The sequence below is a fragment of the Bradyrhizobium sp. 159 genome (assembly GCF_023073795.1).
Lineage (GTDB): Bacteria > Pseudomonadota > Alphaproteobacteria > Rhizobiales > Xanthobacteraceae > Bradyrhizobium.
Window position 1 is genome coordinate 57,369 of sequence record NZ_JADPKE010000114.1, and the last position, 57,048, is coordinate 114,416.

The 57,048-nt window shown below is 64.9% G+C and carries 48 protein-coding genes (2 of these 48 running past the window's edge); 19 read left to right on the forward strand and 29 right to left on the reverse strand.

Annotated features, from left to right (window positions below):
• Positions 1–187 carry the 3' end of a universal stress protein gene (locus IVA96_RS33485; protein ID WP_247421898.1) on the forward strand. It extends 239 nt beyond the left edge of the window, so the window shows 187 of its 426 coding nt (coding positions 240–426); its start codon lies beyond the left edge, outside the window; the stop codon is at positions 185–187.
• 1,112 nt (positions 188–1,299) lie between these two features.
• On the opposite strand, the gene IVA96_RS33490 is transcribed toward IVA96_RS33485, so the two are convergent.
• Positions 1,300–1,536, reverse strand: a complete 237-nt coding sequence (locus IVA96_RS33490) for a DUF1127 domain-containing protein (protein ID WP_247421900.1) — start codon at positions 1,534–1,536, stop codon at positions 1,300–1,302.
• A 186-nt stretch (positions 1,537–1,722) separates the two neighbouring features.
• Here IVA96_RS33490 and IVA96_RS33495 point away from each other — a divergent pair, with 186 nt between their 5' ends.
• Complete coding sequence (locus tag IVA96_RS33495) at positions 1,723–3,066, forward strand: PLP-dependent aminotransferase family protein (protein ID WP_247421902.1); 1,344 nt, start codon at positions 1,723–1,725, stop codon at positions 3,064–3,066.
• Positions 3,067–3,073: 7 nt separating this feature from the next.
• On the opposite strand, the gene IVA96_RS33500 is transcribed toward IVA96_RS33495, so the two are convergent.
• Complete coding sequence (locus IVA96_RS33500; protein ID WP_247421905.1) at positions 3,074–3,655, reverse strand: hypothetical protein; 582 nt, start codon at positions 3,653–3,655, stop codon at positions 3,074–3,076.
• A 78-nt stretch (positions 3,656–3,733) separates the two neighbouring features.
• On the opposite strand from IVA96_RS33500, the gene IVA96_RS33505 reads away from it, so the two are divergent.
• Complete coding sequence (locus tag IVA96_RS33505) at positions 3,734–4,168, forward strand: hypothetical protein (RefSeq protein WP_247421907.1); 435 nt, start codon at positions 3,734–3,736, stop codon at positions 4,166–4,168.
• A gap of 4 nt (positions 4,169–4,172) precedes the next feature.
• On the opposite strand, the gene IVA96_RS33510 is transcribed toward IVA96_RS33505, so the two are convergent.
• The 3 genes from IVA96_RS33510 to IVA96_RS33520 all read right to left on the reverse strand — a co-directional run bounded on the left by IVA96_RS33510 (position 4,173) and on the right by IVA96_RS33520 (position 8,809).
• Positions 4,173–6,572, reverse strand: coding sequence for an EAL domain-containing protein (locus tag IVA96_RS33510; protein WP_247421910.1), 2,400 nt, complete (start codon positions 6,570–6,572; stop codon positions 4,173–4,175).
• 111 nt (positions 6,573–6,683) lie between these two features.
• Positions 6,684–8,093 (reverse strand): MFS transporter, encoded by a 1,410-nt coding sequence (locus IVA96_RS33515; RefSeq protein ID WP_247421912.1) that lies wholly within the window; start codon positions 8,091–8,093, stop codon positions 6,684–6,686.
• Between the two features lie 209 nt (positions 8,094–8,302).
• A complete protein-coding gene (locus tag IVA96_RS33520) occupies positions 8,303–8,809 on the reverse strand; it encodes a ferritin-like domain-containing protein (RefSeq protein WP_247421914.1) in 507 nt (168 codons plus the stop codon).
• A gap of 427 nt (positions 8,810–9,236) precedes the next feature.
• Between IVA96_RS33520 and IVA96_RS33525 the strand changes: the two genes are divergently transcribed.
• The 8 genes from IVA96_RS33525 (at position 9,237) to garD (ending at position 20,793) form a co-directional block, all read left to right on the forward strand.
• Entirely contained in the window at positions 9,237–10,319 is a 1,083-nt protein-coding gene (locus IVA96_RS33525) for a YbhN family protein (protein ID WP_247421917.1), read from the forward strand.
• A gap of 79 nt (positions 10,320–10,398) precedes the next feature.
• Positions 10,399–12,351, forward strand: a complete 1,953-nt coding sequence (locus IVA96_RS33530) for a hypothetical protein (protein ID WP_247421921.1) — start codon at positions 10,399–10,401, stop codon at positions 12,349–12,351.
• Positions 12,352–12,806: 455 nt separating this feature from the next.
• A complete protein-coding gene (locus IVA96_RS33535) occupies positions 12,807–14,159 on the forward strand; it encodes an MFS transporter (RefSeq protein WP_247421923.1) in 1,353 nt (450 codons plus the stop codon).
• Between the two features lie 126 nt (positions 14,160–14,285).
• Positions 14,286–15,191, forward strand: a complete 906-nt coding sequence (locus tag IVA96_RS33540; RefSeq protein ID WP_247421924.1) for a LysR substrate-binding domain-containing protein — start codon at positions 14,286–14,288, stop codon at positions 15,189–15,191.
• A gap of 123 nt (positions 15,192–15,314) precedes the next feature.
• Positions 15,315–16,259: a 5-dehydro-4-deoxyglucarate dehydratase gene (gene kdgD / locus IVA96_RS33545; RefSeq protein ID WP_247421925.1), complete on the forward strand. Its 945-nt coding sequence runs from the start codon at positions 15,315–15,317 to the stop codon at positions 16,257–16,259.
• Between the two features lie 26 nt (positions 16,260–16,285).
• The gene (gudD, locus tag IVA96_RS33550) at positions 16,286–17,629 is read left to right on the forward strand and encodes a glucarate dehydratase (RefSeq protein WP_247421927.1); all 1,344 of its coding nucleotides are present in this window, start codon (positions 16,286–16,288) and stop codon (positions 17,627–17,629) included.
• A gap of 79 nt (positions 17,630–17,708) precedes the next feature.
• Complete coding sequence (locus IVA96_RS33555; RefSeq protein WP_247300152.1) at positions 17,709–19,157, forward strand: aldehyde dehydrogenase family protein; 1,449 nt, start codon at positions 17,709–17,711, stop codon at positions 19,155–19,157.
• A 94-nt stretch (positions 19,158–19,251) separates the two neighbouring features.
• Positions 19,252–20,793, forward strand: coding sequence for a galactarate dehydratase (garD, locus tag IVA96_RS33560; RefSeq protein WP_247421928.1), 1,542 nt, complete (start codon positions 19,252–19,254; stop codon positions 20,791–20,793).
• A 90-nt stretch (positions 20,794–20,883) separates the two neighbouring features.
• Here the strand turns inward: garD and IVA96_RS33565 are convergent, their stop codons facing one another.
• From IVA96_RS33565 to IVA96_RS33575, 3 genes are all read right to left on the reverse strand, one after another.
• Positions 20,884–21,240 carry a hypothetical protein gene (locus IVA96_RS33565; RefSeq protein ID WP_247421930.1) on the reverse strand — a complete coding sequence of 119 codons (357 nt, stop codon included), beginning with the start codon at positions 21,238–21,240 and terminating at the stop codon, positions 20,884–20,886.
• Positions 21,241–21,531: 291 nt separating this feature from the next.
• Positions 21,532–22,128, reverse strand: a complete 597-nt coding sequence (locus IVA96_RS33570; RefSeq protein WP_247421932.1) for a DUF2147 domain-containing protein — start codon at positions 22,126–22,128, stop codon at positions 21,532–21,534.
• Positions 22,129–22,247: 119 nt separating this feature from the next.
• Positions 22,248–23,276 carry an NAD(P)/FAD-dependent oxidoreductase gene (locus IVA96_RS33575; protein ID WP_247421934.1) on the reverse strand — a complete coding sequence of 343 codons (1,029 nt, stop codon included), beginning with the start codon at positions 23,274–23,276 and terminating at the stop codon, positions 22,248–22,250.
• Positions 23,277–23,460: 184 nt separating this feature from the next.
• Between IVA96_RS33575 and IVA96_RS33580 the strand changes: the two genes are divergently transcribed.
• Positions 23,461–23,928, forward strand: a complete 468-nt coding sequence (locus IVA96_RS33580; RefSeq protein WP_247421937.1) for a thioesterase family protein — start codon at positions 23,461–23,463, stop codon at positions 23,926–23,928.
• A gap of 17 nt (positions 23,929–23,945) precedes the next feature.
• Here the strand turns inward: IVA96_RS33580 and IVA96_RS33585 are convergent, their stop codons facing one another.
• Positions 23,946–24,266: a 2Fe-2S iron-sulfur cluster-binding protein gene (locus tag IVA96_RS33585; RefSeq protein WP_247278705.1), complete on the reverse strand. Its 321-nt coding sequence runs from the start codon at positions 24,264–24,266 to the stop codon at positions 23,946–23,948.
• Between the two features lie 169 nt (positions 24,267–24,435).
• On the reverse strand, positions 24,436–24,810 hold the full coding sequence (locus tag IVA96_RS33590; RefSeq protein ID WP_247421940.1) for an Hpt domain-containing protein: 375 nt from the start codon (positions 24,808–24,810) through the stop codon (positions 24,436–24,438).
• 398 nt (positions 24,811–25,208) lie between these two features.
• On the opposite strand from IVA96_RS33590, the gene IVA96_RS33595 reads away from it, so the two are divergent.
• Positions 25,209–30,917 (forward strand): apolipoprotein A1/A4/E family protein, encoded by a 5,709-nt coding sequence (locus IVA96_RS33595; protein WP_247421943.1) that lies wholly within the window; start codon positions 25,209–25,211, stop codon positions 30,915–30,917.
• Positions 30,918–31,189: 272 nt separating this feature from the next.
• Here IVA96_RS33595 and IVA96_RS33600 read toward each other — a convergent pair whose 3' ends face one another.
• The 3 genes from IVA96_RS33600 to IVA96_RS33610 are packed head-to-tail and all read right to left on the reverse strand — an operon-like array spanning position 31,190 to position 33,982.
• Complete coding sequence (locus tag IVA96_RS33600) at positions 31,190–32,059, reverse strand: MlaD family protein (RefSeq protein ID WP_247421946.1); 870 nt, start codon at positions 32,057–32,059, stop codon at positions 31,190–31,192.
• A 16-nt stretch (positions 32,060–32,075) separates the two neighbouring features.
• Positions 32,076–32,846 carry an ABC transporter ATP-binding protein gene (locus IVA96_RS33605; protein ID WP_247421949.1) on the reverse strand — a complete coding sequence of 257 codons (771 nt, stop codon included), beginning with the start codon at positions 32,844–32,846 and terminating at the stop codon, positions 32,076–32,078.
• Positions 32,847–32,848: 2 nt separating this feature from the next.
• Entirely contained in the window at positions 32,849–33,982 is a 1,134-nt protein-coding gene (locus tag IVA96_RS33610; protein ID WP_247421952.1) for an ABC transporter permease, read from the reverse strand.
• 134 nt (positions 33,983–34,116) lie between these two features.
• Here IVA96_RS33610 and dgcA point away from each other — a divergent pair, with 134 nt between their 5' ends.
• Positions 34,117–35,112 carry an N-acetyl-D-Glu racemase DgcA gene (gene dgcA, locus IVA96_RS33615; RefSeq protein WP_247421955.1) on the forward strand — a complete coding sequence of 332 codons (996 nt, stop codon included), beginning with the start codon at positions 34,117–34,119 and terminating at the stop codon, positions 35,110–35,112.
• Here dgcA and IVA96_RS33620 read toward each other — a convergent pair.
• Positions 35,082–36,278 carry a major facilitator superfamily domain-containing protein 6 gene (locus tag IVA96_RS33620; RefSeq protein WP_247421958.1) on the reverse strand — a complete coding sequence of 399 codons (1,197 nt, stop codon included), beginning with the start codon at positions 36,276–36,278 and terminating at the stop codon, positions 35,082–35,084. The two genes, dgcA and IVA96_RS33620, sit on opposite strands and share 31 nt — an antisense overlap.
• A 75-nt stretch (positions 36,279–36,353) precedes the next feature.
• On the opposite strand from IVA96_RS33620, the gene IVA96_RS33625 reads away from it, so the two are divergent.
• Both IVA96_RS33625 and IVA96_RS33630 read left to right on the forward strand, forming a co-directional pair.
• The gene (locus IVA96_RS33625) at positions 36,354–37,775 is read left to right on the forward strand and encodes a hypothetical protein (protein ID WP_247421961.1); all 1,422 of its coding nucleotides are present in this window, start codon (positions 36,354–36,356) and stop codon (positions 37,773–37,775) included.
• Between the two features lie 802 nt (positions 37,776–38,577).
• Complete coding sequence (locus IVA96_RS33630; RefSeq protein WP_247421964.1) at positions 38,578–39,273, forward strand: Crp/Fnr family transcriptional regulator; 696 nt, start codon at positions 38,578–38,580, stop codon at positions 39,271–39,273.
• A 133-nt stretch (positions 39,274–39,406) separates the two neighbouring features.
• Here IVA96_RS33630 and IVA96_RS33635 read toward each other — a convergent pair whose 3' ends face one another.
• From IVA96_RS33635 to IVA96_RS33655, 4 genes are all read right to left on the reverse strand, one after another.
• Entirely contained in the window at positions 39,407–39,604 is a 198-nt protein-coding gene (locus tag IVA96_RS33635; protein ID WP_247278715.1) for a hypothetical protein, read from the reverse strand.
• A 445-nt stretch (positions 39,605–40,049) separates the two neighbouring features.
• Complete coding sequence (locus IVA96_RS33645; protein WP_247421969.1) at positions 40,050–40,517, reverse strand: phasin family protein; 468 nt, start codon at positions 40,515–40,517, stop codon at positions 40,050–40,052.
• Between the two features lie 823 nt (positions 40,518–41,340).
• Complete coding sequence (locus IVA96_RS33650; protein WP_247421971.1) at positions 41,341–41,736, reverse strand: hypothetical protein; 396 nt, start codon at positions 41,734–41,736, stop codon at positions 41,341–41,343.
• Positions 41,737–41,783: 47 nt separating this feature from the next.
• Positions 41,784–42,227 (reverse strand): RbsD/FucU domain-containing protein, encoded by a 444-nt coding sequence (locus tag IVA96_RS33655; RefSeq protein WP_247421974.1) that lies wholly within the window; start codon positions 42,225–42,227, stop codon positions 41,784–41,786.
• A gap of 165 nt (positions 42,228–42,392) precedes the next feature.
• Here IVA96_RS33655 and IVA96_RS33660 point away from each other — a divergent pair, with 165 nt between their 5' ends.
• Positions 42,393–44,147 carry a caspase family protein gene (locus IVA96_RS33660; RefSeq protein WP_247421976.1) on the forward strand — a complete coding sequence of 585 codons (1,755 nt, stop codon included), beginning with the start codon at positions 42,393–42,395 and terminating at the stop codon, positions 44,145–44,147.
• 267 nt (positions 44,148–44,414) lie between these two features.
• Here IVA96_RS33660 and IVA96_RS33665 read toward each other — a convergent pair whose 3' ends face one another.
• The 4 genes from IVA96_RS33665 to thiD form a co-directional block, all read right to left on the reverse strand.
• On the reverse strand, positions 44,415–45,398 hold the full coding sequence (locus tag IVA96_RS33665) for a threonine/serine dehydratase (RefSeq protein WP_091892002.1): 984 nt from the start codon (positions 45,396–45,398) through the stop codon (positions 44,415–44,417).
• Positions 45,399–45,461: 63 nt separating this feature from the next.
• Positions 45,462–46,505 carry a glycosyltransferase family 1 protein gene (locus IVA96_RS33670; RefSeq protein WP_247421978.1) on the reverse strand — a complete coding sequence of 348 codons (1,044 nt, stop codon included), beginning with the start codon at positions 46,503–46,505 and terminating at the stop codon, positions 45,462–45,464.
• Positions 46,505–47,317, reverse strand: coding sequence for a UDP-2,3-diacylglucosamine diphosphatase (locus IVA96_RS33675; RefSeq protein ID WP_247278723.1), 813 nt, complete (start codon positions 47,315–47,317; stop codon positions 46,505–46,507). Before IVA96_RS33675 ends, IVA96_RS33670 begins: the two co-directional genes overlap by 1 nt.
• A gap of 214 nt (positions 47,318–47,531) precedes the next feature.
• On the reverse strand, positions 47,532–48,332 hold the full coding sequence (gene thiD, locus IVA96_RS33680) for a bifunctional hydroxymethylpyrimidine kinase/phosphomethylpyrimidine kinase (protein ID WP_247278724.1): 801 nt from the start codon (positions 48,330–48,332) through the stop codon (positions 47,532–47,534).
• Positions 48,333–48,774: 442 nt separating this feature from the next.
• Here thiD and IVA96_RS33685 point away from each other — a divergent pair, with 442 nt between their 5' ends.
• Entirely contained in the window at positions 48,775–49,020 is a 246-nt protein-coding gene (locus tag IVA96_RS33685; RefSeq protein WP_061878884.1) for an Lrp/AsnC family transcriptional regulator, read from the forward strand.
• Between the two features lie 147 nt (positions 49,021–49,167).
• Here the strand turns inward: IVA96_RS33685 and IVA96_RS33690 are convergent, their stop codons facing one another.
• A complete protein-coding gene (locus IVA96_RS33690) occupies positions 49,168–50,094 on the reverse strand; it encodes a cytochrome c (protein ID WP_247421980.1) in 927 nt (308 codons plus the stop codon).
• A 154-nt stretch (positions 50,095–50,248) separates the two neighbouring features.
• Here IVA96_RS33690 and IVA96_RS33695 point away from each other — a divergent pair, with 154 nt between their 5' ends.
• On the forward strand, positions 50,249–50,665 hold the full coding sequence (locus tag IVA96_RS33695) for a CHRD domain-containing protein (RefSeq protein ID WP_247278726.1): 417 nt from the start codon (positions 50,249–50,251) through the stop codon (positions 50,663–50,665).
• 72 nt (positions 50,666–50,737) lie between these two features.
• Here the strand turns inward: IVA96_RS33695 and IVA96_RS33700 are convergent, their stop codons facing one another.
• The 6 genes from IVA96_RS33700 to murJ all read right to left on the reverse strand — a co-directional run.
• The gene (locus IVA96_RS33700; RefSeq protein WP_247421982.1) at positions 50,738–52,021 is read right to left on the reverse strand and encodes a cystathionine gamma-synthase family protein; all 1,284 of its coding nucleotides are present in this window, start codon (positions 52,019–52,021) and stop codon (positions 50,738–50,740) included.
• Positions 52,022–52,273: 252 nt separating this feature from the next.
• Positions 52,274–52,720: a cytochrome c gene (locus tag IVA96_RS33705; protein WP_247421985.1), complete on the reverse strand. Its 447-nt coding sequence runs from the start codon at positions 52,718–52,720 to the stop codon at positions 52,274–52,276.
• Between the two features lie 86 nt (positions 52,721–52,806).
• A complete protein-coding gene (locus IVA96_RS33710; RefSeq protein ID WP_247421989.1) occupies positions 52,807–55,116 on the reverse strand; it encodes a xanthine dehydrogenase family protein molybdopterin-binding subunit in 2,310 nt (769 codons plus the stop codon).
• Between the two features lie 283 nt (positions 55,117–55,399).
• Positions 55,400–55,807, reverse strand: a complete 408-nt coding sequence (locus tag IVA96_RS33715; RefSeq protein ID WP_247421992.1) for a DUF1127 domain-containing protein — start codon at positions 55,805–55,807, stop codon at positions 55,400–55,402.
• A gap of 352 nt (positions 55,808–56,159) precedes the next feature.
• On the reverse strand, positions 56,160–56,549 hold the full coding sequence (locus tag IVA96_RS33720; protein ID WP_247421995.1) for a VOC family protein: 390 nt from the start codon (positions 56,547–56,549) through the stop codon (positions 56,160–56,162).
• A gap of 83 nt (positions 56,550–56,632) precedes the next feature.
• Positions 56,633–57,048, reverse strand: the final stretch of a protein-coding gene (murJ, locus tag IVA96_RS33725; protein WP_247421997.1) for a murein biosynthesis integral membrane protein MurJ. 1,111 nt of this gene lie beyond the right edge of the window; only the last 416 of its 1,527 coding nucleotides appear in the window; its start codon lies beyond the right edge, outside the window; its stop codon occupies positions 56,633–56,635.

The following is a 57,048-nucleotide window of genomic DNA, read 5'->3' on the forward strand; positions in this document are numbered from 1 at the left end:
CCGCATCTCCAGCGTGGTGCGCCAGGGCGGCATCTACCACGAGATCCTGGAGGAAGCGGTGCACATGAAAGCCGACCTGATCGTGATGACCTCGCACCGGCCGGCGATGCGCACCTATTTCCTCGGCTCCAACGCCGGACACGTCGTGCGCTACGCCAAATGCTCGGTGCTGGTGGTCAGGCACTGAGTGTCGCAGCCAACTCCGTCATTGCGAGCGCAGCGAAGCAATCCAGAGTCTTTCCGCGGCGGCAGTCTGGATTGCTTCGCTGCGCTCGCAATGACGATGGCGAGGCACCGTCCGCCCATTGCTCGGCCTACAAGATCTCGCGTTGCCTGTCGGGCAAAACACGCCAGGGCTGGGTCAACCCGCGCCGTTCGATATATATTCCGCTTTACCGAAATTCGGAAATGACGTATGCCTCTCCGCAACCCGGCCCAAGCAAGAGGGGCGTATCGCGATCGTCACGACACGCGGGCCGGGCGGCGGTGGACGCAGGTCACATCGGCACGAAGGACTTCGCAGGGCGGAGAGCCGTGAGCGGGGACCTCGCGCACTCGACCGGTGTGATCGGCGTATGGCGAAATCGTGTGGTCCTGGCGCCCGGGGTCTGTGCGCCAAGTCTTGCAGTGATGTGAGCGGCCCAACCGGACCGCGGCATCAGTTATCGGCAAGGCGACGGGGGCAATAGTGCATCGCTCCCCGGGGAGCACCGCGACATAAGCCGTTCCAACCATCCGCGCAGGGAAGGCCGGGATGTCTCCGGTTGCCCTGTTGTCCGCTATGCATGAAGCACACGCAATCTGCTCTTGGCATGGCGGCCCATGGGAGCCAACCGGCTCCCGGTCTTCCCTGCGCCCTCTTCAATTATGAGGGCAAGGCACCGAAGCAGAGCTCGGGCGAACAAGCCGCGAGGATGCGAAGGTGTGTCTACGATTGAAATGCGAATTGAAAGCGCGATGCCATCACCCCACACTCCGTCATTGCGAGCGCAGCGAAGCAATCCAAAAATGTATCCGCGGATAGATTCTGGATTGCTTCGCGGAGCCTGTCATCGGGCCGCGCTTCGCGCGGACCCGTTGGCTCGCAACGACGATGTTGATGCAGGCGCGCGACAAAACTCCCCGCTCGTGCCCTGGACGCAGCGCAGCGCTTCTTCATCGGTGCGCTCAAGAGCCGGGGCCCATCCATCCGCTAGTGCGGTGGCCTGCTGGGTCCCGACTCTGCGCCGCAGCGTAAACGCTGCAGCGTGTCTGAGACACGCGGAGGGCGAACGCCGTCACCCCACCTCCGCCATCGTCTCACAAATACCGCGTCAGCTCGGCCTTGAACTGCCCGTAGACGGCGTCCTCGATCTGGCTGCGCGTGATGCCGATGTCGCGCAGGGCGCGGTCGTCGAGCTGGTTCAGCGTCTTGACGGCGGAGCGGCGCTCGAGGCGGTCGAACAGCGCATAAGTGGCGGCGACGAGCGTGCTGAAAAATCCGCTCGATGAGGAGGGGCGTAAACTCCGCCCGGCAGTTTGCGAGATCGTGGTCATTGTTCTTCTCCGGCGTGCTGTCCCGCGCGGCGAAGCCGATGCCGTTGGCGCAGACGCTTCGAGCGCTTGCACCTCATTTGCCGTGGGATTGCTCTCGCTCTCCTCGGCTCAATCGCGGAACTTGATGGAACCTAAATGCTTCAGTACACTGCTCGGAGCAAGTAAAACATTGCTCTCGGTGCAATAATGTCCAAGTTCGAGTACGTGAAGCTCGCCGATGCCATTGCGGCCGATATCACTAACGGCAGGTTAAGGCCCGGCGACCGGCTGCCGCCGCAGCGCAATTTTGCCTATGACCGCGGCATCGCGGTCTCGACCGCGAGCCGGGTTTACACCGAATTGCTCCGTCGCGGGCTCGTGGTCGGCGAGGTCGGCCGCGGCACCTTCATCTCCGGCGATGTCAGGCGCGAAGTCGAGACGATCAGGGAGCGTGTCGACGCGCGCATCAATTTCGAGGTCAATTATCCGCTGCTGCCCCAGCAATGGGCGATGATCGCCAAGAGCCTTGCGGGGCTCGAGCGCGTCGACGCGCTCGAATCCGCGCTGCGCGTCTCGACCAGCACCGGCACCAAGAGCGCGCGCGTGGCGGCCGCCGCCTATCTCGCACGCAAGGATTTCGCGCCGCAGGCCGAGCAGATTTTCTTTACCGCCAACGGCAAGCAGTCACTCGCGGCCGCGCTCGCAGCGCTCGTCCCCACCGGGGGCCGCTGCGGTGTCGAGGCCCTGACCTATCCCTACGTCAAGAGCATCGCCGCGCGGCTCGGCGTGACGCTGGTCCCGATCCCGATGGACGAGCACGGCGCGCGGCCCGACGCCATCCAGAAAGCGCATCGCGAAGCCCACCTGTCGGCGCTGTATCTCCAGCCCATCATCCAGAATCCGCTCGGCGTCACCATGAACGCAACGCGGCGCGCCGACATCATGCGCATCGCCGAGAAGCTCGATCTCACCATCATCGAGGACGCCGTCTACGGCTTCCTCGCCGACGACGCGCCGCTCGCGGCGCTCGGGCCCGACCGCTGTATCGTGCTCGACAGCCTGTCCAAGAAGGTCGCGCCCGGCCTTGCGCTCGGCATCCTGGTCGCGCCGCCGCATCTGCGCGAGAGCGTGATGAGCGCGATCCGCACCGGCGGCTGGATCGCCTCCGGCCACGCGCTGGCGTCGGGCCAGCGGCTGATGGCCGACGGCACCGTCGCCGAGCTGACAAGGCTGAAGCGCATCGACGCCGCGCGCCGCCAGCAGACCGCAGCGAGGCTCTTGGCCGGCTACCAGCTCGCGGCCGATCCGCGCGCCTATCATCTCTGGCTGACGCTGCCACCGCATTGGCGTTCGCAGACCTTCGTCGCCGCGGCAGCCCGGCGCGGCATCGCGCTGACGCCGTCCTCGACGTTCGCAATTGCTCATGGTCATGCACCGAATGCGGTGCGGCTCGCGCTCGCTCCGCCGTCGCCCGAGCAGCTCGATTCCGGCCTGCGCACGATCGTCTCGCTGCTCGGCAACAAGGAAGAGGATTTCGACTCGACGGAGTAGCGATCGTCTATGGCAGCAAGGACCGGGGCAATTGATCGAAGCTGTAGCTCCGCGGCTGGTTGCGCCGGACGAAGCCGCCGACCTGCCAGGCGAACAGCGCGGCAAAGCCGAGGATGAACAGCGCGCCGGCGAACTCGCCGATCATCAGCGCGCGAATCAACAGCACCGCCATCGCCGCCGTCAGCACCGCAAGGAAGACCAGCACCGCCGCATAGGCCATGCGGCCGAGGCCCGCGCTCAGCGTCGCCCGGCTGCCAGCCTTGGCCATGCGTGCATGCAGCGCGACGATGAACTGGCGAAAACCGCTGTCCTGCGGCGCCATCAGCGCGGCCGTTTGCCAGCTCGTCGACAGGATCGCGATGCGCCCACCATCGGCGTGGCTGACATCGGCGCGAAAGCGGTGCTGCTGCATCGAAACTGGGCGGAACGACAGCCGGATCGCGCTGATCTCGTCATAGCGCCACAGCGCGGAGCGCCCGGCGATGTGCCAGGACAGGCCCTCGTCCGTCAGCTCGAAGCGGTGCGCCGAACCGATCAGCGAGGCCTTGTAGGCATAGCTCGTGACTGCGTCAGCATCCGAAACCTGCATCTCGACATCGATCCCGTCCGCGCGATCCCGTCAGCGATCCGCTTGCGCGAACACCCTCGCCCATCCTACAAGCGGGGCATGGCTGAGACGACCTTTTTTCCGCGCCGCCTGATTCTCGGCGCCGCCGTGATCTCCGGCGTGCTGCTCGCGCTCGCGGTGCACATGCTGGGCGCGCGCTACGGGCTCGACCTCGGCGGTCTCTGGCGCGCCGACACGCATGAGTTCATCCCGGCCGGCGCGGCGATCGCCTGGTGGCTGATCGCCACCGTCGGCTTTTCCGGCGGCTATTTCACGGCATCATTGATGCAGAGCGCCGTCTCCGGCCAGATCCCGCAACGGATGCGCCAATTCCTGATCGCAGTCGGCGTGCTACTGCTCGCGGGCGCGGGCCAGGCGGCCTCGGCACCGAGCCCGATCCCAACGGTCTCGGGCGTCCTGGCCGGGCTCGCTGCGCTGTGCCTCGGCGCTGTGATGGCATTTTGCGGCGCGCATTTTGCGGTGCGCCGCGGCTAGGCCATCACGCCGACGCGAGTAGCCGCGGCCGGTCCAGCATGATCGCGATATCGGAAGCAGGCCGCGGCTTGCTGAACAAATAGCCTTGCGCCTGGGTACAGCCTTCACGCCGGAGCAGCTCGAGCTGCGCGTCGTTCTCGACGCCTTCCGCCGTGGTGACGATACCGAGGCTGCGGCCGAGGCCGGTCACAGCGCGGATGATCGCCATGGAATCCTCGCGCGTCGCCAGCTCCGATACGAACGAGCGATCGATCTTGATCTTGTCGAACGGGAAGCTGCGCAAATAGCTCAGCGACGAATAACCGGTGCCGAAATCGTCGAGCGAGATCCGCACGCCCATCGCGCGCAGCTCGTGCAGGGTCGTCAGCGTCGCCTCGCTGTTCTGGAGCAGCACCGATTCGGTGATCTCGAGCTCGAGGCGGCGCGCATCAAGTCCCGAGATGGCCAGCGCCTCGGTCACCGATGCGATCAGGTTCGGGCTCTTGAACTGCACCGGCGACAGGTTGACGGCGACGTCGACATCGTCGGGCCAGGTCGCCGCGTCGGTGCAGGCGGAGCGCAGCACGAACTCGCCGAGCTGAACGATGAGCCCGGTCTCCTCGGCCAGCGGTATGAAGCTGATCGGTGCGATCAGCCCGCGCTGCGGGTGGTTCCAGCGCAGCAGCGCCTCGAAGGCGACGACGCGGCCGCTCGCGACGTCACGGATCGGCTGATAATACGCTACGAACTCGTCACGTTGCAGCGCCGCGCGCAGATCCATTTCCAGGAGGCGCCGCGCCTGCGCGCGCGCATCCATGCCGGTCTCGAAGAAGCGATAGGTGCCGCGGCCGTCCGCCTTGGCGCGGTAGAGCGCGAGGTCTGCGTTCTTCAGGAGCTCGTCCGGATGGCTGCCATCCTGCGGCGACAGCGAGATGCCGATCGAGACGCCGATCACGATCTGATGGTCGTCGATCTCGTAAGGCGCCGAGATCACCTCGACCAGGCGCCCGGCAAGCGATCTCGCAGCGGTTTCCTCGGAACGTCCGATCTGGACCACCGCAAACTCGTCGCCGCCGAGCCGCGCCACGGTGTCGTGCTCGCCGACGGTGGACTTCAGCCTGCGGCCGACTTCCTTTAGCAGCGCATCGCCGATGGGGTGGCCGAGCGAGTCGTTGATGTCCTTGAAGTGATCGAGATCAAGACAAAGCACCGCGAGCTGGTCGCCCGACGTGGTCCGGCGCAGCCCATGCTCGAGTTGTTCGTGGAACAGCACGCGGTTCGGCAGGCTGGTCAGCGCATCATGGCGCGCCATGTGCGAGATCTTGGCCTGCGCCTCCAGCCATTCGGTGATGTCCTCGAAAGTGGCGACCCAGCCGCCGCCCTGCATCGGCTGGTTGACCACCCGGATGGAGCGGCCGAACCGGTTGACGACGTCGGTCGTGGTGCGTCCCTCCCGCGCGTCGGCGACGAGGCGGGCGAAGAATTGATCCGCGTCGCCCTGCCACTGGCCGTTCGCCTGCTCTTCCCTAAGCACGTCGACCAAAAGGCGGCCGGTGAGCAGGATGTCGGTGCGACGGAGCATCGCGGCATAGCGCTCGTTGAACAGGATGATCTTGCCGTTCGCGTCAAACATGCACAGTCCTTGCGACATGTTCTCGAGGGCGCTGTCCAGCACGATCTGCTGGCGCCCCAGTTCGCCCTTGGCGCGGCGGTCGAGCAGCGCGGCCACGAGCGCAATCGCGATGATCGCGACCGCAGCGCTGGCGGTGAGGAAGGACAGCGAGGCCGGCGGGATGGAGAGCCCGCTGATCGCGCGGGTCGGGTCCGGCGTCAGCAGCACCGCTCCCATCGCGGTGAAATGATGCGCGACGATGGCAAGCGTCAGCAGCGCAGTCGCGCTCAGCGCATGGGAGAGGTCGTCGCGCCGCGCGGCGATGAACAATGCGAAGGCCGCAAAGACGATTCCGAACAGCACCGAGGCGGCAACCGTGCTTCCGATCCAGGCCACCCGCGCCGGAATCTCCAGCGCCGCCATGCCGGTGTAGTGCATCGCCGCAACACCAGAGCCGACAATCGCGCCGCCGAGGGCGATCCACACCTGGCGCGAGGACGATACCGCGATGCTCAGCCCCACGAAGGTCACGGAGATCGCAAGGATCAAGGAGAGGAGCGTTACCGGGATGTTGTAGGCGCCGGCACCGCCCGGCCCGTAGGCGAGCATCGCGATGAAATGCGTCGCCCAGATGCCGCATCCGCTGACGGCGGCATCCAGAGCGATCCAGACCAGACGCCCGGGCCCCTGCGTCGCGCGTGCGCGTTGAAACAGGCTGATTGCCGCCGCGCTGGCGAGCAGACACACCGCAGCGCCAAGCGCGACCAGTCGCCAATCGTGCTCGTCGGTGAGACAGAAGAGAACTTGATACATCGCCGGCCCCTATCGACCGGCACTTGAGCCGACAGAGATGGACGATTGGTAACTGGCTACAAACCTGCTCCGGGAATGGTGAATGGGAGATGTGTGCGTTCGCTCAATTGTTCATCCTCGCGCCGGCGCACCGACGCCGATGACGGCGGCGGCAATCAGCAAGACCGCCGCCGAGATGACCAGCGACAGATGCAGCCCTGTCATGAACGCACGGTCAGACGCCACCAGCGAACCGAACAGAGCAACGCCGAGCACACTGCCGGTCTGCCGCGTCGCGTTCAGGACGCCGGCCGCGATGCCGGAACGCGCCTTCTCGACGCTGCCGAGCAGCGTTGACGTCAGCGGCGGCACCAGTAGGCCGAGCCCTCCGCTGATCGCGATCGTCTGCGCGCAGATCGCCCAGTAGCTGGTCCCGGCTTCGATCCAGAGCAGGCCGAGACAGCCGATTGCCGAGATGCAGGCGCCGAGGATGATGGTCGGGCACGAGCCGATGCGCTCGGCCAGGCGCGGCGCCAGCAGATTGACCGGCAGAACCGCCGCCATCATCGGCACGAAGGCAAGCCCGGTCCACCATGCCGACAGCCCGTTGATCCTCTGGAAATACAGGCTGAGCACGAAGATCAGGCCGTAGATCGCGATGTTCACCAGCAGTCCCACGAGCGAGGTCAGCGTGAACAGCCGCTGGCCGAACAATGACAGCGGCAGCATCGGCTGCGCCGCCCGGCTCTCACGCCAGACAAAGAGCACGGCGAGAATGGCGGCGCCGACAAAGGCTGCGATCACGGCCGGATGGTCCCAGCCGAGCGCCCCGCCTTCGATGATTGCTCCGGCAAGCGCGCCCAGCGCACCGATCGCAGCCAGCTGGCCAGGCAGATCGATCTCGCGCGAGCGCGCGCGCGTGGTCTCGCTGGCATAGCGCCAGCTCAGCCACAGGCCCGCGAGCCCGATCGGCAGATTGACCAGGAAGATCGCGCGCCAGCTGACCAGCGTGATCAACGCGCCGCCGACAAAGGGGCCGGCGGTGAGTGCAAGGCTTGCTCCGGCGGCCCAGACCGCGACGGCGCGGCCGCGCTCGCGGTCGTCCGCATAGGCATGATTGAGCAGGGCAAGAGAATTCGGCACCAGGATCGCCGCCGCCAGGCCCTGAACTAGCCGTGCTGCGATCAGCACGACCGCATTGGGCGACAGCGCACAGGCGAGCGAGGCCGCGGTGAAGATGGCGAACCCCGCCATGAAGACGCGCTTGGCGCCGATCCGGTCACCCAGCGCACCGGCCGTGAGGATGAAGGCTGCAAACGCGATGGTGTAGGCGCTGACCACCCATTGCAGCTCGGCGACCCCGCCGCCGAGCGCCCTGCCCATTGCATCGAGCGCGGTGTTGACGATGGTGACGTCGAGCTGCACCACGCCATAGCCGAGGCTCATGGCGGCAAGCGTGAGGGAGGTTGCAAGATGCGAGCGGGCCCGCGGCGCAGCACTCGCCTTGTCTAAGGTTCGGTGTTTGATGGTGCTTGCTCGCATGCTGCCACCTCGCTTGCAGCCCCATGCGAAATATACCCCTCCGGCGGGCCGTCATGTTTCGACAATGGTCGAATAATGGATGTGGCTGCGCCCGGCCGCCACCCATAAAGTGCATCGCCCGTCTTGTGCGCAGTGGCGCACTGGGATGCGCCGGAAATAAGACGCCGCGCGACCATCGCGCGGCGTCGTCGTCTTGGCTCCGTCTTGCCTCAGCTCGCCGCGCGCAGATTCACCTTGCTCTCGGCGAGCGTCGTCAGCTTCTTGTCGGTCGCCTTCTCCTCCTCAAGCGTCTTGGCAAGCACCGCCGCGCAATCATTGCGGCCGAGCTGCTTGGCCCAGGCGATCAGGCTGCCGTAGCGGGCGATCTCGTAATGCTCAGCGGCTTGGGCCGCATTGATCAGCGCCGCGTCGAGCACGGCCTTGTCGGCAACTTCGCCCGCCGTCTCGTCGGCTTCCTCGATGATGCCGTCGATCGCCGGGCAGTCGATCGCCTTCACGGCGACGCCGTGCATCTTCAACACTTCCTCGAGACGCGCCACGTGCTGCTTGGTTTCTTCAAGGTGCGTCAAAAAGCCCTGTTTCAGCTGCGGGTCGGTGGCCTTGCTGGCCATTTTCGGCAGCGCCTTGGTGAGCTGCTGCTCGGCGTAATAGATATCCTGGAGCTGGTGCACGAACAGGTCGTTCATGGTTTTGATGTCTTTTGTGAACAGTCCCATCGTTCCGGTCCTCTCGGTTCGGGAACACGACGGCATGGGCCTGCACGAAAGGCCGCCTGTTCCGCCATGTCCGGTTGCTGATGGGGCCTAACGAGCACGCGGCACCGACGTTCCAAGACACCCTTCGCTTGCGCTGGAACAATGCCGACGGCGCCAGGATTTGAAACCATCCTCCTTAAACACGAATGCGCTTTCCGAACCGCACGTCGCGACTCATATGCTTAACGCGCGTCGGATGTGAACCACATATGACAAAAGTGGCTGGTCCAACGCAGAACCTATTGTTGTCAAGGGCTGCACAAGCCGCTGTTTTTGCCTTAAATGAGCTGGATCATGCCAAGCGATCGACGCCTGCCCTTTGGCCGTCATCGTACCCGCACTGGCCAATGCCTGGCCGGATCGGTCTTGCCCCCCGCCGGGAGGATGAATGCACGGACTGCTGCCCGCGCTGAAACGCGGCTTCAATAGATGGATTGGCTGGCGACGGCTCGGCATTGCCGCGAGCGTCTTCATCATTGCCTTCGCAATCACCACGCTGGTGCGGACCCTCAAGGGCATCGATACCGGAGTTATCTTGACGGCGTTGACCGAGATTCCTCGCGGGAATATCGGTCTGGCGGCGATCTGCGTCTTCTTCGCGTTCTGCACGCTGACATTCTACGACTTTTTCGCACTGCGAACGATCGGCAAGAAGCACGTGCCTTATCGCATCGCGGCGCTCTCCAGCTTCACGTCCTATTCGATCGGCCACAACATCGGCGCTACCGTCTTCACCGGCGGAGCGATCCGCTTCCGGATATATTCGGATTATGGGCTGAACGCGATCGACGTCGCCAAAATCTGCTTCCTGTCCGGCCTGACCTTCTGGCTCGGTAACATCTTCGTGCTCTCGATCGGCATGGCCATCCATCCGGGTGCGGCGTCGTCGATGGATCAGCTGCCGTCGTCGATCAACCGGTTGATCGCGCTCGGCGGCCTCGCCTCGATCGGCGCTTATCTGGTCTGGCTCTGCATGGGTGAGAAACGGCGCGAGCTCGGCCAGAAGGGCTGGAAGGTGGTGCTGCCCTCGGCGCCCCTGACGCTGGTGCAGATCCTGATCGGCGTGATCGATCTCGGCTTCTGCGCCACGGCGATGTACCTGCTGATGCCGGCCAATCCACCGATCGACTTCATGTCGCTCGCCGTTGTGTTCATCCTGGCAACGCTGCTCGGCTTTGCCAGCCATGCGCCGGGCTCGATCGGCGTATTCGATGCCGCCATGCTGGTGGCGCTTCCCGAATTCGGCCGCGAGGAGCTTCTGGCGACGCTGCTGGTGTTCCGCATCCTCTATTTCGTGATCCCGTTCGGCCTCGCCATCTCCATCATGGGCACGCGCGAGCTCTGGATGAACGTGGTCGCGCCGTGGCAGGAGCGGCGGCGGCTGGCGGAGGCCTGCACCCAGGCCAACCTGCCCAAGCAGGTGGCCGCGATGGAGCGCGAGCGTGCGCTGCGGCAGGCCGGCAAGCGGTAGGCCACTCAGACATAGGTTGCGGGCGGGGCAGCTATCCCCTCTTATTTCCGCCTCAACTTTGCCGTTGAACACGCGGGCCATGATCCCTCCCTCCTTTCGCACCTTCTCCGCAGGCGCCCTCCTGCTTGCCGGGATTCTGACCGCTTTGCCGCTCGAGCGCGCTGCCGCTCAGGACGCCGGCGCCATGCAGATCAGCTGGGAGGTGCGCAACCGCTTCCGCCTGTTCCGCGAAGAGCGCGATTTCCTGCTCCATGTCGAGAATGCGCGCAACCGCAGCATCCTGGCCGCCGAGCAGTCGCTGGAGCTCCAGAGCGAGGGCCGCGGCTGGGCCCGCAACATGGTCAACCGGCTCTGCATCGACCTCCAGGGCCGGGTCAACCAGCCCTGCACCCGCGACAACGTCAAGGAGAACTACATCACCCCGATCGATCATCCCGTCACTGTGCGCCTCCTCGGCGCAGTGCCGGTCGGCGCCACCTGCGCCTGGTCGTTCGATGACGGCGACGGGCCGCAAGCGTCGACCTTCGATTGCGCCGAGCCGGTCAATTTGCGCGTCCGTTACGGCAAGCAGACGGTCGCGACCGTCGACGTCTCCTCCGGCTCCGATCCGACCCAGCGGGTCCAGGCTGAGATCCAGGTTCGCGACATTTTCGTTGCCGGCCTCGGGGACAGTATCGCCTCCGGCGAAGGCAATCCGGACCGGCCGCTGGCGCTGTCGGACGAAGGTTTCTGCTTCCGCTCCTATCTCGGCACCGCCGGCGCGCAGTACTATCGGCCGAGCCGCGCCGGCTTCAAAGGCGGCCGCGCCTGCGAGGCGCCGGACACGCTCGCCAACTGGCAACGCTACAGTGCGCTCTGGTTCAACGCGCCCTGTCACCGCTCGCTCTACAGCTATCAGGCCCGCACCGCGCTGGCGCTCGCGGTGCGCTACACCCACATCGCCGTGACCTTCCTGCCGCTCGCCTGCACCGGCGCCGGCATCGGCGACGGACTGCTCGGCTCGCAGCGCGCCCGCGAATGCCCGCCCGGCAAGACCGGCGTCTGCAACACCAGCGTGAACGCGCAGGTCGCCGAGCTGCGCGAAGCGCTCACCGCGGCGAAGAAACGCCAGCCCGACCGCACGCTCGATCTCGTGCTGCTCTCGGTGGGCGCCAACGACGTCTATTTTTCCGGCCTCGTCGCCGACGTCATCGTCGACACCGCGACCGAGCGCGCACTGTTCCGCCGCTCCGGCGTGATGGCGAGCGTCGACGATTCCCGCGATGCGCTGGCGCGCGAGCTGCCGCAGAATTTCGTCAAGCTGCGCGAGGCGCTGAAGCCGCTGGTCGGCGGCGACCTCTCACATGTGGTCTATGTCTCCTACGCCAACCCGGCGCTCGCCGACGGCGGCGTGCCCTGCCGCGGCGGCCGTGGCGGCTTCGACATCCATCCATCTTTCAATGCCGATCCGCAGCGCCTCGCCCGGGTCTCCACCTTCGTCGACACCGAATTCCTGCCGCAGCTGAAGGGGCTCGCCACCTGTACCCGCGGCGCGCTCTGCCGCGATACCGAAGCCGACCGCATGACCTTCGTCGATGCGCACCAGGCCGCGTTCGCCGATCACGGCTTCTGCGCCCATTCCGGCAACGATCCCGAATTCGACCGCACCTGCTTTGCCGAGAACGGCCAGAGCTTCAATCCCGACATCGTGACGGCGGCGAGTCAGCCGATGCTGTGCGGTCGCGGCGCCTCGGAATATCGCGCCTACCTGCCCCGTGCCCGCTGGATCCGCGACGCCAACGATAGCTATTTTGCTGCGATGACCTATCCGCAAGGATTGCCGGCCGCGAGCCAGCCGACCGACATCCACGACGCCACCTGGGGCGTGCTCTCCGCCGTCTATGGCGGCGCCGTGCATCCAAGCGCCGAAGGCCACGCCGCGATGGCCGATGCCGCACTGCCTGCCGCGAGCGCCGTGCTCGGGCTGGATGCAGTGCCGCCAAGCGTGACGCGCGGATTTCTGCCGCAGCTACTTCCGAGCGCGCGGCAGTAGGACGACGACGAGCTCTCTCCTCCCTGTCATTGCGGGCGCAGCGAAGCAATCCAGAGTCCCTCCGCGGCAAGATTCTGGATTGCTTCGCGGAGCCTGTCATCGGGCCGCGCTTCGCGCGGACCCGTTGGCTCGCAATGACGAGCTTGGCCCACACTCTCGGTGTCGTCGCCCGCGCGGGCAGGCGATCCAGTACTCCGAGGCGGTTGTGATTGAACCGAGAAGCCGCGGCGTACTGGATTTCCGCCTTCGCGGGGAATGACGGCGGGTTGGCTCGTGTAGTGCGCCGTAGCCAAACTGCGCTCGCGCATTCTCGTCACGTCGCATCGTTCCCCTTGTCTGCCGTTCCATCAATCCAAAAACGGCATCGATCGATACCCCCTTGAACTTGGACACTTTGCCGCGCGCGCCTCTAGGAGTCGCCTTGAGGAAATGTTCGAGTTCTAAGGAGGCGCGTGATGAGCGCAGTGGTGTCCGCAGCGGACGTGAGGCGGTCTCGCGTCAGGCTGTTCATCGTGACCATGTTGTTCCTGGTCACCACCGTCAATTACGCCGACCGCGCCACGCTGTCGATCGCAGGCCCCGCACTCTCCAAGGAGCTGCATCTCGATCCGGTCGCGATGGGCTACATCTTCTCGGCGTTCGGCTGGTCCTATGTGATCGCGCAGGTGCCGGGCGGCTGGTTGCTCGACCGCTACGGCTCGCGCCTCGTCTATGCCTTCAGCATCATCGTCTGGTCGATCTTCACGATGATGCAGGGCTGGGTCGGCTTTTTCAGCACCGGCACCGCGATCGTCGTGCTGTTCGCGTTACGCTTCCTGGTCGGCATCGCCGAAGCGCCCTCCTTCCCCGCCAATGCGCGCATCGTCGCGGCCTGGTTTCCGGGCAACGAGCGCGGCACCGCGTCGGCGTTCTTCAATTCGGGGCAGTATTTCGCGACCGTGATCTTCGCGCCGCTGATGGGCTGGATCGCGCACGCCTACGGCTGGCGCTTCGTGTTCTTCGTGATGGGCGCGCTCGGCGTCGTCATGGGCCTCATCTGGATCAAGACCATCTACGGCCCGGAGGAGCATCCTTCGATCAGTGATGCCGAGTTCGACTACATCAAGGAGGGCGGCGCGCTGGTCGATCTCGACGCGTCCAAGGACGATCTGAAGCAGGAGCGCGCGCCTCAATCCGGCTCCGGGTGGGACCACATCCGCCAGTTGCTCTCCAACCGCATGATGCTCGGCGTCTATCTCGGCCAGTATTGCATCAACACGCTGACCTATTTCTTCCTGACCTGGTTTCCGGTCTACCTCGTCAAGGAGCGTGGGCTGTCGATCCTGCAAGCCGGCTTCGTCGCGACGCTCCCGGCGCTGTGCGGCTTCATCGGCGGCGTGCTTGGCGGCATCATCTCCGACGCCATCCTGCGCAAGACGGGCTCGCTGACCCTGGCGCGCAAGATCCCGATTGTCGGCGGCATGCTGCTATCGATGTCGATCATCGCCTGCAATTATGTCGACGGACAGGCGTTCGTGGTCGGCTTCATGGCGCTCGCCTTCTTCGGCAAGGGCATCGGCGCGCTCGGCTGGGCGGTCGTCTCCGACACCTCGCCGAAGGAAGCCAGCGGCGTCTCCGGCGGCCTGTTCAACACGTTCGGCAATCTCTCCTCGATCACCACCCCGATCGTGATCGGCTACATCCTGGCCGCAACCGGTTCGTTCAACGGCGCGCTGGTGTTCGTTGGTCTCAACGCGCTGGTGGCGGCGTTCGCCTATGTTGTGATCGTCGGCAAGATCGAGCGGGTGATGCTCAAACGTTCCTCCTGAGAGCTCCGAGCAATCGGAGCGGACCAGGCAACTCAACGGCGGCTTAATCAGCCGCCGTCTTTGTTTTGGGGGTGATCGATGCTAGAAGTGTCGGGGAAACGCCTTATCCATCTAAGGCATGTATCGATGTTCGACCTCAACCAGCTCCGCTGTTTCGTCACGGTGGCGGAGGAATTGCATTTCGGCCGCGCCGCCGCGCGGCTGAACATGACCCAGCCGCCTTTGTCGCGGCAGATCCAGGTGCTCGAGCACATCATCGATGCGCCGCTTCTGGAGCGTACCAGCCGCTCGGTGCGCCTGACGCCCGCGGGGCGAAGCTTCCTGCCGGAGGCGCGGCGCATCCTCAAGCTTGCGGAAAGCGCCTCGCAGGTCGCCCGCCGCATCGCGCTCGGCAAGACCGGCTCGCTGAAGATCGGCTTCACGGCCGCCGCGGCCTACGGCTTCCTGCCTGAGCTCGTCGCCGCCTGCCGCGCAAAGCTGCCCGAAGTGGATTTCTCGCTGAAGGAGATGGTGTCCGGCGACCAGTTCGAGGCGCTGACCTCGGGCCAGATCGACGCCGGCCTGCTGAGGCCGCCGATCGCGCGTCCAGAGCTCGCCAGCCGCCGCGTCGTCGCGGAGCCCCTGCTCGCCGCGATCCCGAAGAAGCATCCGCTGGCGAACGCCGACAGCGTCACCATCAAGGATTTCGACGACCAGCCCTTCGTGATGTATTCGCCTTACGAGAGCCGCTACTTTCACGACCTGCTGGTGGCGCTGTTCACGCGCGCCGACGTGCTGCCGCGCTATGTCCAGCATCTCAGCCAGATCCATTCGATCCTCGCCATGGTGCGCGCCGGCCTCGGCCTCGCCATCGTGCCGGCGGCGGCGGCGAGTCTGAAGATCTCCGACGTGCGGCTGCGGCCGCTGAAGCTGCGCACCCGCCTTCCGGTCGAGCTCTTCATGGTCTGGCGCCGTGACGACGAGAATCCGTTGCTCTCGGCCCTCGTCAAAATCGCCGGTGAATTGTCCTCCGCGGAGGTGACAGAGGATTGATGCTCAATCTGCATCAGTCGATATAGGCTTTGGCTTGGACGCGCATCGAACGGTCTCCTAAACACCGGCCCATGGACGCGCAGGCTTGCGTCCTTCACAACACGCAAGAAGGGAGCCGCGCCCATGAGCAAGATGACCCCGCCGGAGATGGCCCAGAAGATCGGATCTGGCCTCCTGTCCTTCCCCGTCACGCCGTTCAGGGCTGACTACTCCTTCGACGAGGCGACCTACCGCGCCAACATGGACTGGCTGTGCGGCTATGACGTCGCCGGCCTGTTCGCCGCCGGCGGCACCGGTGAGTTCTTCTCGCTAACGCCGACCGAGGTTCCGCAAATCGTCAAGATCGCCGTCGAGGAGACCAAGGGCCGCGTGCCCGTGCTCGCCGGCACCGGCTACGGCACCGCGATCGCGCGCGAAATCGCCATTGGTGCCGAGAAGGCCGGCGCCGACGGCTTGCTGCTGCTGCCGCCCTATCTCACGCATGCCGAGCAAGAGGGTCTCGCCGCCCATGTCGAGGCAGTCTGCGCCGCCGTGAAGATCGGCGTCATCGTCTACAACCGCGACAACGCCATTCTCCAGCCCGACACGCTGGCTCGCCTTGCCGAGCGCTGCCCGAACCTCGTCGGCTACAAGGACGGCATTGGCGACATCGAGCTGATGACCCGCGTCTACACCAAGCTCGGCGACCGCCTGACCTATATCGGCGGCCTGCCGACCGCGGAGACCTTCGCGCTGCCCTATCTCGACATGGGCGTGACGACCTATTCCTCGGCCGTGTTCAACTTCGTGCCGGAATTCGCCACCAACTTCTACGCGGCCGTGCGCAAGCGCGACCACCAGACGATCCACGCCGGCCTGAAGAACTTCATCCTGCCGCTGATCGCGATCCGCAACCGCAAGAAGGGCTATGCAGTCTCGATCATCAAGGCCGGCATGAAGGTGATCGGCCGCGACTCCGGCCCGGTCCGTCCGCCGCTGACCGATCTCGCCGAGCAGGAGGTGGCGGAACTGACCGCGCTAGTAAAGAATCTGCCCGCCATCCGATCGACACAACAGGCAGCAGAATAACGAACGATAATAGAGAGGAGCGTGCGATGGTCCAGACGGAGATCTCTGGCGCACCGGTCGTCACGGCGATGCAGGTGATCCCGGTCGCGGGCCGCGACAGCATGCTCCTCAATTTGAGCGGCGCACATGCGCCGTTCTTCACCCGCAACATCGTCATCCTCACCGACAATTCCGGTCATACCGGCGTCGGTGAGGTGCCCGGCGGGCAGAAGATCTGGCAAACGCTCCAGGACGCCCGCGATCTCGTGATCGGCAAGACCGTCGGCGCCATGAACAACATCCTCGCCGACGTCCGCACCGCTTTCGCCGACCGCGACGCCGGCGGCCGCGGCAAGCAGACGTTCGACCTGCGCATCATGATCCACGCGGTCACGGCGATCGAATCCGCGCTGCTCGATTTGCTCGGCCAGCATCTGGGCCTGCCCGTCGCGGCGCTGCTCGGCGAGGGCCAGCAGCGCAAGAGCGTCGAGACGCTCGGCTACCTCTTCTTCGTCGGCGACCGGCGCAAATCCCGGCTGCCCTATATGGAAGGCGAGACCGGCAAGGCGGAATGGTTCAACCTCCGTCACCAGGAGGCGATGACGCCGGAGACCGTGGTGCGGCTCGCCGAGGCCACCCACGACCATTACGGCTTCGCCGATTTCAAGCTCAAAGGCGGCGTGCTCCGCGGCGAGCAGGAGATCGAGGCGGTCACCGCCATCGCAAAACGCTTCCCGAACGCGCGCGTCACGCTCGATCCCAACGGCGCCTGGTCGCTAGATCAGGCTGTCCGGCTTTGCAAGGACATGCACGGCATCCTCGCTTACGCCGAGGACCCCTGCGGCGCCGAGGCCGGCTTTTCCGGCCGCGAGATCATGGCCGAGTTCCGCCGCGCCACGGGCTTGCCGACCGCGACCAATATGATCGCGACCGATTGGCGGCAGCTTTCCCATGCGCTGCGTCTCGGCGCGGTGGACATTCCGCTGGCCGATCCCCATTTCTGGACCATGCAAGGCTCGGTGCGCGTCGCCCAGACCTGCCGCGACAATGGTCTGACATGGGGCTCGCACTCCAACAACCATTTCGACATTTCGCTCGCCATGTTCACCCATGTCGGCGCCGCCGCACCCGGCAAGGTCACCGCGATCGACACCCACTGGATCTGGCAGGACGGCCAGGCGCTCACCAAGGAGCCGCTCCAGATCAAGGGCGGCAAGATTGCCGTCCCCGAGAGACCTGGTCTGGGTATCGAAATCGACAGGGCCGCCATCGACGCCGCGCATGACCTCTACAAGCAGCATGGACTTGGCGCCCGGGATGACGCTATTGCCATGCAGGACCTGATCCCCGGCTGGACCTTCGACGACAAGCGTCCCTGCCTCGTTCGCTAAGAAACCCAGGCATGATCCCGGAAAAGTGGGTACCGGTTTTCCGAGAGGGATCATGCCGCTAAATGACTTGGAGGAATACATGACTGCGATCCTGAAGAACTTCATCGGCGGCGAATGGGTCGATGGCTCCGGCGTCACCAGGAATATCAACCCCTCCAACACCAATGACCTCGTCGGCGAATATGCCAAGGCCGACAAGGCGCAGACCGAAAAGGCGATCGCCGCCGCCAAGGCCGCCTTTCCCGCCTGGGCGCGTTCGACCCCGCAGGAGCGCTATGACGCGCTGAACAAGATCTCTCTGGAAATCCTGGCCCGCAAGGAAGAGCTCGGCCGCCTGCTCGCGCGCGAGGAAGGCAAGACGCTGCCGGAAGGCATCGGCGAAGTCGCCCGCGCCGGCCAGATTTTTGCGTTCTTCGCCGGCGAAGCGCTGCGCCTGATCGGCGAGAAGGGCGCCTCCGTGCGTCCCGGCCTCGACGTCGAGCTCACCCGCGAGCCGATGGGCGTCGTCGGCATGATCACGCCCTGGAATTTCCCGATAGCGATCCCCGCCTGGAAGATCGCGCCCGCGCTCTGCTACGGCAACACGGTGGTGTTCAAGCCGGCCGAGCTGGTGCCGGGCTCGGCGCACGCGCTGTCCGAGATCATCACCCGCTCCGGCATTCCCGCGGGCGTGTTCAACCTTGTCGTCGGCTCCGGCTCCGTGGTCGGCCAGACCCTGCTCGAACACCCGGACGTCGCCGCGATTTCCTTCACCGGTTCGGTTCAGACCGGCCGCAAGATCGCGCAGGCCTGCGTGCTGTCGAATCCAATGAAGAAGTTCCAGCTCGAGATGGGCGGCAAGAACCCGCTGGTCGTGCTCGACGATGCCGACCTCAAGACTGCCGTCGAGGTCGCCGTCAACGGCGCCTATTTCTCGACCGGCCAGCGCTGCACCGCTTCCTCCCGTCTGATCGTCACCGAAGGCATCCACGACCGCTTCGTCGCCGCGATGGCCGAGCGCCTGAAGGGCCTGTCGGTGGACGACGCGCTCAAGGCCGGCGTGCATATCGGCCCCGTCGTCGACCAGAGCCAACTCGATCAGGACCTGCGCTACATCAAGATCGGCCAGGACGAGGGCGCCAAGCTTGCGTGGGGCGGCGAGCTGCTCAAGCGCGAGACGCCCGGCCACTACCTCCAGCCGGCGCTGTTCACTGAAGCCAACAACAATATGCGCATCGCGCGCGAGGAAATCTTCGGACCCGTCGCCGCCGTGATCCGCGCCAAGAACTACGAAGAGGCGCTGGCGATCTCCAACGACACCGAGTTCGGCCTCGCTTCGGGCATCTGCACCACCAGCCTGAAATACGCCTCGCACTACAAGCGCAACAGCGAGTCCGGGATGGTGATGGTCAATCTGCCGACCGCCGGCGTCGACTATCACGTGCCGTTCGGCGGGCGGAAGGGCTCGAGCTACGGCGCCCGCGAGCAGGGCTCGTACGCGCGCGAGTTCTACACCACGGTGAAGACGGCTTATACCTTCCCTGGCTGATAGGCCGGGATTGCGTCGCAAGCGTAGGTGCCCACCTCTCCCTGCGGGGAGAGGTGAGCGAAAGCACGGCTTCTCCCGTTCTTTAGGAAAGCGTATGGACCAGTCAGTCGCAGCGAAAGAGCAACCCCGCTACATCAAGCTCAACGAGCGCGACAATGTTGCGATCGTCGTCAATGATTTTGGGCTTCCCGCCGGCTCCCGCTTTGCCTGCGGGCTGACGCTGCGCGCTTTCGTGCCGCAGGGGCACAAGACCGCGCTGGTCGACATCGCACTGGACGCACCGATCATCCGCTACGGCGAGGTGATCGGCTACGCCCTGTCGCCGATCCTGGCCGGCGAATGGGTGGATGAGGCCCGCATTCGCATGCCGGAAGCCCCTGCCCTCGACAAGCTCGAAATTTCGACCGCCGTGCCCGCGCCGTTGCCGCCGCTCGAAGGTTTCACCTTTGAGGGCTTTCGCAATCCCGACGGCTCGGTCGGCACCAAGAACATCCTCGGCATCTCCTCCTCCGTGCAATGCGTCAAGGGCACGATGGAATACGCGGTGAAACGCATCCGCGCCGAGCTGTTGCCGAAGTACCCGAACGTCGACGACGTCGTCCCCCTCACCCACGCCTATGGCTGTGGCGTCGCCATCACCGCGCCCGACGCGGTGGTGCCGATCCGCACGCTGCAGAACATCGCGCTCAATCCGAATTTCGGCGGCGAGATTCTGGTCGTCGGGCTTGGCTGCGAGAAGCTCGCGCCGGAGCGGCTGGTGCCGGAAGGCGTCAGCGATGCGATCGTGCGCATGCAGGACGAGGCCTTCGACGGCTTTGGCGCGATCGTCGATGCGATCATGACCCAGGCCGAGGCACGGCTGAAGGTGCTCAACACCCGCAAGCGCGAGACCTGCCCGGCCTCCGACCTCGTGATCGGCCTGCAATGCGGCGGCAGCGACGCGTTCTCCGGCGTCACCGCCAATCCCGCCGTCGGCTTCGCCGCGGACCTGTTGGTGCGTGCCGGTGCCACCGTGATGTTCTCGGAAGTCACCGAAGTGCGCGACGCCATCCAGCTGCTCACGCGACGCGCCATCAACGAGGACGTCGGCCGCGCGCTGGTGCGCGAGATGGCCTGGTACGATTCTTATCTTGCCCGCGGCGGCGCCGATCGCAGCGCCAACACCACGCCTGGCAACAAGAAGGGCGGCCTTGCCAATATCGTCGAGAAGTCGCTGGGCTCGATCGTCAAGTCCGGGTCGTCCGCCATCACCGGCGTGCTTTCGCCCGGCGAGAAGGCGACTCAGAAAGGCATGCTATTCGCGGCTACCCCCGCCTCCGACTTCATCTGCGGCACGCTCCAGCTCGCCTCCGGCATGACGCTGCAGGTGTTCACCACCGGCCGCGGCACGCCCTACGGCCTTGCGGCCGCCCCCGTCATCAAGGTCGCAACCCGCAGCGAACTCGCGCGGCGCTGGAAGGACCTGATCGACTTCGATGCCGGCCGCATCGCCACCGGCGAGAAAACCATCGAGGAAACCGGCTGGGACCTGTTCCGCCTGATCCTCGATGTCGCCAGCGGCCGGACAAAACCGTGGTCGGATCGTTGGGGCATCCACAACGATCTCACGCTGTTCAATCCGGCGCCGGTGACCTGAAGAAAGCGATCCACGAAACGATCTTGAAACTGAACCCTGAAGCGTTTCGTCTTCCTTTTACCGCCGCTACACATCGAAGACTTACCGCGTTCACGTCATGCTGCCCGGCATGAAGCAGCGCACGCGCGGATGGCCGTCGATATAGTGCTTCCACACCATGGTGCGGCCGATCTTGTTCGGCACGGTGATCACCGCGCCGTCGGGCACCACGACCCATTCGTTGTCGATGCGCACGCGGTAGTGGCCGCGATCGGACTCCCAATCGACGTCGGCGATGACGTAGCCGTCAGCGTCGGTGCAGCATTGTCCGAACTCGCTGTGCAGGCTTTCGAACCACGGTTTTAGCGGCGAGTTGGCGTAGCGCCCGTCGTCGCGCGCCAGCGCCGATGCGGCCAGCAGCGTCATCAGACCCAGCAGCGGGGCCGCACGCGATATTGCAGATCTCATGTCGTCTCCGCGGATCGAAATCATCGCCGCGAGGGACAACGCCCGCCGTCCGCCGTCCGCGGCTCGGCGAAAGGCGTGAAGGACAGCGACTCACCCCCAACAGCTTTGCGGAGGCTATGCAATTCCAGCGCCAGCACGCATTCCGGGGAACTACTGGCGGAGGGCGGAAGGATCGACGCCTTGCGGCGGATACGCACCATCATCGGGCTCGCCGAAGGCGAGACCCGGTGGCGGGCCGACGACGCCAGTGAATGGGAAAGCAGCTGGGATGATACCCAGCGTGAAGCGCCCTTACTGCTTGGGCGCCGGCGCCATCATCGCGCCGCCCTTCTTCGCCGCAGGGGCCGCCGGCTTCGCGGCGGCGGCCTGCGCAGGGAGATATTTTGCCACGATGGCAGGATCGATCTGCGCGATGTTGGCATCCGGCAGCCGCGTCCAGGTCTCGTCCTTGCCGAGCAGCGCGATGCCAAGATAGCCGCGCAGCGTCAGGGTCTGGCCGTCTGGACTGATCTTCATGTTGGCCTTCCAAATCTGGCCGTCGCGCGGATTGAGCACGTTGCCGCCTTCGTACTTCAAGCCTTCGCGCTTCATGTTGCGGACGAAGGAGATGCCGAGCACCGGCGCGTTCTTGCGGTCGTCCGTGCACTTGGAGCAGACCTCGTTCGGATCGTCGCCGGGCCGCGGGAAGGTCTTCGCGATCACGCCTTCGAAGACGCCGTTGCGGTCAATGAAGAGAAACCATCCGACCGTCTTGCCGTCTTCGATCTTCTGCCAGAGCCCCGCCGCCGTAGGCTCGGCGGTCTGTGCCGCAGACGGTGTCACCGCAAGAAGCGACAACGCGAGCGCGAGGAAGGGGAGCAGCCGAGAGCTGGAAAGAAGATTCTGCATTAGATCACCTTGCTATGCCAATCACTTGCTAGCCAGGACTGGATGGCCACAGACTACGGCGATTTCGCGAACGGCTCCAGCACCAGAAATATGGGGCATGGCCTTCCGGCCCCAACCGCTCAGTTGACCCCGAGCTTCTTTTGCAGACTGGAGGACGAGGTCGTGTACTGGAACACCAGCCGCTTCTCCGGATAGACGTAGCGATGGGCTTTTTGCGACATCAGCGCGCCCTCATGGAAGCCGCACAGGATCAGCTTGATCTTGCCGGGATAGGTGTTGATGTCGCCGATTGCGAAGATGCCTGATACGTTGGTCTCGAACGCCGATGTCTCGACCGGCACCAGATTGTTCTCCAGCGCAATGCCCCAGTTCGCGACCGGGCCGAGCTTCATGGTCAGGCCGAAGAAGGGCAGCATGGTGTCGCAGGCAATTTCAGTCATGGTGTTGTCGTTGCCCTTGATGGTGGCACCGGAGAGCTTGCCATCAATGCCGGAGAGCGCCGTGACCTGGCCGAGCCGCAGATCCATCTTGCCCCCTGCGACCAGCGCGCGCATCTGCTCGACGCTGTGGGGCGCGGCGCGAAACTCATCGCGCCGGTGCAGCAGCGTGATGCGCTTGGCAAGTGGATGCAGATTGAGTGTCCAGTCCAGCGCGGAATCGCCGCCGCCGACGATCAGCACGCTCTTGTCACGAAACGTCTCCATCTTGCGCACGGCGTAGTGCACTGAAGTGCCTTCATAGGCCTCGATCCCCGGGACCGGCGGGCGCTTGGGCTGGAACGAGCCGCCGCCGGCCGCGATCACCACCACCTTGCATTCGAACACCTTGCCGGCATCGGTGGTGCAGCGGAATGCAGGATCGCCGATCTTCTCCACGGTCTCGACCATCTCGCCGAGATGGAAGGTCGGATGGAACGGCTTGATCTGCTGCATCAGCGCCTCGGTCAGCCCCTGGCCCGAGACCTGGGGAATGCCGGGAATGTCGTAAATCGGCTTTTCCGGATAGAGCTCGGCGCATTGGCCGCCGACCTTGTCCAGAATGTCGACGAAATGCGCCTTCATGTCGAGAAGGCCAAGCTCGAAGGCGGCGAACAGACCGCACGGGCCGGCGCCAATAATCAGCACATCGGTTTTGATCACGTCGCTCATGTCGTCTCTTTTATCGGTCGTTATCGGTTGGACGGCGCCCCTTGGGCCGAGGGTGACCCTGCCTGTCTAGCCAACGGGGATGGATCAGGGAAGGCATAAAAGCGGCAGCGCCCCGCAGCCGCACCCTCTTGCCGGGTCAAACTAACTGGGCTGTAACGAGCAAGGATATGACGGAGATCAATCGGTGAACGCACCAAGCCACCTCGATACGACGCCCCGCCTGGAAGACTACCCATATCGCCTCAGCGACAACGTGCGCTTCGGCGATCTCGATCCCAACCAGCACGTCAACAACGCCGTCTACGCCACCTATTTCGAGACCGGCCGTGTCACGCTGATGAAGCTCCCGGAATATGGGCTGACGCCGCCGGGGCTTGCCTGGATCATGGTGCGGCTCGACATCCATTTCCGCGCCGAGCTGCACTGGCCGAACACGATCGAGCTGGGCCTTGGCGTGGTGAAGCTCGGACGAACGTCGGTGACCTTCGAGCAAGTCGTATTCTCGCAAGGAAAGTGCATCGCGTCGGCGAATTCGGTCGGCGTGATGATCGACGAAGCGTCGCGGCGGCCGACGCCGCTCACAGCGGAAGTGATCGCAAAGCTGAGACCCTGGCACAAGCGCGGCATCGAGGTCGCGCCGCCGAGGACATAGTTACCTAATCGAGTGGATCAGGCCTGGCGTTCCGGCGTCGCGACGACGAGCCCGTCGAGCTCATCGGAGACCTTGATCTGGCAGGACAGGCGCGAGTTCGGGCGCACGTCGAAGCCGAAGTCGAGCATGTCCTCTTCCATCGGCGTCGGGTTGCCGACCTTCTCGCGCCAGGCTTCGTCGACATAGACATGGCAGGTCGCGCAGGCACAAGCGCCGCCGCATTCGGCCTCGATGCCGGGAATGCTGTTGCGGATGGCGGCTTCCATCACGGTTGCGCCGTTCTCGATTTCCACCGTGCGGGTTTCGCCCTTGTGGTCGACAAAGTGAATCTTGGCCATGTGTGCTCGTGCTGCCGCGGTGCTTGGAATGAAGGAGGGGTCCCGGCCTGTCCTATAACGGGTCGGTCAGCCCGGCGCCATAGCGTTTTCGGCGCGAGGTGAATCCCGCTTCGCGGGAAGAACACGCGTCAAAACAAAAGAGTAGAACCCGGTTCTGACAGTCCGCGCCTTAAGGCTTCAGCATCGCCTCGATGGCGGCGCGAGCCTCGGTTACCGCCTCTTTCAAGACGGCAAGGGCGTGGGGCCGACCATGACCGGTCCGGATCGCGGTCTCCAGGCTGCCTGCGGCATCGGCCACGGCAAAGGCGCCGATCCCGCGTGCCGAGCCCTTGAGCTTGTGGGCCAGTGCACCGGCCTCGGCCGGCAGCGCCGTCATCGCCGCAACCAGGCGGACTGCCTGCTCGGCAAACATCGCCAGCACTTCCCGTTCCAGCTCGGCATCGCCGAGCGTCATGCGGGCGAGGTGATCGAGGTCGAGCGGACTGTCGATGGGTGCAAGCGGGGGCGAGGGCATCCAGTCCATCCGTTGCAGTTCAGGCGTCATGACCAGGGCCCCGGCAGCGCGCGATCGTCCCGCCGGTCCGGCGGTCAGGTTCCTCCTACCCAAGCATGAAAATGGTTAACGAAATGTTTGGGCCGTTTTACGCAATTCCGCCGATTTGTTGACGAAAAGTTGCCGCAATCGGCCGAGTTCGGTGGAGAATTGCATTTAGTGCTAAGGCGTTACGGCGCGATCCTGTTAACGATGATTAACATTGTCTTAATCGCAGCCATTTCATTCGCGACGCTCTGCCAATAGGATGTTGCAGAAATTGGCGGACAAGCCGTCCGGGTGGGGACGGCTCGGAGATCCGCGCAAGCGGCATGATCCGGTCTGTGGGCTTGCGTATCGCGCAGGGCTCGCGGGGGGACGCGTACAAGTAACGAGGGCTCGGACTGAACATGGCGAACACTCCGAAAAAGGCCAAAGACCCCACAGAAGTTGCGCTTTCTGCGATCCAGGAAGCCCTGAACATCAGTGACACCGCTGCGGATACCAGCCGCAACGCGGCGATGCGCAACGAGACGGTGCCTCCGGTGGGGCCGCCCGCGCCTCCGGTCTTCGACGAGCCGAGCTTCGAGCCGCGCCCCGCCGCCAACGAACGAGCAACCGCGTTCGACCCGATCGAGGAGCCGCGCACCTCGCGCCGCGCAGCCAATGACGACCGTGAGACCATCGGCCAGTTGCTCCAGGCGCTTCAGAGGGGCCGCCCTGCCCGCAGCGTCTACACCTTCGCCACCATCTTCGCCGGCGTCTGGCTCGCCGCCTGCGCCGCGCTGACATTCGGCTTCCTGCCCTCGATCCAGGCCGCCATGGGCCAGAGCGGTGGCGTGCTCGTCATTGCCGGCCTGATCGCGATGTTCTTCGCGCCGATCATGCTGTTCTACTTCCTGGCGAGCCTCGTTTGGCGCGGCCAGGAAATGCGCATGATCGCGCAGGCGATGGCGCAGGTCGCGATCCGCTTCTCCGAGCCGGAAGGCTCGGCCTCCGATTCCATGGTCACCGTCGGCCAGGCCATCCGCCGTGAGGTCGCAGCGATGGGCGACGGCATCGAGCGCGCCATTGCGCGCGCCGGCGAGCTTGAGACGCTGGTCGCCAACGAGGTCGCGGCGCTCGAGCGGGCCTATTCCGACAACGAGGTGCGCATCCGCGCCCTGCTCCAGGACATCGCGCATCAGCGCGACAACCTGGTCGGCCAGGCCGAGCAGGTCCGCAGCGCCATCTCCGGGGTGCAGATCGACCTGCGCCACGACATCGCACTGATCTCGGACGCGATCGCCTCGCGCGTCGACGAGGTCGCCAAGTCCATCACCGGCGCGCTGGAAGAGCGCGGCGCCCACATCACCCAGGCGCTGAGCAATGCCGGCGACAACATGATCCTGGCGCTCGGTGAGCGCGGCGGCGACCTGCTCGATCGCCTCGAGGAGGCCAGCAACGAGACCACGCGCGCCGTGCTCGACGCCAGCGAGCGGCTGACCACCAGCCTCAACTTCAAGACCGGCCACGTCCACGACGAATTCGTCGATCTCGCCGACCGCGTCCACGAGATGCTGAACGAGCGCATCGACCGTATCACCGGCGAGTTCGAGCAGCGCTCCGCCGCGATCGTCGACGGCATCTCCGCGCGCACCGAGCAGGTGCATGATTCCCTGAAGAATTCGTCGGACTCGCTGCTGCTCGAGCTCGAGCTGCGTTCCAACGACATCTCTGCCAAGATCGACGACGCCGGCAACCGGCTCGCCGGCCAGATCATGACGAGCGGCGACAAGGCGAGCGAGGCGCTGGACGCCACCGTCAACAGCCTGGTCGCCAAGGTCGTCAGCCAGACCGAGACTGCGCACGACTCGCTGTCGCTCCAGATGAGCGCCTTCGACGAGCTCGTCAGGAACCAGGGCACCGAGCTGGTCGAGAAGTTCGCCCGCGACTCCGGCACGCTCGGCGCGCTGATCACGCGCCACATCTCCGAGTTCGACCGCACCGTGAAGACCTTCGGCGGAGAGATCGTCGAGCGCATGGGCCAGCGCACGCAGGACATCGCCGAGACGTTGAAGACCTATGTCGACAATTTCGACACCCGCTTCACGTCTAACGGCGGCCAGATCACGGCCGTGCTTGACCAGCGGCTGGTGCAATTCGAGACCACGGTCGGGGAACGCGTCAGCAACCTCGACGCCTCGCTCGACGGCAAGATCGCCAGCCTCGACGGCACGATCGAAGGCCACATCAGGACCTTCGACCAGCAGCTCGTCGGCCGCGTCGCCGCGCTCGAACAGTCGTTCGACACCCGCGCCAGGTCCATGACCGAAACCATCGACGGACGCATCAATACGCTGGCAACGTCGCTGAGCGAGGGCGCCGCGCAGGCGATCCAGTCAATCGATACCCGCCTCACCTACCTCACGACGTCGCTGACCGGCGGCGCATCGGAGGCCATCGAAACCATTGACGCGCGCCTTAACCACCTCACCACCTCTCTGACCGACGGCGCATCGCAGACCATCCAGTTGATCGACACGAGGCTAACGCATCTCACGACGACGCTGACGGGCGGCGCGTCGCAGGCGCTCGAATCCATCGACTCCCGCCTCACTTACCTGACCTCCGCGGTGACGAACGGCGCCTCGCAGGCCGTGCAGTCGATCGACACGCGCCTCACGCTGCTGACCTCGACCCTCACGGACGGCACCGCGCAGGCGATCGAGGCCGTCGACCGCCGCATCACCGGCGTCACCGAGGTCATCGACGGCCGCACCGCGCATCTGTCCGACACGGTCACGGCGCGCTTCCAGGAGATCCACCACGCCATCGAGACCAAGGTCGGCTCGGTCGCGAGCGACATCGACGTGCGCGTGGCGCAGTTCGAGGACCTGCTCGGCTCGCGCGTCGAGGCGGTCGCCGGCCGCATCGAGAGCAGCGGACGCCAGGCCAGCGAGGACATGATGTCCCGCGCCGAGATGATCTCGACCGCGATCCGCTCGCACGTCGAGGACGCCGAACGCTCGCTCACCAACCTCGTCGTCAACACCAGCGAGACCATCCAGACCGGCGCGCGCACCGCTCAGCAGTCGCTGCTGACGGTCTCCTCCGACGTCAACGCCCAGCTCAAGATGACCTCGTCCGAGGTCGAGCGCGCGCTGACCGCCGTCGGCACCGGTGCTGCGAACTCGATCCTGACCAGCGCCCGCGAGGCGCAGTCGACCCTGGTCGCCGCATCGGGCGATGCCTCCAACCAGATCAAGGGGCTCGCGGCCGACGTCGAACGCACGTTGTCCGCAGCGGGCTCGGCGACCGCGGCCTCGATCCTGGCCGGCGCCCGCGAGGTGCAGACCACGCTCGTCACCGCCTCTTCGGATGCGGCCAACCATGTCAAGACGCTCACCGCCGACGTGCAGCGTTCGCTGTCGCTGGCCGGCACCACCACAGCGGAGTCGATCGTCGCCGGCGCCCGCGATGCGCAGGGCGCGCTGATCGCGGCTTCGACCGAGACCGCCAACCAGATCAAGGCGCTGTCTTCCGATGTGCAGCGCTCGCTCTCGATGGCGGGCACCTCGACCGCCGAGACCATCATGAGCGGCGCCCGCGAGGCCCAGAGCACGCTGGTCACGGCGTCCTCGGATGCGGCGAGCCAGGTCAAGTCGCTCGCGGCCGAAGTGCATCGTTCGCTCTCGCAGGTCGGCCAGTCGACCGCCGAGACGATCACCACCAGCGCCCGCGACGCCCAGAGCACCCTGCTCACGGTCTCGGCCGAGCAGACCAGCCAGGTGCGTTCGCTCGCGGCCGAGATGCAGCGCGCGCTGGCAACCGCCGGCGGCGCCACCATCGAAGCGCTCACCAGCGGTATCCGCGAGGCCCAGGGCACGCTGATCTCCGCCTCGACCGACGCGGCGAGCCAGATCAAGTCGCTGACCACGGATATCGAGCGCACGCTGACCGCGGTCGGCGCCGACACCGCCTCGACGATCCTCAACAGCGCGCGTGAGGCGCAGACCTCGCTGACCTCGACCTCGGCGGATGCCGCGAGCCAGATCCGCACGATCTCGACCGAGATCGAGCGTACACTGAGCGCAGCCGCCGCGAACGCGACCAACGACATCCAGACCAGCGCGCTTAGCGCCCAGAACGCGCTGATATCCGCCTCTAACGAGGCCAGCTCGCGGGTCAAGTCGAGTTCGGCCGACGTCGAGCGCTCGGTGCTCGCCGCCAGCAGCAGCTTCGGCCAGGCCATGACCGGTAAGACCGACGAGATCGTCACCTATGTGCAGCAGCAGGCCGACCGTCTGTCGAACATGATCGACGCCAAGCGCGGCGCCCTGGTCGACGCGATCGGCTCCCAGACCAACCAGCTCACGCTCGACATTGACCGCGTCACCTCCGACGCGCTGAAGTCGATCGAGACGCGCGGCCAGGCATTCTCGCAGACTATGATGGGCAACGGCTCGGAAGTCGCCCGCGCCATCAATACGGCGAGCGAGATCGCCACCGGCGCGGTCGGCAAGTCGCTCAAGGACCTCGAGCAGGCCTCGCGCTCGGCGATCGACCAGTCGCGCCAGGTCTCGATCGCGGCCGTGACCGAGATGCAGGAGACCAGCAAGATCCTACGCACCGACACGGTGGCGCTGTTCGAGCGGCTGCGCGAAGGCAACATCCTGCTTCAGGAGGTGCTGACCGGTGCGCACGACAACCTCAACTCGCTCGAGCGGGCGCTGGTGACGCGCGTCGCCGACTTCGTCTCGGCGATGAACGACGTCACCTCGCGCAACGGCGCCGCGACGCAGAACCTGGAAGACCAGCTCAACGTCTTCAACAGCAAGACCACGAAGGCGCTCCAGGACCTCGGCGAGCTGTCGACCCAATTCGACAAGCATGGCAAGGCGCTTGTCGAGGCCGCGCAGGTCGTCGAGCAGAGTAACAAGAACACCACCGCCTCGCTCGCCGAGCGCAAGCAGGCGCTGGAATCGCTCGTCACCACAATCGACCTGCGTACGGCCGATCTCGACCAGCGCCTGTCGCGCTTCACCGGCCTGCTCGATGAATCGCTGGCCGCAGCCGAAGAGCGTGCCCGCGACATCGCCCGCGTCGTCGCCGAGACCGCCGGCGCAGGCTCTGCCGCAATCACCCGCCAGTTCGAGGCGGTGCGCGCGGCGTCCGAAGAGGAGCACCGCCAGACCATCGAAGCCATGCACGACATCTACCGCCAGACCACCGACGAGGCGGATGCGATGTTCAAGCAGTCGACCGAGCGCTTCAGCAATCTGGTCGCAAGCATGAAGCAGATGGCGCTCGAGATGCACAACGAGCTCGAATCCACCCGTAACGAGCTGCGCCGCGGCGTGCTCGAGATGCCGCAGGAGGCTGCCGAAAGCACCGCGCAAATGCGCAAGGTGATCGTCGACCAGATCGAGGCGCTCGCCGAGCTCAACCGCATCGTAGCCCAGCATGGCCGCGGCCTCGACGTCACCACGACGAGCCGCGGCAGCGTGCAGCGCCAGGAAGAGCCGGCGGTGCTGGCCGCAGTCGCAGGCCGCGCCACCGAGACCCGCATGCGCGACACCGGCAGCGCCTCGACGCTGCCGCCGCCGGATCTCGGCATGCCGGCTGCGCGCCGCACCGAAGCGCCGTCGGTCGCGCCTGCCGGCAACGACCAGGGCCGCGACGGCTGGCTGTCGGACCTGCTCAACCGCGCCGACACGGGTCCTGCCGCCTCGGCCGGCCGTGAGGCTCCCCGCGGCCGCGCGGCACCCGCTCCGCAGCCGCAGGCGCTGCAAGGTGGTGGCAATCCGCTGGAATCGTTGTCGCTCGACATCGGCCGGCTGATGGACCGCAACCTCGCCGCCGAGATGTGGGACCGCTACCAGCGCGGCGAGAACAAGGCCTTCACCAAGCGCCTCTACACGCCCGCCGGCCAGAAGGCCTTCGACGAGGTCGCCCGCAAGTATCGCGCCGACCGCAACTTCAAGGGCACGGTCGACCGCTACATCGCGGAGTTCGAGCGCCTGCTCGACGAAGTCGCCCGCGACGGCCGCGGCCCGCAGGAGCTGCGCAGCCACCTGACCTCGGAGACGGGGCTGGTCTACACGCTGCTGGCCCACGCGGCGGGACGGCTCGGGTGAGCGGCTCGTAGCGTTACCGATTAGCGGATGAAAACGGAGGCCTCACGGCCTCCGTTTTGGTTTTGGGCGGCATCCTCGCTGTCGTGCCCCGGACGCAGCGCAGCGCCCCTTCGGCGGTGCGCTGCAGAGCCGGGGCCAATGTCGCACATCACACCGTGTTGCCTTCTGGGTCCTGGCTCTGCGCAGCAACGCTAAGGGCGTTGCAGCGCGTCCGGGACACGAGACCTGGCGCTCACAATACGATGGTGAGCGACACGCGAACACCTCGCCAACTATCGTCTGCGCTCGCTCGCCGCCGGCTTTGGCGGCTCGGGCGGCGGGGCGGGTTGCGATGAGTTGCTGGCGCCGAACAGGACGCGGGTCGGGTTGCGGTCGAAATTGTTCACGGCGCGACTGATGTCGCCGAGAGTGCGGCGGCCATCGCTCATCAGCGCGCCGGAGCGCTTATCGAAATCCTCGGCCAGTTCGCGGATCGACTTCACCGCCTGGAACAGCTCGCCGCCGTCCTTGCCGCCGGCCAGCGTGTTGAGGCCGAGCATGAGATTGTCGGCCTTGAGCATCACGCCGTCGACCTTGGCCATCACGCCATCGATCTTCTCGGAGTTGCGAGCGAGCGAGTTGGTGAAGGTCTCCAAATTCTTCAGCGAGTTCTTCACCGATTCCTGATTGTCGGCGACGATCTTGTTGATGTTCTGGAGCGTGCCGCGGATCGCCTCGGTGACGTCCTGGAGCTTGTTGGGATCCGCCGTCAGCGTCGGGATGCCGTCCTGGTCGAGCGGCGGCGGGGCCGCGGCCTCGTCGCCGCCCTTGAGCGAGATTGCGGCGACGCCGGTGAGGCCCTGGAATTCGAGCCCGACCAGGGTGTCCTTGCGGATCGGGGCGTTGTTCTCGATCATGGCGAGTGCGACGACCCGCCGCGGGTTGTCCAGCTTCACCGAGACCACCTCACCCACCCGAATTCCGTTGAAATTGACGCTGCCGCCGTTGCGCAACCCCGCCGCGGGGCCCTCGAACACGACGCGCAGGGGGCTGCGCTGCTTGGTGGTGTGCAGCGACTGAAACCACAGCACGAAGCCGAACGCAGCGGCGATCACCGCCAGCGTGAACGACCCGATCAGCACGTAATTTGCGCGCGTTTCCATCAGCTACTCCGGCACCTCAGCCCATCACCGCGCGGGCGCGCTTGCCATGGAAATATTGTCTCAGCCAGGGATGCTGCGAGGCCTGCATGTCGGCGATCGACCCTGCTGCAATGATCTTACCGTTCCCTAAAACGGCGATGCGGTCACATGCTGTGTAAAGGCTATCGAGGTCGTGCGTTACCATGAAAACTGTCAGCCCCAAAGTGCGCTGGAGCGTCCTGACCAGCTCGTCGAAATCGCCGGCGCCGATCGGATCGAGGCCCGAGGTCGGCTCGTCCAGGAAGACGAGATCCGGATCCAGGGACAGCGCACGGGCGAGCGCCACGCGCTTGATCATGCCGCCGGAGAGCTCGGACGGGAAGCGCTCGGCAACTTCCGGCTTGAGACCGACCATGGTCAGCTTGGCCATGGTGATCTCGTCCATCAGCCGCTGCGACACGCGCAAATATTCGCGCATCGGAAACTGGATGTTCTGCCGCACCGTGAGCGAGGAGAACAGCGCGCCCTGCTGAAACAGCACGCCCCACCGCCGCTCGACATTTCGCCGCTGCGACGTGCTGGAGGAATCGAGGTCGACGCCGAACACCTCGATCGAGCCTGCGACCTTCGGCACGAGGCCGATGATGGTGCGCGTCAGCACCGATTTGCCGGCGCCCGAGGGACCGACGAAGCCCAGGATCTCGCCGCGCTTGACGTCGAGGTTGAGGCCGTCGAGCACGCGCGTTGCGCCGAACTGCACGGTGACGTCGCGGACGCGGATAATGGGATTTTGAATTTCGCCTGCCATCGTCACATCCCGATCGAGGCGAAGAAGATGGCGAAGATGCCGTCCATGACGATGACGAAGAAGATGCCCTTCACCACCGACGCGGTCGTGTGCTGTCCAAGCGATTCCGCGCTGCCCTGCACCGCGAGCCCTTCGACGCAGGCGACGATGCCGATCACCGCAGCCATCACGGGTGCCTTGACGATACCGACGATGAAATGATCGATCGAAATGGCGTCGCGCAGCCGCAACAAGAAGGCCTCCGGCTGGACAACGCCATAAAGCCAGGCGACGAGCCCGCCGCCATAGAGCGCGGCCATCGCGCCGAGGAAAGCGAGGATCGGCAGCGCAATCACGAGTGCCATCATGCGCGGCAGCACCAGCACTTCGATCGGGTCGAACCCCATGGTGCGCAGCGCGTCGATCTCCTCGCGCATCTTCATCGAGCCGAGTTCGGCAGTGTAGGCGCTGCCCGAGCGGCCGGCGACCATGATCGCGACCAGCAGCACGCCGATTTCGCGCAACACCAGCACGCCGAGCATGTCGACGACGAAGATATCGGCGCCGAACCTTCGGAAATGGAAGATGCCTTGTTGGGCGATGATGCAGCCGATCAGGAAAGTGATCAGCACGATGATCGGCACCGCGCGCCAGCAGACCTGCTCCATATGGTGCACGGTCGAGGTCAGGCGGAACGAGCGCGGGTGGATCAGGACGCGAAAGCCCGCCGCGAGCACCGCGCCGAGCATGTCGACGAGGCCGGCCATCGTACCGGCCACGCCGGCGACCGCCCGGCCGATCTGCTCCAGCATGCCGATGATGGTGATCGTGCTGCCGTCGACCACGGGCGTCGCCCTGACCCGCCGCACCTCGTCCACCAGGCTCGAATAATTGGCGGAGAGCCCCGCGATCTGGGCCTCGACAGGTCCTTTCGTCAGGCTGCGGCGCAGCCGCTCGATCAGCCAGGCACCGAACGTGTCGAGCTTGGCGACTTCGGAGACGTCGATGAAAATGCTTTGGGGGCTGCCGGCGAGCTGCTCGGCATCGGCCACCATCCGCTCCAGGACCGGCGCGAAGCTCGCGGTCCAGGTCCCGGTGGCGCAGAGTGCAAGCGCATTGCCCTTGGCAACCCGTTCCAGCTTCGGATCGCCGCTCAAGATGTCCGCTCCCCTGCCGGGACGGAGGAAAACAGAAGGTTGCGCACGCGCCCTTACCTAGAGAAGGTATCCCCAACTGGCCACTATTAGTTGCTAGAGGTAACCAGCAGGTTCAGATTTCGCCAGGGTTCAAAATGACTTCCAGCAAACTTGTCTCCCTGGCGGCACGAATCGAGCGCTTTCCGATTGCCGGCAGCTTTACCATTAGCCGGGGGGCCAAGACCGAGGCCGTGACCGTCGTGGCGGAGGTCAGCCAGGACGGGCTGACCGGCCGCGGCGAGTGCGTGCCCTACCCCCGCTACGGCGAGACTCCGGAAGCGGCGCTCGGCGCCATTCAGGCCATGCAGCAGGCCGTGGCGGGCGGGCTGACGCGGCAGGCCCTCCAGGCGGCAATGCCGCCTGGAGCGGCTCGTAACGCGCTGGATTGCGCCCTGATTGACCTCGAGGCCAAGGCGGCCGGCCTGCGCGCCTGGAACCTGCTGGGCCGCCCGGAGCCCGGCGAGCGGACGACCGCCTACACCATCTCCCTCGGCACGCCCGAGAGCATGGCCGCGGCGACCGCCAAGGCCGCACACCGGCCGCTGCTCAAGATCAAGCTGGGCGGCGAAGACGATCCGGCGCGGATCGCGGCGGTGCGCAAGGCCGCACCCGAATCCGAGCTGATCGTCGACGCCAACGAGGCCTGGAACGACGCCAATCTGGAGCACAATCTTGCCGCCTGCGCCGACGTCGGCGTCACGCTCGTGGAGCAGCCGCTGCCCGCTGGCAAGGACGAGGCGCTGGCACGGATCAAGCGTCCGGTCGCGGTCTGCGCCGACGAGAGCGTGCACGACCGCTCGTCGCTCGAGCCCCTGCGCGCGCGCTACGACGCCGTGAACATCAAGCTCGATAAGACCGGCGGCCTCACCGAAGCGCTGGCCATGGCCGATGCTGCGCGGTCGCTCGGCTTCGAGATCATGATCGGCTGCATGGTCGCGACCTCGCTGTCGATGGCGCCTGCGATGCTGGTGACGCCGCAGGCGCGCTTCGTCGATCTCGACGGCCCGCTGCTGCTGGCGCGCGATCGCGATCACGGCCTGCGTTATGACGACAGCCTGGTTTACCCGCCGGACGCTTCGCTCTGGGGATGAGACTTGAGCCGGTGCCGCGCCGACCAGATCACCAGCGCACCGGCAGCGGCCATCGCGGCCATGACGTAATACAGGCCGTCGCCGATGCGGGCGTAGATCGCGCCTGACGCGATCGAGGTCGTTGCGCCCAATAGACCGTTGCACGCGGCGTAGTAGCCCTGTCCCCGCGCAATCTGGTGCGCCGGCACGCGCTGCACCAGGAGATTCATGGTGCCGATGATGGTCATGCCGAAGGTGAGACCGTGGCCGAGTTGCACGATCGCGAGCAGCGCCAGCGGCGGCTCGTTGGCGGTGACGATCCAGCGCACCACGGCGCTGAGCCCCCCGATTGCCATCATCGTGGACGGATGCAGCGAGACGCGCGGCGAAAGGGCGAACACGACGATCTCCGCGATCACACCCAGCGTCCACAGGGCCGCGATCGTCAACCCGCCGAGGCCCTGGAGCTGCCAATTGATGGCCGAGAAGGTGTAATAAGCGACGTGGCTGCCCTGGATCAGCGCCGCCGAGGCGATGATCGCCCAAAAGCCGCCATCGCGCAGCAAGGCCTTGCCGGCATGCGTCTCGGCGGTCCTGCGCCTGACCTCGTCGAGCGGCTGAAGCAGCAAGCTGGCGAGAACCGCAACGACGGCCCATGCCACGATGACCCAGATCAGATCACGTGGCGCGATGCTGTCGACGAGATAGCCGCAGGCGAGCGAGCCTCCGGCGAACGCCGCCGAGCCCCACAGCCGCAACGGCCCGTAATCGAGCCCGTAACGCGCGACACCGTGCAGCGCGTAGGCATCGGTCAGCGGCATCGTCGGCGTCCACATCATGCAGGTCAGCGCATAGATGAGGAACAGGGCCAGCGGCTGCTGCTGCAAGCCGACCGCGGTAAAGCCGATCGCCGTCGCCAGCACCGACACCATCATGGCGGCGCGAATAGCCTGCCGCTTTTCGGCAAAGGCGGTCACTTGCGGCAGCGTGGTGAAGCGCGTGATCGCCGGCAGCGCGTTGATGAGGCCGATCCAGGCCGCGTCGACGCCGATCGCCTTCAGCCATACCGGGAAGAACGGCAGATGCGTGCCCGAGACCGCGAAGACGGCCGAATAGAACAGGGCGAGGCTCACGGCGAAACGCCGCTTCTTGGCTTCCGCGATGGGGATTTGTGATTCGCCTGCCATCAAACCAATTGCGATTCGGTCGATATCGTGGTGATCGTTACAGTAACGCGCGGTGATTTGCGCGACGAGATTGTCATGGCCAACGAAGCATTCGCCCTTTCGCCCATGTCTGCCCGCGCGGCCGAGCCGAACGAGCAGGATTACGACGCGATCCGCGAAGCCTTCATGGAGACCGCGCGCGGCCGCTGGTTCCTCGGCGAATATGCCAAGCGCAACCGCAATGCCGACACCCGCATGGTGCTCGATGCGGTTGCGAAGATCGAAGAAACCCTTGCGGCACAGCGACAACCCGTCGTCGAGGACCGCCTGCCCGAGGCGCTGGTCGATATCCGCCGCGCCATCCGCGAGGCCGAGACGATTGCGATCGCGGCGTTCGATCCCGCCGCGATCGAGGCGAGCCTCGCGCCGATCCCGCGCGGGGTGCGTATCATCAAGGAGATCTCCTGGCGCTGGCGCGAGATCGGCGCCGACGGGCGAATCTGCGACCTCATTGATTCGCAGCTCGCCTCGATCGAGGCGGCCTGCGGACAGATTTCGACCATCGACCCCCGCGTCGAGCTCCAGGCTGCCTTCGATCTGCTGAGGGATCGGGTCGAGCAGCTCGACGGCGGCGCAACGCCGCAAGCGGCGCCTTACGAGCCGGCTCCGAGGCAGGAGGCGCCGTCGTCTGCTGACGTGCCGCCTGCCGAGGTCGCACCTGGCGCGATGGCCAGCGAAGCCCCCGTGGCTTCTACGGAGGCGCCGCAGGACATCGCAGCCACTCCTGAGGTCGAAGCAACTGGCGTCACTGAGACGTCTGCCGTTGCCGAGCGGGCCATGGACGCCGCAGTCGCGCCGGAGATCGTTGCCGAAAGCCAGATCGCTCCCGAAAACGCTGCGCTCGACCATGTCGTGCCTGATGATGCCAAGCTTGAAGGCGCCTCGTTCGAAGAGCCGGCCACTGAACCGGCCGCCTTGACGGAAGCAACCGAGGCGTTCTCGCTCGATGCCGCCGCGGAAGCCGAGGACGAAGCCATCCTCGAGGCCATCGCGCTGGAGATGGCGGCGCCCGATTCCGACTTCGACGAGATCATCGAGCCGGTGGAGAATGAAGCGGTCGCTCCGGAGCCGGCAGCTGCCGAGGTCGCAGCTCCCGTTGCGGCGGACTTGCCGGAGCCGATCGCGCCAGAGCCGGTCGTCGCAGCGGTCGAGGAAGAGCCCGCGGACGCGCCGATCGCGATGGACTCGCTCGCGCGCCTCACCGACGCCATCGCGGAAGCTGCCGCCGAAGTGATGGAGCAGCAGGCCCCGGCCATGGCGGCCACGGCAACATTCGCGGCAGCGCCAACCGCGCCGCTGCCGATGCCCTCGCCCCTGTCCGCGTCCTTGCCGGAGCCCTCGCTCGGCGCCACCATCCTCGCCAGCGGCATCTTGCAGAAGCCCCGCGCGCCGGCGAACGACCCGCTCGCGCCCATCCGCCGCATGACCCAGGCCGAGAAGATCGCGTTCTTCTCGTAAACCTCAGCACCCCACTCCCGTGTCCCGGATTAGCAGCAACGCCCTTTGTGTTGATGCGCAGAGCCGGGACCCAGAAGCCACGTTCCCCGCTGCTACATGGGCGCCAACTTCGCGATTTTGTACGATGTCGTCTGCCGATTGCGCGCAAGCGTCGCCTCAGGCTGCCACGGCCGTACTTGGAACAAGCCGCAATCAACGCGTCCACATCCGCCGAAGCGTAGGTAGCTCCGCGACAAACCGTTTGGCTGTTGATGCGCTCTCGGCTTGCGAGGTCAGTGCACATCTTGGCGGAAGCGCAATGCTATCTCCTGGTGCGAGGACACTGAGCTTGTGACTATCCAGATCGTGAGTGCGTTTGCGGCGTAGGACAGCAATTCGCAGACACATTCGATAAGTTGATCTGTTCCATGTCGAGCGAAACTGGGATTGCTCAATGCGCAAGAGTAAACGAAGCATGTGGAACTCTGGGATTCCGTCTGGCCGTAGGGTTTTACCCATGCGCATTTTGCAATTGCATTGCTGCTCGCGGTGCACTTGCATCGAAATCGTGGCGTTGCGCGGTTGAGCGTTGAGATTGTTGTTGAGAGCGAAGGCGTCTGGAAAATGAATTGGATATCAGTGCGCGTAGAGAAAGCAGACTTAAACAAATGTTGAGATCGCTGTTCGGCGCCGCTTCGAATGGAGGAAGCGGTGCAAGCGTTACCGCGGCTTCGCTGTGGTAATGGCTCCCGGCGGATTTGCTAACCGCCTTCTTGCAACACTTCCGCGATCAGACTTCGATCTGCTGGCGCCCGAGCTGGAGATGGTCGTCCTCGATCACAACGCGGTGCTCTCGCAAGCGGGCGAGCAGGTCGATTACGTCTTCTTTCCTCATGCCGGCGCCATCTCGCTGATGGTCGACATGGCGGATGGCCGGACGGTCGCAACCGCAGTGATCGGGCGTGACGGGGTCGTAGGCAGTCTTTCGGTGCTGGGGCCGTCGCCTTCGGCCATTACCGCCATGGTTCGGGTGGCGGGCACCGCCTCTCGGATTTCCGCGTCGCGATTTCACGCCGCTTTTGCCCGGAGCCCTGCGATCCGCCACGCAATCCAGAGCCACGTTAGAGCGATGCTCATACAGTTTCAGCTCGGCTCGGCCTGCCATGCGCTGCATCCGGTCGAAGCCCGCATGTCGCGTTGGCTGCTTCAGTTGCGCGACTGCGTCGACCAAGACGTCCTTCCGCTCACCCAGCAGGAGCTGTCGCAAATACTCGGTGTCCGGCGAACGACGGTGACGCTCTTGATGCGCAATCTGCGCGCGTCCGCTGCGATCATCTCTGATCGAAGAGGCCAGATCGAAATCGACCGGTCCCGACTGGCGGCGGCCGCCTGCGAGTGCCACGACACCATGCGGCGCGAAATCGAGGAGGTGTTCTCGATGGGGATGGGCCGATCACGCGAAACGGCCCTTTCGCGAGATCGGCGAATCCTGACCAGCGAACCCGGCGGCGCAGGGTAAGCTGCTTTCAATCGGGTCGAGACACGCCGCAACCTTGCACGATTGCCCTCCTCGTCCTTCCGGGGAAGTCAGGAGGGCGCTGGTGAACTAAAAGCCAGTTGCCGGAGAGAGAAGGACGGTGCGTCGAACCTGATCACGTTCTCTCGGGTCGATCACTGTCCCCTGCAGATTTGCATTGCGCCTCGATTTTCGCAAGCTCGCGCAGCACCGCCGCCACCTCGCGCAGTTCGTTGCGCGCGGGGCCCGGCTTCAGTCGTCGTGCTTCGTCAAGAAATTCCCTGGCCTGCATCAAGAAGACGGAGCGTGCATTGGTTGTTTGCGCCCGCGCCATCGTGTCCCTCCAGATTACGATCCACGCGCTGTGGGGACGGTCAGGCCGTGTGCCACGGCTGAGGCGCTGCGCGAGCGCTCGGCTCATCCACCCAGCCTTCCTGTGCAAACCAGGCGTGATCGGCCTGACAGATCGGACAATGGGTGCGCCTGAAAAACACAATGCTGCGCAAAAAACTCTCGCGATCGGCCTTGATGCCGGTGGGGATAGCGCGGCCGCTTCGCGGGCATTTGATCATGACCATTCCCATGTGACCTCCCTTTGCACGTCAGCTTGCATTCCGAAACAAAGGCCGGCCCGTCAGATTGCGCCTCTTATTGGTGCGGCTACTTGGGGGGCATCGCGCACCTGGCCATTATCGGTCGAGCATGTGGGGGCATGTTCGTGGCGAGGCTTGTTCCGACGGGCCGGTTTCCCTCCTGAAGGACTCTTGGACGAGAGCTTTTTAGCTGGGCGGATGCAGGACCTTGGCGAAGTACTTCTTGATCGGCTCGCCGGTTTCTTTCGCAAGCTTCTCCCCAAGCCCCCACAATTCCTTGTTCTGGGCGGACGCGGTGTCGAAGGTCTTGCGCGCTTGCGCAACGGACAAGGTGAAAACATCCGGGACTGACTTGCTACCCAGGGCCTGCGCGAAGAAGTCGATCGCGGACACCGTATTGGCGTTCGACATTTCGATCAGCTTGGCCGCGTAGTCGGTTGCGCCCTTGGCATTGCTCGAATACGTCTCACACAGCGCTTCCGCCATCTCCGCCGACGCGACCTTGATTTTCTCGCAGCCTTGCTGTGCGCTGGCGACCCCCTGCTCGGCGAAACCGCCGATCGCGCTAGGCAACGGGATATTCGGGAACCCGAACAACGGAATTGCGTAACCATTCGTCCCGTTCAGTCCAACTTTCACTTCGCTTTCACTCACGGCACCATCCTCGTTCTCAAGCGGCATCATTTCCCGAGAGGTTGACTTGCCTCATGGGACTGGAGGCGAGGACATGTCCCCGCTTCCGTGTTCGATCAGATTCAAAGGAGCTCTTAACCCCGGCCCTGAGATGCCATCATGCGCGAAGCAAGCGGACGCTGTCGGTTCGATGTGCGACTCTCGGTGAAATTTTTCTCTCAGATGTCAAGACACGCAGTCGTCATATCTACAGGAATTGTGCTGTGCGGTGGGAGCCTCGTCAGGGGTGTGAGGCACTCCGCGCGAGCGCGCTCTGAATCGTTCCTGCGTCGGTGGCGGGGCGCCGCGCCATTTCGGAGTATGCTATCGCCGCCAAAACCGGCCAGCTCTCCGACCCAGTCCAGTTGAAGCACTGTCGCCGTAATGCAAATCGCCGTGGCGAAGGAACTAGCGGCGCGCCATTCTACCCTCGAGCACGCGTCTCGCTACGACGCGACCCAGCCTTGGCGCGAGCCGACCTTGTCGTTATGCGCAGGCCATCGGGGTGCGGCTCTGAGATTCGGGTCCAACTGCTCTCGCCGCCAAAGGCAAGCGGCCATCGACACGCAGCCGACTGTGACCAGTAGTCCATGCGCCGCGCGGAGGGGCTGCGCGCCAAGGAATTGCGGAATGTATAAAGGACATCCCGATGGCAACGGGGACGCCGCTTGCCTTTGGATAGCGACAGGAGCGCCAATGCGCCGTTGCGGTCCCACCTGCATCGGCCCGCGGTGCCCCGGCTCTGCAGCGCACCGCCGAAGGAGCGCTGCGCTGCGTCCGGGGCGCGAGAGCGCCGCGCGAGCAATTACCCGCAATTCCAGATCGGGCCAATCGGCGTTCGCGTCCAGCATGGCCCGAAACTGCCGCCATTGTAGCGGCCGCCGCCGAAGCCGGGGCGGCCGAAATAGTGCCACTCGCCATCCCAACGGTAATACTGAGGTACCGGGTCGATGTACCAGTGGCGCCGGTCTGCGCGCGACAGACGACGCATTGCGTCCTTCTGCTTGTAGAGCGGGATGCTGTTGCTGAGCGGCTGTCGATAGCCCGGCAGGAAGCCGTAGCCTTGCCAGACCGGCTTGGGCCGCTTTTGAATCGACGCAGCCGGCGCGACGGCAGGGAGCAGCGACAGGATGACAGCAACAGATAGACACACAAGGCGAGACATGAATCGACCATAGTCGGTCAGTTGCGCGGAGGCCATTCAAATTCGGGTGCAGAGTTCTGCGCGACGTTGCGCAGAATGATTCCTTAGCTGATCACGCCCTTGCGGATCAGGAAGCAGCCATAAGCTCGGCTGTCGCCCACCTGCACGACGCCGAAGCCCGCCGCCGCCGCGCGATAGAAATGCGTGCGTGAGAGTTTGCCGGGAGCAACGGGGCCGCCGGCCGCGCGTTCGATCTCCGCCAACACGGCGCGCTGCACGTCCGGGACTCGATCGGAATCGTCCACCGGCATCATCACGCGCACCGGATCGGGATCGAAATCGTCGAGCGGATAGAGCGTCATGATTGCGCGGACGGCCGTCTCCATGCGCATGCCAGGCAACTGGATCAGGCGCTGCGACGAGGTCGCCGCGGCAATGCGGGTTGCGGGATGGTTCGCGTCGACGACCACGAGATCGTCGCCGTGGCCCATCGAGGCGAGCAGCCGGAGCAGGTCGGGTGTCAGGATCGGATCGATCGATTTCAGCATGTGACGGACTGTCCTCCCAAGCGATGGCTAACCATAGCAGGTTCCAAACGTGATTCAGATCACGGAGCCTACCATCGTGATCGTGATCACGGACGTCAAACTCGAACGCGGTCAGGCTTCTTCGCAACCAATCTCGCATCGAGATGAGTGCCAAAGGAGCACGCCATGTTCCGCCTAAAGCATTTCCTGATGACTGCGGGTCTTCTGGGAAGCCTGTTCGGCTTCGCCTGCGGACCCGTTTCCGCGCAAGTCGCCCCGGTTGCACCGGCTCCCACTGTGCTGCAAGGCCCGGAGCAGCGGGTCGCGCTGGTGATCGGTAATGCGAACTACCAGAACGCGCCGCACCTTGCGAACCCCGACGATGACGCGCAATCGATGGCGCAGTTCTTGAACTCGGCCGGCTTCGAAGTGGTCGCCGCGACCGACTTGACCCAGAACGACATGCTGCGCGTCGTCCAGGACTTTTCCGCCAAGGTCGCTTCGCGCGGTCCGAACACGGTGGCGATGGTCTACTACGCCGGTCACGGCGTGCAGCTCGCCGGCGAAAACTATCTCGTTCCCGTCGACGCCAAGGTCTCGAGCCCGACCGAGCTCGTCAACAATTCGGTGCGCCTGGTCGACGTGATGTCGACGCTGGAGACGATCCCGAGCCGCATGCGCATCGTCATCCTGGATGCCTGCCGCAACAACCCCTTCCCCCAGATCAACGACGCCGGCCGCGGCCTTGCCATTGTCGATGCGCCGAACGGCTCGATCGTCGGCTACTCGACCGCACCGGGGGCCGAAGCGCTCGACGGCACCAACGGCCACAGCCCCTACACGCAGGCCTTCCTGAACGTCGCGCGCGAGCCCAACGTGCCGATCGAGCAGCTGTTCAAGCGCGTGCGCCTGCAAGTGAACCAGACCACCAGCGGTGCGCAAATCCCATGGGAAAGCTCGTCGCTGACCTCTGATTTCACCTTCTTCGGCGACACCGCCGTTGCCGCCAACCGCGCGCCGGTGAAAGCGCCAGTGGTGCAAATGGCCTCCAACCTGCCGAGCCGCTCGACCCGCCAGGCCTATGACTACGTCGTGTCCGAGGGCCGGCCGGAATATTATCAGGAGTTCATCCAGATGTACCCGCACGACCCGCTTTGCGACCACGTCCGCTGGCTGCTCAACAATCTCCTGATCTCGCAGGCCTGGCACAAGGCTGTGCTCGCGAATTCGCCTGTTGCCTACAAGAGCTTCCATGACAGCTTCAGCAACAGCCCCTATGCGCATGTCGCGCTGAAGCTGCAGGCGCAGCCGAAGGAGATCCCGTTGATGCAGGCGACCAAATTCCTGGCGCCGCAGAACATCGCCCCGACGCTTAAGATCGGCAATCTCGGTCAGCCCAAATACATGCCGCTGATGCAGCAGGACAATGGCGGCGCGCATGTAAACGGCAATTTGCCAGTCGTGCAGAAGCCGCTCGATGGCAACCTGATCGGCAAGCTCGGCAATGGCGGCCACATCGTCAACCTGCCGGCGGGCAACAACCAGCCGAACCAGCAGAACGGCACTTCGTCGCAGACCCCGGGCAAGATCGTCACCCTGCCTGCGCCGACCAACACCATGCCGAATGGCGGCAACGCCAACGGCAAACCCGGCAAGATCGTGAGCATGCCGGTCAATGTCGGCAAGGGCGGCCCGAACGTCGAGGCGAAGCCCGTTCAGAACCAGAACCACCCGATCCGCATCAACAATGGCAACACCGGTATCGTGAAGCTCAACACCAATGCGGCGAACAAGGTGCAGGTCCAGAATAACGTAGCGAACAATCGTCCGCAGCTCAACTCGATGCCGACCCGCATGGTCAACAGCGGCAACAACTTTCGCCGGTCGATGAACCAGGCGCCGAGCATGGGCGGCAACAATCGCCGGAGCTTCATGCACTGATCGCGCGGAGAAAGTGCGCACCCTCCCCCGCTTGCGGGGGAGGGTGCTTCCACAGTCGAGGACCCCCGAGAGGAAAGAGCCCCCACCCGGCGCTTCGCGCCGACCTCCCCCGCAAAGCGGGAGAGGTTGCACCGAGCAAGGGGCGAGCTGAATCCGCCAAGCACAATGCGAAAGGGGTAGAGCGGCAACGCTCTGCCCCTTTCTGGTCATTCCAGATTGTGCCATGAGGCGCAGGCCGCGCTCATGCGCGCCCCGGAATGATGCTAGCTAAGCCACCAGCTCGGCGAACAGATCCGCATCGACATTACCGCCGGAGAGCACGATGACGACGTTCTTGCCGGCGACGTCGAGACGTCCCGCCAGCAGAGCGGCAAGGCCCACGGCGCCGCCCGGCTCCACCACGAGCTTGAGCTCGCGATAGGCAAACGCCACGGCAGCACCGACTTCGGCATCCGACGCGGTGACACCGCGCGCGAGCAGCTTGCTGTTGATCGCAAACGTCATCTCGCCGGGCATCAGGGCCATCAGCGCATCGCAGATGGTGCGGCCTGCCGGCGGATGCGGCTCGCGATGACCCGCGGTCAGCGAAATGCCGTGATCGTCGAACGCCTCCGGCTCCGCGACTACGATTTCGGCCAGCGGATAGCGCGCCTTCACGGCCGTCGCGACGCCCGCGATCAGGCCGCCGCCGGAAGCCGGCGCCACCACGATGTCGGGGGCAAGGCCGAGGCCCGCCATGTCCTCGGCGATCTCGCGGCCGGCGGTGCCCTGCCCCGCAATCACGAAAGGATCGTCATACGGCTTGACCAGCGTCGCACCGCGCTTCTCGGCAATGCCGCGCGAGATCGCCTCGCGGTCGTCGCGGTCGCGATCGTACAGCACGACCTCGGCGCCGTAGGATTTGGTGCGCTCGCGCTTGGACAGCGGCGCATCCGCAGGCATCACGATGGTCGCCTGCATGTCGAGGATCTTCGCCGCGGCCGCCACGCCCTGGGCGTGGTTGCCGGAGGAGAACGCGACGACGCCGCCGGCGCGCTTGTCCTGCGGAATCGAGAATACCTTGTTGAAGGCACCGCGGAACTTGAACGAGCCGGTGCGCTGGAGCATCTCCGGCTTCAGGAAGACCTTCGCGCCGACGCGCTCGTTGAGCACGGGGAAAGACAACAGCGGGGTGCGGATGGCGTAAGGCGCGATCACGCGCGCTGCGGCGTCGATGTCGGCGGGGCCGACCGGGAGGAGCTGTTCGGTCATATCAGACCTTATCGCGGCCTGGGAGCCGCGAGCAAGACACCTCCCCGCGAGGATTTTGGTCGATTAGGCCACGAAGCGCGGCTGTTCCGCCCCGTTCCGGCAGGGCAGCACCGCGCCCAGTCCCTCGATGCTGGCGACGAAAGCCCGGGCCGAAGCCTCCCAGGTGTAATTGGCGGCGAACGCGACGCAGTCCTGCCTGGAGATGTCGAGCGCGGCGAAGCAGGCGTTGCGCAGATCGTGATCGAGCGCGCCGACCGGCGCATTGCCGATCACGTCGCGGGGCCCCTTCACCGGAAAGGCCGCCACCGGCAAGCCGCTTGCGAGCGCTTCCAGCAGGACCAGGCCGAACGTGTCGGTCTTGCTCGGGAACACGAAGACGTCGGCCGCAGCATAGATTTCCGCCAGCGCCTCGCCGTGCTTCTCGCCGAGGAAGATCGCGTCGGGATAGGCCTCTTCGAGCGAGGCCCGCGCCGGACCGTCACCAACGATCACCTTGGTGCCGGGCAGGTCGAGGTCGAGAAAGGCCTCAAGGTTCTTCTCCACCGCGACCCGGCCGACCGAGAGGAACACCGGCGCCGGCAGACAGAGGTCGATCGCGCGGGGATGGAACAAATGGGTATCGACGCCGCGCGGCCACAGCACGACGTTGTCGAAGCCGCGCTCGGCGAGCTCGCGCGCGAGCGCAGGCGTGGCCGCCATCACGGCGCGACTGGGCGCATGGAAGCGGCGCAGCGCGCGCCAGATCAGCGAGCCCGGCACCGGCACGCGAGCACGGACATATTCTGGAAAGCGGGTATGGAAGCTGGTCGTGAACGGCAGCTTGCGCTGGCGGCAATAGCGGCGGACCATCAGGCCGATCGGCCCCTCCGTCGCGATGTGGATGCTGTCCGGGCGTGCTTCTTCGATCAGCTTTGCAATTCGCGCCGGGCGCGGCATGGCGAGGCGCACGTCGCGATAGCTCGGCATCGCAAAGGTGCGGAACGATTGCGGCGTCAGGAACGTGAACGCGACGCCGAGCCCCTCTGCCGCGTCGGCCAGCTTGGTCAGCGTCCGAACCACACCGTTGACTTGCGGGTGCCAGGCGTCGGTCGCGACCAAGATGCGCATCAGGCAGCTCTTGCCGCGACCTGCGGGACGGTTGCCGGCTTCTGCAAATGATCCGCCCAGGTGATGATCTCGAAACGGCCGTCGTCGTGCTCGACCAGCGCGGTGCAGCTCTCGACCCAGTCGCCGCAATTCATGTAGCGAATGCCGGCCTCGTCGCGGATCACGGCGTAATGGATGTGGCCGCAGATCACGCCGTGCGCGTCGTGACGTCGCGCTTCGGCGGCGAGCGCCTGTTCGAACGCGCCGATATAGTTCACGGCGTTCTTGACCTTCTGTTTGGCCCATTGCGACAGCGACCAATAGGGCACGCCGAACAAGCGGCGGAAGAAGTTGACGAGGCGGTTCATCTGGATCGCGAAATCGTAGGCCTTGTCACCGAGATGAGCGAGCCAGCGCGCGTTCTGCACCACGAGGTCGAAGATGTCGCCGTGAATGACGAGATAGCGCTTGCCGTCGACGCCGGTATGAACGGTGTTCTCGACCACGTCGATGCCGCCGAAATGCGTGCCGTAATAGTTGCGCAGGAACTCGTCGTGATTGCCGGGAATGTAGATGACCTTGGCGCCCTTGCGCGCCTTGCGCAGCAGCTTCTGGACGAGGTCGTTATGGGATTGCGGCCAGTGCCAGCTCGATTTCAGCGCCCAGCCGTCGACGATGTCGCCGACGAGATAGATGGTGTCGGCATCGTGGTAGCGCAGGAAGTCCAGCAGAAGATCGGCTTGAGAACCGCGGGCTCCGAGATGGACGTCGGAGATGAACAACGTGCGAAAGCGCCGCTCCGGGCTCTCGTCACTCACATCGTAACTTCCCATGCGCCAGCCTGTAACAATGTCCCGTGACAGGGGGATGACCGATTGAACTCTTGAGGCACCTTCCGATACGAATCACGCCTTGCCTCGCCTGCCCTGCGAATATCAGTCGCATGCGACAATCAGGCGACATGGCGCGCAGCGCCTCGTCCAAGATCAGATTGGCACTGGAAGCCCGGAGGGCAGGCGCTCCCTCTCCCGCTTGGGCGAGCGGTCGTCAGTAGAACTTGTGGAAATGATGGATCGGCCCGTGGCCGTGGCCGACGCTGAAGCGGTCGGCGGCGCCAATCGCAGCGCTGATCCAGGCCTTGGCGCTGCGGACCGCCTGCTCGAGCGCCTCGCCTCTGGCGAGACCCGCCGCGACGGCCGAGGACAGCGAGCAGCCGGTACCATGGGTGTTCTTGGTGGCAAGGCGGGGCGCCGCTAGCGCGATGGCGTTGTCGGCATCAACCAGATAGTCGACGCTCTCCGCGCCCTCGCCGTGTCCTCCCTTGATCAAGACCGCGCGGCAGCCGAGCGCCAGCAGACGGCGCCCCTGGCTTTCGATCTCGGCCTGGTTGGCCGCGACCGGTGCATCGAGCAGCGCAGCGGCCTCGGGCAGGTTCGGCGTGATCACCGAGGCCAGCGGTATCAGTCTCGTGCGCAACGCCTTGACGGCGTCGGAGGCCAGCAGCCGGTCGCCGGATGTTGCCACCATCACGGGATCGAGCACCACGTGCCGGGGCGCCCAGCGCGACAGCGCGGCCGCGATCGCGTCAATGCTGGCGGCCTGGGCCACCATGCCGATTTTCACAGCGCCGACATCGAAATCGGAAAACACCGCATCGATCTGCGCGGTGACGAACTCGGCCGGCACCGCATGAATACCCGTGACGCCGCGCGTGTTCTGCGCCGTCAACGCCGTGATGGCGGAGGCGCCATAGACGCCGAGCGCGGCAAAAGTCTTCAGGTCCGCCTGGATGCCGGCGCCCCCGCTCGAATCGGAGCCGGCGATAGTGAGCGCCACGGGCGTCGTCATCGCCGGAGACATCTGCTTGATCCGGACACAGCCATGGCCTGTCCTAGCGCGACCGTGGAACACCAGCAAGCGCGACCAGCGGCAAGCCACGCCGATTCGCGACACAGCCGTGCTCCAGCTAAGGCCCGCCCGGACCCGAAAAGCCATTTGGCGGGAGCCTTGCGCGCAAATGTCGAGATCAGGACGAGCTCGGGCTGCGGCATGATCATGGCCTTTGCGGATCGCGCCCAGCTTGAATCCGGGCCGCGTGCATGCGCAAGCGATCGTGCTGACCAAGCCGTATCGCAAGATCGAGCTCGCGCAGCGGCTCAGGGATGCATTCGCCGCCGTGGCCGTCACCTGCTGAGCGCCGGACCCGCATCTGGCGGCAGGCAAGTTCGCTTGCTAAATCCGGCCGGTTTTGGCCTATTAGCCGGCTAGATGTGCTTTCGGAGTGACCGCGATGGTTCCCTTTTTCGTCCAGATCAAATGCAAGCTCGGCCAGTCCTATGTGGTCGCCAATGCGCTCGCCGAAGCCGAGATCGCCTCTGAGATCTACTCCACGGCCGGTCAATACGACCTCCTGGTGAAGTTCTACGTCGACAAGGACACCGACATCGGCCATTTCGTCAACGAGAAGGTGCAAGTGCTGCCAGGCATCCAGGACACCCTCACCATCATCACCTTCAAGGCGTTCGGCACCGGCTAACGGTGCGTCATCGATGCGGGATAAGTTTGGTTTATATCGTACGAGCCAACGGTTCACCTCTCTCGAAGGGAGAGGTCGGATCGCATCGATAGATGCGATCCGGGTGAGGGGTTACAGTCTCACGATCGAGCTAACCTTCATCACGCACTAGCTGCCCTGCTTGCGCTTGGGCGGCGTCGGGCCGTCCACCGGCGGCAGCGATTTGACGTAGTCCGCCATGGCCGCGAGATCCGCGTCCGGCAGTTGCGAGGTGTTCTTGATCACACGCGTCATCGCGCCGCCGACGCTGTCGCCATCGGGCAGTTCGCCAGTCTTGAGGAAATAGGCGATGTCCTTCGCGCTCCACTCGCCAAGGCGCTTCTGGGTGATGTTGGGGACCCAGCCCTCGCCTTCCGGATTGGGGCCGCCGGCAAACCGCTCGCTCGCGATGATGCCGCCAAGCGCGTTGCGCGGGCTGTGGCATTCGGCGCAATGGCCCAAACTGTTCACGAGATAGGCGCCGCGATTCCATGCCGGCGACTTCGCGCCGTCGGCGACGAACGGCTTGCCGTCCAGAAACAAGAACTTCCAGATGCCGACATTGCGCCGGATGTTGAAGGGAAAACTGACATCATGGTCGCGCACCTTGCCCGCAACAGGCGGTAGCGTTTTCAGATAGGCGAAGAGGTCGAGCACATCCTCACGCCCGGCGTGCCGATAGGACGTATACGGAAACGCCGGAAAATAGTGCTGCCCGGCCGGCGAGACCCCGTGCATCACGGCGTTGACGAAATCGGCGTCGGTCCATTTGCCGATGCCGTCATTGGGATCGGGCGAGATGTTCGGCGCGTGAAACGTTCCGAACGGCGACTTGATCGCGACGCCGCCACCGAGCCTGAGACGATCAGGCTGATTGGGAACGGCATGGCAGGACGCGCAGCCGCCGGCGTTGAACATCACCTCGCCATTGGCAAGATCAGGCGCGTGCGGCGGCGTGGTGCTCGCGGCTGCCACTACGGGCGCGCTGAGCCACCAATAGACGCCACCTGCGGCAAGCGCAGCGAGCAGCGCCACGAGAATTGTTCGTTGCAACATGCACGTCCATTCGTTCTGGCGGCGAACCTACGACCGATCTGCGCGCGGCTCCAGCCACGAAGAATTTAGCCTGCCCCGGCTGGAGACGGGAATAAACTGAAACATCGGCTGTTGGAAGTTTAGCAGCCCAAACGGGTTCAGCAGGGAGAATGTTATGAACAAGACCGTCATCGCCGTGTCAGTGCTCGCGGCCGCTGCTTTCGCAGGGCCGGCCAGCGCCGAAAAGCTGAAAGCAACGCTCGATGCCAAGTCCGAGGTGCCGGCAACGACCAGCAGCGGCACCGGAACGGCCGATCTGGACTACGATGCCGCCAGCAAGAAATTGTCCTGGACTGTCACCTATTCCGGGCTCTCTGGCCCTGCCACAGCCGCTCATTTTCATGGCCCGGCCGAAGCGGGCAAGAACGCCGGCGTTGCGGTCGCGATCCCGAATGCGACATCGAGCCCGGTCAAAGGCGAAGCGACGCTCACCGAGGCGCAGGCCGCCGATCTGCTCGGCGGCAAGTACTACATCAACATCCACACGGCGGCGAACCCCGGCGGCGAGATCCGCGGCCAAGTGACGAAGTAAGCGCAAACGCTGCGTCGTCGCGGAAGGGCCGGGCGCAGGAGGGGCGCCCGGCCTGTTCGATTCTCGCCACGCTCAAGCCGCGTTCAGTGCCTGCGTGAGATCTGCGATCAGGTCCGACGGATGTTCGATGCCGATCGACAGCCGGATCGTGGAATCGAGGACACCGATTTTCCGGCGGATGTCGGCGGGAACGCCGGAATGGGTCATCGTCGCGGGGAGGCTGGCAAGCGATTCCGTTCCGCCGAGGCTCACCGCGAGCTTGAAGATCTGGAGCGCGTCGAGAAATTTGACCGCCGCGTCCTTGCCGCCGACGATGTCGAACGAGAACGTGGAGCCGGCCCCCGAGCATTGCTGTGCGAACACGCGTCCGGCCGGCGACGTATCCTCGTGGTGACCGAGATAATGGACCTTCGCCACCTTGGCGTGACCGCGCAAAAAGTCGGCCACGAGGCGCGCATTCGCATCGGCCTTCTCCATGCGCAGGCTCAGCGTCTCCAGCGACCGGTTGATCATCCAGCAGGAATGCGGATCGAGCTGGGTACCGATAGCGCCGCGCAGCGCCTTGATGCCCTTCATGATTGTTTTGGAGCCGAGCGCGGCGCCGGCGATCAGGTCGGAATGACCGCCGACATATTTCGTGAGCGAGTACAAGGAAATGTCCGCGCCATGCTCGATCGGCCGCTGAAACACCGGTCCGAGCAGCGTATTGTCGCAGGCGATGATCGGTGTGTGCCCCTGGCTCTTCCCGATCGTCTCGGCGACACGGCGCATCATCGCAATGTCGACCAGCCCGTTGGTCGGGTTGGCGGGAGTTTCGATCAGAATCATCGACACCCGGCCCTTGCGCATGGCCTCCTCCGAGGCCTGGCGGACCGCAGCTTCGTCAACGCCATCGGCGAAGCCGACGGCGCCGATCGACAGACGCGCAAGCGTGTTCGTCAGCAGGGTTTCCGTCCCGCCATAGAGCGGCTGGGAGTGCAGAATGACATCGCCTGGGCGGACGAAGGCAAGGATCGTCGTCGCAATGGCCGCCATGCCGGATGAGAACAGGGCGCAGCTCTCGGTGCGTTCGTAGATCGAGAGCCGGTCCTCGACGATCTCGCTGTTGGGGTGATTGAAGCGCGAATAGACCAGGCCCGCACCCATCCCTTCCGGCGGCTCGCGCCGGCCGGCGACGAAATCGAAGAAGTCCTGGCCGTCATCGGCCGTCTTGAAGACGAAGGTCGAGGTCAGGAACACCGGCGGCTTGATGGCGCCTTCCGATAGTTGCGGATCATAGCCATAGGTCAGCATCAAGGTTTCCGGATGCAGCATATGGTTGCCGATGTGCGTCTTCGACGGGAACGGTTTTGCCATGGCCTGTCTCGCTGTTGCTTCAGTTCCTCGCCGGGCGTTGGAACCCTGATGTCATGAGGCAGTCAGGCGCGAGATGCGCCAGCATGCAACAGCTCACATCAATGCCGCCGCGGCTGGAGCAAAGATAACCGCTCTCACGGCGATCCGTCAGGCCTTGCGGACCGATTTCCCCCTGGGCCGTGCGCCAACGCAAAAAGGCGGCTGCTTGGCAACCGCCTTTCTCGATTTCCCGTACCCCGGATGATGTTGGCGTCAGCCGTTCTTCACGCGGTAGGTCTCGTGGCAGCCGCCGCATTCCTTGCCGATTGCAGGCATCGTCGCCTTAAGCGAGTCGAGATCCTTGATCTTGGCCTTGGCCTCGCCGACGAGCTTGGCAAAGCTCGCGACCCTCGCGTCGAAGCCGGCCTTGTCCTCCCAGACCTTCGGCGAGATGCTGTAGTCGCCGTCGAGCTTCACACCCTTGGCGCTGGCCGGAAACAGGTGCGGCAGCTTCTTGGCGGTATCCTCGAACTGCGCCAGCGCGCTGTTCACCGTAGCCTGATCATAGGGCTTCTCGCCCTTGACCATCGCCGAAATCGCGCCGGCGTTCTTGCCGTTGCCCTTCATGAGGGTTTGAACTTCCTTGGCAGAGTCCTGCTGCGCCCAAACCGCGCCCATACCGAACAGGAACGCGCCCCCGACAACCAACGCTCGCTTCATTCGCAAAGTCCTTTTTCCATGATGCAGGATCGTGCCGACCCTCCTGAGGCCAACACCGGTCGGCAGGGTTCATTCCATCGCGTGAATCACAGGCTATGGCGCCGGTGGTGCTCGTTGATCGCGATCCACACCCGCTCGGCCGTTGCCGGCATGTCGATATGGTCGATCTTGTATTCGCGCCAGAGCGCATCGACGATGGCGTTGACGACGGCCGGACAGGAGCCGATCGCGCCGGCCTCGCCGGCCCCCTTGACGCCCAGCGGGTTGGTCTTGCAGGGGACGTTGTTGGTCTCGAACACGAAGGCCGGCCCGTCCGCCGCGCGCGGCACCGCGTAGTCCATGAAGGTCGCGGTGATGAGCTGGCCGTCGCCCGCGCCATAGACCACCTGCTCCATCAAGGCCTGGCCGATGCCCTGCATGGCGCCGCCATGCACCTGCCCCGCCAAGAGCAGCGGATTGAGTGTCTTGCCGAAATCATCGACGATCACATAGTTGACGATTCTGATGATGCCGGTGGCCGGATCGATCTCGACCTCCGCCAGATGCGTGCCGTTGGGATAGGTGCCGTCCGCGCTGGCGAAGGTCGCGCTGCCGTTCAGCTTCGACGGATCGGCGCCGGGCCGCTTGGCGAGGTCGGCGAAGGAGATCGAGCGGTCGGTGCCGGCGATCCGGATCACGCCGTCGGTAATTTCGAGATCGCCCGCGCTCGCTTCCAGCGCCTGCGCTGCGAACTCCTTCAGCTTCTTGCCCAGCTCGCCAGCAGCACGCTCCACGCAAACGCCGCCGGTGGGTATCGAGGCTGAACCGCCGGTGCCGAGACCTGTCACGATCTCGTCGGTGTCGCCCTGGCGGATGTGCACACGCTCCGGCGGCAGGCCGAACTGTTCGGCGACGATCTGCGCATAGGCCGTCTGATGGCCCTGCCCGCTCGATTGCGTGCCGATCAGGACGGTGACGTCGCCATTGGGATCGAGACGGACATTGGCGGTCTCCTCGCCCATCACGCCACAGATCTCGACATAGCTGGCAAGCCCGATGCCGCGGATCAGCCCTTGCTTCTTGGCCGCCTTGGCGCGCTTTCCGAACTCCTTCCATTCCGCGATCTCCATCGCGCGCTTGAGATGCGCGGCGAAGTCGCCGGAATCGTAGATCTTGCCGGTCGCGGTCTTGTAGGGCAGCGCTTTCGGCGGGATGAAATTCTTGCGGCGGATGGCGTCCGGCGTCATGTCAAGCTTTCGCGCGCAGGCGTCGACGAGACGTTCGATGACATAGGCCGCCTCCGGCCGCCCGGCGCCGCGATAGGCATCGACCGGTACACTGTGGGTGAAGATGGTGCGCACCCGGCAGTGGAAGGCCTGGATGTCGTAGAGGCCAGGCAGCATGCCGGCCCCGCCATGCGGGATGTAGGGCCCGAAGGTCGACAGATACGCGCCCATGTCGCCCATCAGGTCGCAATCCATCGCGAGGAACTTGCCGTCCTCGGCTAGCGCCATCTTCGCGGTGGTGACGTTGTCGCGGCCCTGCGCGTCGCCCATGAAATGCTCGGTGCGGTCGGCCGCCCACTTCACCGCCTTCTTCAGCTGTCGCGCGGCGACTGCCATCAAGGCGTATTCCCGATAGGGAAACAGTTTTGTGCCGAAGCCGCCGCCGACGTCGGGGCAGATCACCCGCATCTTGTCGGTGGGGATATTGAGCACGTTCTGGCAGAGGATGTCGCGCAGGCGATGGCTGCCCTGGCTGCCGACGGTGAGCGTCAGATGGTCGCGCTTGGCGTCGTATTCGCACACGGCCGCGCGCGTCTCCATGAAGCTCGCGACCACGCGCGGATTGACGATGGAGATTTCGGCGACTGCATGCGCCTTGGCGAAGGCGGCTTCGGTCGCTTTCTTGTCGCCGATCGAGACGTCGAACAGCACGTTGCCGGGCTTGTCCGGCCAAACCTGCGGGGCCCCGGGCTTCACGGCGTTCACGACACCGGTCACCGCCGGCAGCGGGCTCCATTTGACCTCGATCGCCTCGATCGCGTCGCGGGCCTGGTCGATGGTCTCGGCGACGACGAAGGCGACGGCATCGCCGACATGGCGCACCTCATCCTTGGCCAGGATCGGGTAAGGCGGGCCGGTGAAGGGATCCGTCTCGAGGTTGAATAGGCAGGGCAGATTGCCGAGATCCGCAACGTCATCTGCGGTCAGGATCAGCGCGACGCCCGGCAAGCCGCGGGCGCGGCTCACGTCGATCGTGTATTTGGCATGCGCGTGCGGCGAGCGCAGCATCAAGCAGCGGAGCGCGGCCTGCGGCGCGTAATCGTCGGTGTAGCGGCCCTTGCCGCGGATGAGTGCGTCATCCTCTTTGCGCAGCACGCTTTGGCCAACGCCGAACTTGATGGGAGCCGCCATTTTCTTTCCCGTTCTCATGGTTGTTTTGCCGGCATATTGCCGTGGAAAAACCGGCAAGGCAAACGGGTTTGGGCATGCAGGGTCCGCCAAACTCGTTCGCCGCCCTCACCTGTCAGAGCGGGATGGGCGCAAAGGTCGCAGCCCGGTCATTTTCCTGCGAAGATCGGTCCGGTTATTGGCATGATAGTTGCCGAACCAACCCCGCGGCGCACTCCTATGAACAAGCAGCCGTGCTGACCGCCGCTTGCTCGCAAATCGCATGTCTGCTTCTGACGCCGGTCAGTCACATCACACCACGGCTCCATAGATGCGTCGTGCTATCTCTCAGCCTATCGATAGCTCGTTGAGGTGTGATGTAGTCGATCTCGCCACGCGTCAAGCCGATATCCATCAGCTCCCTATCACTCAGGTTCTGCAATTTGACTCGCGAGCCCTGGCGCCAGCGACGCTCCTGAAACGCACGCCAATATCGCTTGAGCAAGCCCGGGACGATTCGCGTCGATGCGGTCGTCGGTCCAGCAGCATACTGACCCGACAAAGCGTCGTCCGGCGCTGCAATGGACGCGTTGAAGTGCGCTGCCGCCAAAGCCTCGTCCATTGCCTCCTTCGCTAACACGATAGGCAAGTCGAGGCGGAGCGCCGCGCCATCGCGCTCAGTCCCGCATGGAATGTTCGTCAGTTGGGGTGGCATCGGATGCTCCTGCTGTTGAGCCGGCAGGGAGCGTGGCCAAACAAAAAGGCCCCGTCCGATGCCGGCGGGGCCTGGTGGAAATACGTCGTGGTCGATTCCTAGCGCACGACTCCTTCCACGGCCCGGCCGAAGCGGGTCATGTGGTTGAAGGTGACTTTGCGCGACGATTTGATCATGAGGTCCCAATAGCACGACAATCGTGCAAAATCAAGAGATGTGCGGAAGTTGATTGCAGCCTGAGGGCGAGCACAGCTCTAGCCATGCACGTCGGCCGCAGGCCGCGAAAAGCACCGGTCGCCCATGACGGCAGAATCGCCCCAGGCAGCGCCGGGCCTGCGGCATCACCGACGCCCTATGTCCGCTCGATAAGGTCCCAACGATTGCCGTAAAGGTCCTCAAACACCGCGACCATTCCATAAGGCTCACGGCGCGGCTCTTCGAGAAACTTCACGCCTCGCACTCGAAATGCTGCGTAATCGCGATCAAAATCGTCGGTCGCCAGGAACAGCAAGACGCGGCCGCCGCTCTGGTTGCCGATGGCCTGTGCCTGGGCCGGGTTCGCGGCCTTTGCCAGCAGAATGCCGCTCTCGGTGCTGCCAGGCGGCGCGACGACGACCCAGCGCTTCTCTTCGTCGAGACGCGTGTCTTCCCGAAGCTCAAATCCGAGCTTGTCGACAAAGAATGCAATCGCCTCGTTATAGTCTCGTACGACCACCGCGGTAAGGCTCAGATGTAGTCGCATGCAGAGCTACCAATTTGTTTCCACCTACGAACAACTGGTCGGAGCCACTATAGCTGGTTCAATCCTCAGTTGAGAACAGGGCCCTAACCGCGCACCAGCGAGACCAGCCAGCTGCGGCCGAACAGGACCAGGATCGCGAGCGCGTAGACGATGGTGCCGCCGACCGCGAGCAGGAGCAGCATCGCCTCGTCCCGGAAGTGCATCGCGCCCAGCCAAGAGCCGCTGAAGCGCGCAATCAGCCAGAAGGCGGCGGCAAGGATGATCCCGATTAGCAGGAATTTGATGACCGACAATAGCCAGGCGCGGTCCAGCACGAGAAAGCCTCGCCGCACGGCGAAGAACAGCACCAGCAGCAAATTGGTCCAGACACCGACGGCTGTTGCGAGCGCAAGACCAATCTGGGCGAGCGATCCCATCAGGGCAACCTTCAGGGCGACATTGACCGCAATCCCGGTCAGGGAGGCCCGGACCGGCGTTGCCGTATCCTTGCGCGCATAGA

What these genes read in the sequence shown, in the direction of transcription:
- IVA96_RS33565 (WP_247421930.1), bottom strand. Translation starts at nt 21,240, where the DNA reads ATGAGATCTGCAATATCGCGTGCGGCCCCGCTGCTGGGTCTGATGACG.
- kdgD (WP_247421925.1), top strand. Translation starts at nt 15,315, where the DNA reads ATGAGCAAGATGACCCCGCCGGAGATGGCCCAGAAGATCGGATCTGGC.
- IVA96_RS33525 (WP_247421917.1), top strand. Translation starts at nt 9,237, where the DNA reads ATGCACGGACTGCTGCCCGCGCTGAAACGCGGCTTCAATAGATGGATT.
- IVA96_RS33540 (WP_247421924.1), top strand. Translation starts at nt 14,286, where the DNA reads ATGTTCGACCTCAACCAGCTCCGCTGTTTCGTCACGGTGGCGGAGGAA.
- IVA96_RS33520 (WP_247421914.1), bottom strand. Translation starts at nt 8,809, where the DNA reads ATGGGACTGTTCACAAAAGACATCAAAACCATGAACGACCTGTTCGTG.
- IVA96_RS33700 (WP_247421982.1), bottom strand. Translation starts at nt 52,021, where the DNA reads ATGGCAAAACCGTTCCCGTCGAAGACGCACATCGGCAACCATATGCTG.
- IVA96_RS33590 (WP_247421940.1), bottom strand. Translation starts at nt 24,810, where the DNA reads ATGACGCCTGAACTGCAACGGATGGACTGGATGCCCTCGCCCCCGCTT.
- IVA96_RS33710 (WP_247421989.1), bottom strand. Translation starts at nt 55,116, where the DNA reads ATGGCGGCTCCCATCAAGTTCGGCGTTGGCCAAAGCGTGCTGCGCAAA.
- IVA96_RS33630 (WP_247421964.1), top strand. Translation starts at nt 38,578, where the DNA reads ATGGTCGTCCTCGATCACAACGCGGTGCTCTCGCAAGCGGGCGAGCAG.
- IVA96_RS33535 (WP_247421923.1), top strand. Translation starts at nt 12,807, where the DNA reads ATGAGCGCAGTGGTGTCCGCAGCGGACGTGAGGCGGTCTCGCGTCAGG.
- IVA96_RS33685 (WP_061878884.1), top strand. Translation starts at nt 48,775, where the DNA reads ATGGTTCCCTTTTTCGTCCAGATCAAATGCAAGCTCGGCCAGTCCTAT.
- IVA96_RS33650 (WP_247421971.1), bottom strand. Translation starts at nt 41,736, where the DNA reads ATGGCCTCCGCGCAACTGACCGACTATGGTCGATTCATGTCTCGCCTT.
- garD (WP_247421928.1), top strand. Translation starts at nt 19,252, where the DNA reads ATGGACCAGTCAGTCGCAGCGAAAGAGCAACCCCGCTACATCAAGCTC.
- dgcA (WP_247421955.1), top strand. Translation starts at nt 34,117, where the DNA reads ATGACTTCCAGCAAACTTGTCTCCCTGGCGGCACGAATCGAGCGCTTT.
- IVA96_RS33620 (WP_247421958.1), bottom strand. Translation starts at nt 36,278, where the DNA reads ATGGCAGGCGAATCACAAATCCCCATCGCGGAAGCCAAGAAGCGGCGT.
- IVA96_RS33575 (WP_247421934.1), bottom strand. Translation starts at nt 23,276, where the DNA reads ATGAGCGACGTGATCAAAACCGATGTGCTGATTATTGGCGCCGGCCCG.
- IVA96_RS33665 (WP_091892002.1), bottom strand. Translation starts at nt 45,398, where the DNA reads ATGACCGAACAGCTCCTCCCGGTCGGCCCCGCCGACATCGACGCCGCA.
- IVA96_RS33660 (WP_247421976.1), top strand. Translation starts at nt 42,393, where the DNA reads ATGTTCCGCCTAAAGCATTTCCTGATGACTGCGGGTCTTCTGGGAAGC.
- IVA96_RS33570 (WP_247421932.1), bottom strand. Translation starts at nt 22,128, where the DNA reads ATGCAGAATCTTCTTTCCAGCTCTCGGCTGCTCCCCTTCCTCGCGCTC.
- IVA96_RS33500 (WP_247421905.1), bottom strand. Translation starts at nt 3,655, where the DNA reads ATGCAGGTTTCGGATGCTGACGCAGTCACGAGCTATGCCTACAAGGCC.
- IVA96_RS33600 (WP_247421946.1), bottom strand. Translation starts at nt 32,059, where the DNA reads ATGGAAACGCGCGCAAATTACGTGCTGATCGGGTCGTTCACGCTGGCG.
- IVA96_RS33595 (WP_247421943.1), top strand. Translation starts at nt 25,209, where the DNA reads ATGGCGAACACTCCGAAAAAGGCCAAAGACCCCACAGAAGTTGCGCTT.
- IVA96_RS33635 (WP_247278715.1), bottom strand. Translation starts at nt 39,604, where the DNA reads ATGGCGCGGGCGCAAACAACCAATGCACGCTCCGTCTTCTTGATGCAG.
- IVA96_RS33670 (WP_247421978.1), bottom strand. Translation starts at nt 46,505, where the DNA reads ATGCGCATCTTGGTCGCGACCGACGCCTGGCACCCGCAAGTCAACGGT.
- IVA96_RS33490 (WP_247421900.1), bottom strand. Translation starts at nt 1,536, where the DNA reads ATGACCACGATCTCGCAAACTGCCGGGCGGAGTTTACGCCCCTCCTCA.
- IVA96_RS33695 (WP_247278726.1), top strand. Translation starts at nt 50,249, where the DNA reads ATGAACAAGACCGTCATCGCCGTGTCAGTGCTCGCGGCCGCTGCTTTC.
- IVA96_RS33555 (WP_247300152.1), top strand. Translation starts at nt 17,709, where the DNA reads ATGACTGCGATCCTGAAGAACTTCATCGGCGGCGAATGGGTCGATGGC.
- IVA96_RS33720 (WP_247421995.1), bottom strand. Translation starts at nt 56,549, where the DNA reads ATGCGACTACATCTGAGCCTTACCGCGGTGGTCGTACGAGACTATAAC.
- IVA96_RS33505 (WP_247421907.1), top strand. Translation starts at nt 3,734, where the DNA reads ATGGCTGAGACGACCTTTTTTCCGCGCCGCCTGATTCTCGGCGCCGCC.
- IVA96_RS33495 (WP_247421902.1), top strand. Translation starts at nt 1,723, where the DNA reads ATGTCCAAGTTCGAGTACGTGAAGCTCGCCGATGCCATTGCGGCCGAT.
- IVA96_RS33705 (WP_247421985.1), bottom strand. Translation starts at nt 52,720, where the DNA reads ATGAAGCGAGCGTTGGTTGTCGGGGGCGCGTTCCTGTTCGGTATGGGC.
- gudD (WP_247421927.1), top strand. Translation starts at nt 16,286, where the DNA reads ATGGTCCAGACGGAGATCTCTGGCGCACCGGTCGTCACGGCGATGCAG.
- IVA96_RS33605 (WP_247421949.1), bottom strand. Translation starts at nt 32,846, where the DNA reads ATGGCAGGCGAAATTCAAAATCCCATTATCCGCGTCCGCGACGTCACC.
- IVA96_RS33510 (WP_247421910.1), bottom strand. Translation starts at nt 6,572, where the DNA reads ATGTATCAAGTTCTCTTCTGTCTCACCGACGAGCACGATTGGCGACTG.
- IVA96_RS33690 (WP_247421980.1), bottom strand. Translation starts at nt 50,094, where the DNA reads ATGTTGCAACGAACAATTCTCGTGGCGCTGCTCGCTGCGCTTGCCGCA.
- IVA96_RS33585 (WP_247278705.1), bottom strand. Translation starts at nt 24,266, where the DNA reads ATGGCCAAGATTCACTTTGTCGACCACAAGGGCGAAACCCGCACGGTG.
- IVA96_RS33675 (WP_247278723.1), bottom strand. Translation starts at nt 47,317, where the DNA reads ATGGGAAGTTACGATGTGAGTGACGAGAGCCCGGAGCGGCGCTTTCGC.
- IVA96_RS33715 (WP_247421992.1), bottom strand. Translation starts at nt 55,807, where the DNA reads ATGCCACCCCAACTGACGAACATTCCATGCGGGACTGAGCGCGATGGC.
- IVA96_RS33530 (WP_247421921.1), top strand. Translation starts at nt 10,399, where the DNA reads ATGATCCCTCCCTCCTTTCGCACCTTCTCCGCAGGCGCCCTCCTGCTT.
- IVA96_RS33655 (WP_247421974.1), bottom strand. Translation starts at nt 42,227, where the DNA reads ATGCTGAAATCGATCGATCCGATCCTGACACCCGACCTGCTCCGGCTG.
- thiD (WP_247278724.1), bottom strand. Translation starts at nt 48,332, where the DNA reads ATGACGACGCCCGTGGCGCTCACTATCGCCGGCTCCGATTCGAGCGGG.
- IVA96_RS33625 (WP_247421961.1), top strand. Translation starts at nt 36,354, where the DNA reads ATGGCCAACGAAGCATTCGCCCTTTCGCCCATGTCTGCCCGCGCGGCC.
- IVA96_RS33515 (WP_247421912.1), bottom strand. Translation starts at nt 8,093, where the DNA reads ATGCGAGCAAGCACCATCAAACACCGAACCTTAGACAAGGCGAGTGCT.